Origin of the sequence: Klenkia sesuvii, assembly GCF_037083825.1 — a bacterium.
In the GTDB taxonomy this organism is placed as follows: domain Bacteria; phylum Actinomycetota; class Actinomycetes; order Mycobacteriales; family Geodermatophilaceae; genus Klenkia; species Klenkia sesuvii.
On sequence record NZ_JBAPLU010000003.1, the window covers coordinates 1 to 57,671 of the forward strand.

The 57,671-nt window shown below is 75.3% G+C and carries 52 protein-coding genes and 1 pseudogene (1 of these 53 running past the window's edge); 19 read left to right on the forward strand and 34 right to left on the reverse strand.

The features are described 5' to 3' along the window. Nucleotides 1-438 precede the first annotated feature (438 nt). The 9 genes from tyrS to argC are packed head-to-tail and all read right to left on the reverse strand — an operon-like array spanning nt 439 to nt 9,777. A complete protein-coding gene (gene tyrS / locus TEK04_RS03520; protein WP_336402930.1) occupies nt 439-1,743 on the reverse strand; it encodes a tyrosine--tRNA ligase in 1,305 nt (434 codons plus the stop codon). Nucleotides 1,744-1,784: 41 nt separating this feature from the next. Continuing rightward, the gene (locus tag TEK04_RS03525) at nt 1,785-2,441 is read right to left on the reverse strand and encodes a DNA-3-methyladenine glycosylase (RefSeq protein ID WP_336402931.1); all 657 of its coding nucleotides are present in this window, start codon (nt 2,439-2,441) and stop codon (nt 1,785-1,787) included. Nucleotides 2,442-2,475: 34 nt separating this feature from the next. Further along, nucleotides 2,476-3,918: an argininosuccinate lyase gene (gene argH / locus TEK04_RS03530; protein ID WP_336402932.1), complete on the reverse strand. Its 1,443-nt coding sequence runs from the start codon at nt 3,916-3,918 to the stop codon at nt 2,476-2,478. Next, a complete protein-coding gene (locus TEK04_RS03535; protein ID WP_336402933.1) occupies nt 3,915-4,454 on the reverse strand; it encodes an arginine repressor in 540 nt (179 codons plus the stop codon). Before TEK04_RS03535 ends, argH begins: the two co-directional genes overlap by 4 nt. Beyond that, nucleotides 4,451-5,386 (reverse strand): ornithine carbamoyltransferase, encoded by a 936-nt coding sequence (gene argF, locus TEK04_RS03540; RefSeq protein WP_336402934.1) that lies wholly within the window; start codon nt 5,384-5,386, stop codon nt 4,451-4,453. Before argF ends, TEK04_RS03535 begins: the two co-directional genes overlap by 4 nt. Then, a complete protein-coding gene (locus TEK04_RS03545) occupies nt 5,383-6,564 on the reverse strand; it encodes an acetylornithine transaminase (protein ID WP_336402935.1) in 1,182 nt (393 codons plus the stop codon). Before TEK04_RS03545 ends, argF begins: the two co-directional genes overlap by 4 nt. Further along, on the reverse strand, nt 6,561-7,592 hold the full coding sequence (argB, locus tag TEK04_RS03550; RefSeq protein ID WP_336402936.1) for an acetylglutamate kinase: 1,032 nt from the start codon (nt 7,590-7,592) through the stop codon (nt 6,561-6,563). The genes TEK04_RS03545 and argB overlap by 4 nt, the downstream gene beginning before the upstream one ends. Further along, nucleotides 7,589-8,740, reverse strand: a complete 1,152-nt coding sequence (argJ, locus tag TEK04_RS03555; protein ID WP_336402937.1) for a bifunctional glutamate N-acetyltransferase/amino-acid acetyltransferase ArgJ — start codon at nt 8,738-8,740, stop codon at nt 7,589-7,591. The genes argB and argJ overlap by 4 nt, the downstream gene beginning before the upstream one ends. Further along, complete coding sequence (gene argC / locus TEK04_RS03560) at nt 8,737-9,777, reverse strand: N-acetyl-gamma-glutamyl-phosphate reductase (protein WP_336402938.1); 1,041 nt, start codon at nt 9,775-9,777, stop codon at nt 8,737-8,739. Before argC ends, argJ begins: the two co-directional genes overlap by 4 nt. Nucleotides 9,778-9,909: 132 nt before the next feature. Between argC and TEK04_RS03565 the strand changes: the two genes are divergently transcribed. Together TEK04_RS03565 and TEK04_RS03570 are read left to right on the forward strand one after the other, a co-directional pair. Next, nucleotides 9,910-10,788, forward strand: coding sequence for a DUF368 domain-containing protein (locus tag TEK04_RS03565; RefSeq protein WP_336402939.1), 879 nt, complete (start codon nt 9,910-9,912; stop codon nt 10,786-10,788). Nucleotides 10,789-10,835: 47 nt separating this feature from the next. Further along, nucleotides 10,836-11,735 carry a diacylglycerol/lipid kinase family protein gene (locus TEK04_RS03570; RefSeq protein WP_336402940.1) on the forward strand — a complete coding sequence of 300 codons (900 nt, stop codon included), beginning with the start codon at nt 10,836-10,838 and terminating at the stop codon, nt 11,733-11,735. Nucleotides 11,736-11,737: 2 nt separating this feature from the next. Here TEK04_RS03570 and TEK04_RS03575 read toward each other — a convergent pair whose 3' ends face one another. Genes TEK04_RS03575 through TEK04_RS03590 form a run of 4 tightly spaced genes read right to left on the reverse strand, consistent with a single transcriptional unit; the run spans nt 11,738 to nt 16,736 of the window. Next, nucleotides 11,738-12,538, reverse strand: coding sequence for an SDR family NAD(P)-dependent oxidoreductase (locus TEK04_RS03575; RefSeq protein WP_336402941.1), 801 nt, complete (start codon nt 12,536-12,538; stop codon nt 11,738-11,740). Continuing rightward, a complete protein-coding gene (pheT, locus tag TEK04_RS03580) occupies nt 12,531-15,005 on the reverse strand; it encodes a phenylalanine--tRNA ligase subunit beta (RefSeq protein WP_336402942.1) in 2,475 nt (824 codons plus the stop codon). The genes TEK04_RS03575 and pheT overlap by 8 nt, the downstream gene beginning before the upstream one ends. Beyond that, nucleotides 15,002-16,069 carry a phenylalanine--tRNA ligase subunit alpha gene (pheS, locus tag TEK04_RS03585; protein WP_336402943.1) on the reverse strand — a complete coding sequence of 356 codons (1,068 nt, stop codon included), beginning with the start codon at nt 16,067-16,069 and terminating at the stop codon, nt 15,002-15,004. Before pheS ends, pheT begins: the two co-directional genes overlap by 4 nt. 28 nt (nt 16,070-16,097) lie before the next feature. Then, a complete protein-coding gene (locus tag TEK04_RS03590; RefSeq protein ID WP_336402944.1) occupies nt 16,098-16,736 on the reverse strand; it encodes a TetR family transcriptional regulator in 639 nt (212 codons plus the stop codon). 125 nt (nt 16,737-16,861) lie between these two features. Here TEK04_RS03590 and TEK04_RS03595 point away from each other — a divergent pair, with 125 nt between their 5' ends. Together TEK04_RS03595 and TEK04_RS03600 are read left to right on the forward strand one after the other, a co-directional pair. Then, nucleotides 16,862-17,449 (forward strand): TetR/AcrR family transcriptional regulator, encoded by a 588-nt coding sequence (locus tag TEK04_RS03595; protein WP_336402945.1) that lies wholly within the window; start codon nt 16,862-16,864, stop codon nt 17,447-17,449. A gap of 8 nt (nt 17,450-17,457) precedes the next feature. Further along, nucleotides 17,458-18,639, forward strand: a complete 1,182-nt coding sequence (locus TEK04_RS03600; protein WP_336402946.1) for an MFS transporter — start codon at nt 17,458-17,460, stop codon at nt 18,637-18,639. Nucleotides 18,640-18,708: 69 nt separating this feature from the next. On the opposite strand, the gene TEK04_RS03605 is transcribed toward TEK04_RS03600, so the two are convergent. From TEK04_RS03605 to TEK04_RS03650, 10 genes are all read right to left on the reverse strand, one after another. Continuing rightward, nucleotides 18,709-20,436 (reverse strand): ABC transporter permease subunit, encoded by a 1,728-nt coding sequence (locus TEK04_RS03605; protein WP_336402947.1) that lies wholly within the window; start codon nt 20,434-20,436, stop codon nt 18,709-18,711. Continuing rightward, nucleotides 20,433-21,914 carry an ABC transporter substrate-binding protein gene (locus TEK04_RS03610; protein ID WP_336402948.1) on the reverse strand — a complete coding sequence of 494 codons (1,482 nt, stop codon included), beginning with the start codon at nt 21,912-21,914 and terminating at the stop codon, nt 20,433-20,435. Before TEK04_RS03610 ends, TEK04_RS03605 begins: the two co-directional genes overlap by 4 nt. Then, nucleotides 21,911-23,188, reverse strand: coding sequence for an MFS transporter (locus TEK04_RS03615; RefSeq protein ID WP_336402949.1), 1,278 nt, complete (start codon nt 23,186-23,188; stop codon nt 21,911-21,913). The genes TEK04_RS03610 and TEK04_RS03615 overlap by 4 nt, the downstream gene beginning before the upstream one ends. Further along, nucleotides 23,185-23,946 (reverse strand): ABC transporter ATP-binding protein, encoded by a 762-nt coding sequence (locus TEK04_RS03620; protein WP_336402950.1) that lies wholly within the window; start codon nt 23,944-23,946, stop codon nt 23,185-23,187. Before TEK04_RS03620 ends, TEK04_RS03615 begins: the two co-directional genes overlap by 4 nt. Next, nucleotides 23,943-24,704, reverse strand: coding sequence for an ATP-binding cassette domain-containing protein (locus TEK04_RS03625; RefSeq protein WP_336402951.1), 762 nt, complete (start codon nt 24,702-24,704; stop codon nt 23,943-23,945). Before TEK04_RS03625 ends, TEK04_RS03620 begins: the two co-directional genes overlap by 4 nt. Before the next feature lie 113 nt (nt 24,705-24,817). Then, nucleotides 24,818-25,600, reverse strand: a complete 783-nt coding sequence (locus TEK04_RS03630; protein ID WP_336402952.1) for a TrmH family RNA methyltransferase — start codon at nt 25,598-25,600, stop codon at nt 24,818-24,820. A gap of 66 nt (nt 25,601-25,666) precedes the next feature. After that, a complete protein-coding gene (gene rplT / locus TEK04_RS03635; RefSeq protein ID WP_336402953.1) occupies nt 25,667-26,053 on the reverse strand; it encodes a 50S ribosomal protein L20 in 387 nt (128 codons plus the stop codon). A 38-nt stretch (nt 26,054-26,091) separates the two neighbouring features. Beyond that, the gene (rpmI, locus tag TEK04_RS03640) at nt 26,092-26,286 is read right to left on the reverse strand and encodes a 50S ribosomal protein L35 (RefSeq protein WP_336402954.1); all 195 of its coding nucleotides are present in this window, start codon (nt 26,284-26,286) and stop codon (nt 26,092-26,094) included. A 46-nt stretch (nt 26,287-26,332) separates the two neighbouring features. Then, a complete protein-coding gene (infC, locus tag TEK04_RS03645; protein WP_336403227.1) occupies nt 26,333-26,935 on the reverse strand; it encodes a translation initiation factor IF-3 in 603 nt (200 codons plus the stop codon). Nucleotides 26,936-27,171: 236 nt separating this feature from the next. Continuing rightward, a complete protein-coding gene (locus TEK04_RS03650) occupies nt 27,172-27,621 on the reverse strand; it encodes a PH domain-containing protein (protein WP_336402955.1) in 450 nt (149 codons plus the stop codon). Nucleotides 27,622-27,654: 33 nt separating this feature from the next. Between TEK04_RS03650 and TEK04_RS03655 the strand changes: the two genes are divergently transcribed. Beyond that, on the forward strand, nt 27,655-28,725 hold the full coding sequence (locus tag TEK04_RS03655) for an MBL fold metallo-hydrolase (protein WP_336402956.1): 1,071 nt from the start codon (nt 27,655-27,657) through the stop codon (nt 28,723-28,725). Then, entirely contained in the window at nt 28,722-29,309 is a 588-nt protein-coding gene (locus TEK04_RS03660) for a uridine kinase family protein (protein ID WP_336402957.1), read from the forward strand. Before TEK04_RS03655 ends, TEK04_RS03660 begins: the two co-directional genes overlap by 4 nt. A gap of 25 nt (nt 29,310-29,334) precedes the next feature. Here the strand turns inward: TEK04_RS03660 and TEK04_RS03665 are convergent, their stop codons facing one another. Beyond that, nucleotides 29,335-29,919, reverse strand: coding sequence for a TetR/AcrR family transcriptional regulator C-terminal ligand-binding domain-containing protein (locus tag TEK04_RS03665; RefSeq protein ID WP_336402958.1), 585 nt, complete (start codon nt 29,917-29,919; stop codon nt 29,335-29,337). A gap of 156 nt (nt 29,920-30,075) precedes the next feature. Here TEK04_RS03665 and TEK04_RS03670 point away from each other — a divergent pair, with 156 nt between their 5' ends. Both TEK04_RS03670 and TEK04_RS03675 read left to right on the forward strand, forming a co-directional pair. Beyond that, nucleotides 30,076-30,957, forward strand: coding sequence for a polysaccharide deacetylase family protein (locus TEK04_RS03670; protein ID WP_336402959.1), 882 nt, complete (start codon nt 30,076-30,078; stop codon nt 30,955-30,957). A 37-nt stretch (nt 30,958-30,994) separates the two neighbouring features. Then, nucleotides 30,995-32,113, forward strand: coding sequence for a uroporphyrinogen-III synthase (locus TEK04_RS03675; protein ID WP_336402960.1), 1,119 nt, complete (start codon nt 30,995-30,997; stop codon nt 32,111-32,113). A gap of 168 nt (nt 32,114-32,281) precedes the next feature. Here TEK04_RS03675 and TEK04_RS03680 read toward each other — a convergent pair whose 3' ends face one another. After that, on the reverse strand, nt 32,282-33,676 hold the full coding sequence (locus TEK04_RS03680) for an MFS transporter (protein ID WP_336402961.1): 1,395 nt from the start codon (nt 33,674-33,676) through the stop codon (nt 32,282-32,284). A 135-nt stretch (nt 33,677-33,811) separates the two neighbouring features. On the opposite strand from TEK04_RS03680, the gene TEK04_RS03685 reads away from it, so the two are divergent. Further along, nucleotides 33,812-34,585, forward strand: a complete 774-nt coding sequence (locus TEK04_RS03685; protein WP_336402962.1) for a hypothetical protein — start codon at nt 33,812-33,814, stop codon at nt 34,583-34,585. Nucleotides 34,586-34,668: 83 nt separating this feature from the next. On the opposite strand, the gene pip is transcribed toward TEK04_RS03685, so the two are convergent. After that, nucleotides 34,669-35,619 carry a prolyl aminopeptidase gene (gene pip / locus TEK04_RS03690; protein ID WP_336402963.1) on the reverse strand — a complete coding sequence of 317 codons (951 nt, stop codon included), beginning with the start codon at nt 35,617-35,619 and terminating at the stop codon, nt 34,669-34,671. A 153-nt stretch (nt 35,620-35,772) separates the two neighbouring features. On the opposite strand from pip, the gene TEK04_RS03695 reads away from it, so the two are divergent. After that, complete coding sequence (locus TEK04_RS03695) at nt 35,773-36,513, forward strand: hypothetical protein (RefSeq protein WP_336402964.1); 741 nt, start codon at nt 35,773-35,775, stop codon at nt 36,511-36,513. Between the two features lie 89 nt (nt 36,514-36,602). Here the strand turns inward: TEK04_RS03695 and TEK04_RS03700 are convergent, their stop codons facing one another. Genes TEK04_RS03700 through TEK04_RS03710 form a run of 3 tightly spaced genes read right to left on the reverse strand, consistent with a single transcriptional unit; the run spans nt 36,603 to nt 41,979 of the window. Further along, nucleotides 36,603-36,914, reverse strand: coding sequence for a Rieske (2Fe-2S) protein (locus TEK04_RS03700; RefSeq protein ID WP_336402965.1), 312 nt, complete (start codon nt 36,912-36,914; stop codon nt 36,603-36,605). Then, a complete protein-coding gene (nirB, locus tag TEK04_RS03705) occupies nt 36,911-39,430 on the reverse strand; it encodes a nitrite reductase large subunit NirB (protein ID WP_336402966.1) in 2,520 nt (839 codons plus the stop codon). Before nirB ends, TEK04_RS03700 begins: the two co-directional genes overlap by 4 nt. Continuing rightward, nucleotides 39,430-41,979: a molybdopterin oxidoreductase family protein gene (locus TEK04_RS03710; protein ID WP_336402967.1), complete on the reverse strand. Its 2,550-nt coding sequence runs from the start codon at nt 41,977-41,979 to the stop codon at nt 39,430-39,432. The genes nirB and TEK04_RS03710 overlap by 1 nt, the downstream gene beginning before the upstream one ends. Nucleotides 41,980-42,156: 177 nt before the next feature. On the opposite strand from TEK04_RS03710, the gene TEK04_RS03715 reads away from it, so the two are divergent. Further along, nucleotides 42,157-42,732 (forward strand): beta-class carbonic anhydrase, encoded by a 576-nt coding sequence (locus TEK04_RS03715; protein WP_336402968.1) that lies wholly within the window; start codon nt 42,157-42,159, stop codon nt 42,730-42,732. Here TEK04_RS03715 and arfB read toward each other — a convergent pair. Then, a complete protein-coding gene (gene arfB, locus TEK04_RS03720; protein WP_336402969.1) occupies nt 42,704-43,141 on the reverse strand; it encodes an alternative ribosome rescue aminoacyl-tRNA hydrolase ArfB in 438 nt (145 codons plus the stop codon). The genes TEK04_RS03715 and arfB overlap by 29 nt on opposite strands. 16 nt (nt 43,142-43,157) lie before the next feature. On the opposite strand from arfB, the gene mmuM reads away from it, so the two are divergent. From mmuM to TEK04_RS03740, 4 genes are all read left to right on the forward strand, one after another. Then, nucleotides 43,158-44,036, forward strand: coding sequence for a homocysteine S-methyltransferase (gene mmuM, locus TEK04_RS03725; RefSeq protein WP_336402970.1), 879 nt, complete (start codon nt 43,158-43,160; stop codon nt 44,034-44,036). 84 nt (nt 44,037-44,120) lie between these two features. Continuing rightward, the gene (locus tag TEK04_RS03730) at nt 44,121-46,637 is read left to right on the forward strand and encodes a DEAD/DEAH box helicase (RefSeq protein ID WP_336402971.1); all 2,517 of its coding nucleotides are present in this window, start codon (nt 44,121-44,123) and stop codon (nt 46,635-46,637) included. Further along, nucleotides 46,634-47,416, forward strand: a complete 783-nt coding sequence (locus TEK04_RS03735) for a sulfite exporter TauE/SafE family protein (RefSeq protein ID WP_336402972.1) — start codon at nt 46,634-46,636, stop codon at nt 47,414-47,416. The genes TEK04_RS03730 and TEK04_RS03735 overlap by 4 nt, the downstream gene beginning before the upstream one ends. Next, entirely contained in the window at nt 47,413-48,174 is a 762-nt protein-coding gene (locus TEK04_RS03740) for a sulfite exporter TauE/SafE family protein (protein WP_336402973.1), read from the forward strand. The genes TEK04_RS03735 and TEK04_RS03740 overlap by 4 nt, the downstream gene beginning before the upstream one ends. A 121-nt stretch (nt 48,175-48,295) precedes the next feature. Here TEK04_RS03740 and TEK04_RS21330 read toward each other — a convergent pair. The 4 genes and pseudogenes from TEK04_RS21330 to TEK04_RS03760 form a co-directional block, all read right to left on the reverse strand. Then, nucleotides 48,296-48,792 (reverse strand): annotated as a pseudogene (locus tag TEK04_RS21330) (cysteine hydrolase family protein). Nucleotides 48,793-48,906: 114 nt separating this feature from the next. After that, nucleotides 48,907-49,494, reverse strand: coding sequence for a helix-turn-helix domain-containing protein (locus TEK04_RS03750; protein ID WP_336402974.1), 588 nt, complete (start codon nt 49,492-49,494; stop codon nt 48,907-48,909). Between the two features lie 32 nt (nt 49,495-49,526). Further along, nucleotides 49,527-51,197 (reverse strand): alpha-amylase family protein, encoded by a 1,671-nt coding sequence (locus TEK04_RS03755; RefSeq protein ID WP_336402975.1) that lies wholly within the window; start codon nt 51,195-51,197, stop codon nt 49,527-49,529. After that, a complete protein-coding gene (locus TEK04_RS03760; RefSeq protein WP_336402976.1) occupies nt 51,194-52,243 on the reverse strand; it encodes a TIGR03885 family FMN-dependent LLM class oxidoreductase in 1,050 nt (349 codons plus the stop codon). The genes TEK04_RS03755 and TEK04_RS03760 overlap by 4 nt, the downstream gene beginning before the upstream one ends. Before the next feature lie 114 nt (nt 52,244-52,357). Between TEK04_RS03760 and hrpB the strand changes: the two genes are divergently transcribed. The 4 genes in view from hrpB to TEK04_RS03780 are tightly spaced (at most 48 nt apart) and all read left to right on the forward strand, a layout consistent with a single transcriptional unit that may run on beyond the window. Next, nucleotides 52,358-54,766: an ATP-dependent helicase HrpB gene (gene hrpB / locus TEK04_RS03765; protein WP_336402977.1), complete on the forward strand. Its 2,409-nt coding sequence runs from the start codon at nt 52,358-52,360 to the stop codon at nt 54,764-54,766. Between the two features lie 48 nt (nt 54,767-54,814). Then, nucleotides 54,815-55,639: an HpcH/HpaI aldolase/citrate lyase family protein gene (locus TEK04_RS03770; RefSeq protein ID WP_336402978.1), complete on the forward strand. Its 825-nt coding sequence runs from the start codon at nt 54,815-54,817 to the stop codon at nt 55,637-55,639. A gap of 34 nt (nt 55,640-55,673) precedes the next feature. Further along, nucleotides 55,674-57,527, forward strand: coding sequence for a 4-alpha-glucanotransferase (gene malQ / locus TEK04_RS03775; RefSeq protein WP_432277312.1), 1,854 nt, complete (start codon nt 55,674-55,676; stop codon nt 57,525-57,527). Then, nucleotides 57,524-57,671, forward strand: partial view of a hypothetical protein gene (locus tag TEK04_RS03780; protein ID WP_336402980.1) — the 5' portion only. The gene runs 20 nt beyond the window's last position; 148 of the gene's 168 nt are visible here — the first part of the coding sequence; the start codon lies at nt 57,524-57,526; the stop codon falls past the right edge of the window. Before malQ ends, TEK04_RS03780 begins: the two co-directional genes overlap by 4 nt.

Here is a 57,671-nt window from a genome sequence, read left to right on the forward strand (position 1 = left end):
GTTAAGCACGCCGCCAGCGTTCGTCCTGAGCCAGGATCAAACTCTCCGTAGATGAACTTCGATCCAAGGCCGAGAACCAAGAGTTGGCACTCTCGATATCAATCAACCCAACACCCACCCCACAAAAGAGGTGAGGATCAAACATATGGCACTGACTTTCGGCACGCTGTTGAGTTCTCAAAGAGCGGACGCGCAAGATCCCCAGCCGCTAGGCCTTCGACGTCTTGGCTTGTTGTCTCGCTTCGGCGCTTCGGGCCCGGCCTCGCGGTCGTCCCCGGCGCAGAGAGAAAGTTACGTGGTCGGCAGGCCCGTGTCAAACGCCCCCACGGGTGACGCCCGCCACGTGGTCGACGCGCGGCTGTCACCCGCTGTTCACGCGCCTGCGCGGCGCACAGGGCCCGGACGGAACGGCTGGCCTCCGGGGTCCCCCCGGGCAGGTCAGGCGGGCAGGCGGACCCCGGCGACGTTCCGCTTGCCGCGGCGCAGCACGACCCAGCCCCCGGCGAGCCCCACGCCGGCCGCGAGGGGGGCGTCGGCGTCGGTCACCCGCTCGTTGTTGACGTAGGCACCGCCCTCCTTGACCGTGCGCCGCGCGTCGGAGAGCGACGAGCACAGCCCGGTGCGCTGCAGGAGGACGGCGGCCGAGGGCAGGACGCCGCCCGGGACGTCGTCGGCGTCGAGCTGGACCGACCCCGCCTCCGACAGCGCAGCGGTGAGGGTGGGCTCCCCCAGCCCCGCGAGGTCGTCGCGACCGAAGAGGGCGCGACCGGCGGACTCCGCCTGGGCCACCTCGTCGGCGCCGTGCACCAGGGCGGTGAGCTCGGTGGCCAGGGCGCGCTGCAGCTCCCGGGCCTGGGGCCGTTCCTGCGACGACGCGATGAGCGCCGCCACCTCGTCGGCGGGGCGCTCGGAGAACAGCGGTGCCCACGCCCGGGCGTCGGCGTCGTCGATGCCGAGCCAGTACTGGAAGAACGCGTACGGGCTCGTGAGCTCCGGGTCCAGCCAGACCGTCGCGCCCTCGGTCTTGCCGATCTTCTTGCCGTCGGCCGTGGTCAGCAGCGGGGTCGCCAGCGCGTGGGTGCCGACGCCGTCCGTGCGTCGCACCAGGTCGACACCGGCGGTGATGTTGCCCCACTGGTCGGAGCCGCCGCTCTGCAGCGTGCAGCCGTGCCGCTGGTACAGCTCCCGGAAGTCGTTGGCCTGCAGGATCTGGTAGCTGAACTCCGTGTAGCTGATGCCGACGTCGGAGTTCAGGCGCACGGCCACGGCCTCCTTGGCCAGCATCCGGTTGACCCGGAAGTGCTTGCCGATGTCGCGCAGGAAGTCGATGGCCGACAGCGGCGCCGTCCAGTCGAGGTTGTTGACGTAGATCGGCGCCCGCAGGCCCTGCTCGGCGGCGGGCTGGTCGAGGAAGGGGGCCACCCGGCGCTGGATGCGGTCGACCCACCGGGCCACCTCGGCCGGGTCGTTGAGCTGCCGCTCCGAGGTGGGTCGGGGGTCGCCGATCAGGCCGGTGGCACCGCCGACCAGGACGATCGGTTGGTGGCCGGCGCGGTGCAGGGCCCGCAGCACCATGAACTGCAGGAGGTGCCCGACGTGCAGGCTGGGCGCCGTGGGGTCGAACCCGCAGTAGTAGGTGACCGGGCCGGCGGCGAGCGCGGCGCGCAGCTCGCCCTCGTCGGTGCTCTGGGCGATCAGCCCGCGGCGGTGGAGTTCGTCGACGACATCGGTACCACTGGTCACCGGCCCATCTTCGCCGACCGGGTCCAGCGCGTTCTGCCCGGTCACCGGGACCGGTCGGGGTCGGCAGCCGGTCGGCGTCGTCGGGCGCCGGCCCGGAAGGCGCTGACCGTCGGCGCACCGGTCTCGGTGAACCGCCACGGCAAGTCGACGGCCTGGGTGATGCCCACCCGCGGCCCGGCCGTCACCCCGCCCGGCGCAGGTCCCCGGTGCAGACGCACGGCGGACCCGGGGTCGAGCAGACGGGCGTCGCGGTCGTCGGGCCCGATGCCCAGCGCCGAGGTCAGGCGAGCCGGGCCACGCGCCAGGTCGCGCTGCGCAGCCGAGGCTGGCCGGCGACCGCGGGCCACCCCCTCCCCGACCACGACCTCACCGGCCCGCAGCAGCACCGCGGAGCCGTGGCCCTCCGGCCCGACCACGACGTTCGCGCACCAGTGCATGCCGTAGCTGAAGTACACGTACAGGTGGCCGGGCGGGCCGAACATGACCGCCGACCGGGGCGTGGGCCCCCGGTGGGAGTGCGCGGCCGGGTCGTCGCCGGACCCGGAGTAGGCCTCGACCTCGGTCAGCCGGACAGCCGTCGTCCCCTCGGGACGATCGGTCACCACCCAGCACCCCAGCAGCGTGGGGGCGACGACCTCGGGCCGACCGAGCAGCTCGTCGGTGGTGACCAGCGGCCCGGGCCGCTCGGCCTCGGTCACAGGAGCGCGGGGAGCCGGGTGCGGTGACCGCGGCTCAGAGGACCGGCGCCACCGGGGACGCCCCCGCCCACGAGCGGTGCTCCCCGACCAGGCCGGCCAGGGCCTCGAGCTGCTCGGCGACCCGCTCGGGTGCGGTCCCCCCGCGCGCCCGGCGCGCGGCGAGGGCACCCGGGACCGACAGCACGGTGCGCACCTCGGGGGTCAGGTGCGGCGACACCTCGGCGAGCTGGGCATCGGTCAGCTCGTGCAGCTCGACCCCGAGGGCCTCGCAGCGGGCGACCATGGCGCCGCTGATCTCGTGCGCCGAGCGGAAGGGCACGCCCGAGGAGACCAGCCACTCGGCGACGTCGGTGGCCAACGCGAACCCCTGCGGCGCGGCGGCCTCCAGGACCTCGGGGCGCAGGGTGAGGGTGGCCACCATGCCGGTGACCGCGGGCAGCAGCAGGGCCAGCTGCTCGACCGAGTCGAACACCGGCTCCTTGTCCTCCTGCAGGTCGCGGTCGTAGGCCAGCGGCAGGCCCTTGAGCATGGTGAGCAGACCGGTCAGGTTGCCGACGAACCGGCCGGCCTTCCCCCGGGCCAGCTCGGCGATGTCCGGGTTCTTCTTCTGCGGCATGATCGACGACCCGGTCGCCCAGGCGTCGTCCAGCCGCGCCCAGCCGAACTCGGTCGACGTCCACAGCACGACCTCCTCCCCCAGGCGGGACAGGTGGACGCCGAGCAGGGCCGCCGCGAAGCAGAACTCCGCGGCGAAGTCGCGGTCGCTGACCGCGTCGATCGAGTTGTCGGCGGCCCGGTCGAAGCCGAGCTCGGCGGCGACGGCGTCGGGGTCCAGACGCAGCGAGGAACCGGCCAGGGCACCGGCGCCCAGCGGGCTGACGGCGGTGCGGCGGTCCCAGTCGCGCAGCCGGTCGACGTCGCGGGCGAAGGAGTGCGCGTGCGCCAGCAGCTGGTGGGCGACGAGGACGGGCTGCGCGTGCTGCAGGTGCGTCATGCCCGGCGCGGCGACGTCGCGGTGGCGCTCGGCGAGGCCCACCAGGGCCTCCTCGAGGTCGGCGACCGCACCGACGAGGGCGCGGACGTGGTGGCGCAGGTACAGCCGCAGGTCGGTGGCGACCTGGTCGTTGCGCGACCGGCCCGCGCGCAGCTTGCCGCCCAGCGTGCCCAGCTTCGTGGTGAGCCCGCGCTCGAGGGCTTCGTGGACGTCCTCGTCGGCCTCGATGGCGGTGAACGTGCCGTCGGCGACCTCGGCCGACAACTCGGTCAGCGCGCCGACCATCTGCTCCAGCTCGTCGGCGGTGAGCAGGCCGGCACGGTGCAGCACCCGGGCGTGCGCCCGGGAGGACGCCAGGTCGTAGGGCGCCAGACGCCAGTCGACGTCGGTGGACTTCGACAGTGCGGCCATCGCGGCCGACGGGCCGCCGCCGAACCGTCCGCCCCAGAGCCGGGTGTCCGAACCTGCGGGTGCGCTGCTCACGGGTGTCCTTCTGGGTCGTGGGTGGTGGTGCCGGCGCCCGGCGGCGTCGAGCCGCCCGACGCCGTGGCCAGCAACCACTCGGCCAGCGCGGGGCCGCCGAGGGGGTCGCGGGAGACGACCAGGAGAGTGTCGTCCCCCGCGATCGTGCCCAGGACGTCGGGCAGGCCGGTCTTGTCCATGGCGGAGGCGAGGAACTGCGCCGCCCCGGGTGGGGTGCGGACCACGGCCAGGTTCGCCGAACCTTCCGCACTGGTCAGCAGCTCGCCGAGCATGCGGGTGAGCCGGCCGGGTGCGGACTGCGCCGGGCGCAGCGGCGCGTTCTCCGGCGGCAGCACGTAGGAGGCCGGCGCGCCGTCGGAGCCGCGCAGCTTGACCGCGCCGAGCTCCTCGAGGTCGCGCGAGAGCGTCGCCTGGGTGACCTCCACCCCGGACTCCCCCAGCAGCCGGGCCAGCTGGCCCTGCGAGGTGATGGGCTGGCCGGCGATCAGCTCGGCGATGCGGGCGTGCCGGGCCGACCGGGTCAGCGCCCCGGTCATCGCTGGGCCAGCAGCCAGGTCAGCAGCGCCTTCTGGGCGTGCAGCCGGTTCTCCGCCTCGTCCCAGACGGCACTCTGCGGACCGTCGATGACCTCGGCGGCGATCTCCTTGCCCCGGTAGGCCGGCAGGCAGTGCAGCACGACCGCGTCCGAGGCCGCCCGACCCAGCGCGGCCTCGTCGAGGGCGTAGGGCAGGAAGGGTGCGATGCGGGTGTCGTACTCGTCCTCCTGCCCCATCGACACCCAGGTGTCGGTGGCCAGCACGTCGGCGCCGTCGGCCGCGGCCGCCGGGTCGGCGGTCCAGGTCACCGACCCACCCGTCGTGGCGGCGACCTCGGCGGCCCGCGCCATGATGGCCGGGTCGGGGGCGAACTCCGCGGGGGAGCCGATGCGCACGTGCATGCCGGCGGTCGCCCCGCCCAGAGCGTAGGAGTGCGCCATGTTGTTGGCGCCGTCCCCCAGGTAGGTGAGCGTCAGGCCGGCCAGGGTCGGCCGGCGCTCGGCGACGGTCTGCAGGTCGGCCAGGATCTGGCAGGGGTGGTAGTCGTCGGTGAGCGCGTTGACGACCGGCACCCGGCTGACCGCGGCCATGGCCTCGAGCCGGTCCTGCCCGAAGGTGCGCCACACGATGGCCTCGACCTGCCGGTCGAGCACGCGGGTGGTGTCCTCCACCGGTTCCCCGCGGCCCAGCTGCGACGAACCGGCGTCGATCACCAGCGGGTAGCCGCCCAGCTCGGCGATGCCCACCGAGAACGAGACCCGGGTGCGGGTGGAGGGCTTGTCGAACAGGACGGCGACGGCCCGGGGGCCCGCGAGCGGCTGCGGCGCGTCGGCGGTGTGCCGGGTCCGCTTCAGCTGCGCGGCGAGCGCCAGCACCTCGGCCTGCTCGGCCGGGGTGAGGTCGTCGTCCTTGGTGAAGTGCCGGGGGCTCACGGTGCGGTCTCCAGTGCTGCGTCGAGGACGGGGGGCAGGGCGGCGACGAACCGGTCCACCTGCTCGTCGGTGACGACGAGCGGCGGGGCCAGCCGGACGACGCCCGGCGCCACTGCGTTGGTCAGGTAGCCGGCGTCGCGCAGACCGGTCTCCACGGCCGGGGCGACGTCGGCGGTGAGGACGACGCCCAGCAGCGCACCCCGCCCCCGCACGCCCGCGACGCCCGGGTGGCCGAGGCCCTCGATGCCGGTGGTGAACCGGTGCTCAAGGTCCTTGGCGCGTTCCAGCAGACCCTCGTCCCGGATGGTGTCCAGCACGGCGAGGGCCGCCGCCGCGACGACCGGGTTGCCGCCGAAGGTGGACCCGTGGGAGCCGGCGCCGAGCAGCTCGGCGGCGTCCCCGAAGGCGAGGACGGCGCCGAGCGGCAGGCCTCCGCCCAGGGACTTGGCCATGGTGATGACGTCGGGGGCGACGCCGTCGGCGGCGTGGGCGAACCACTGCCCGGTGCGGCCCGTGCCGGTCTGCACCTCGTCGACGGCGAACAGGGCGCCGACCGCTCGGGCCTGCGCCTCGGCCTCGGCCAGGTAGCCGGGAGGAGCGGGGAGCACCCCACCCTCCCCCAGCATCGGCTCCAGCAGCACCATCGCCGTCGCGCCGGTGAGCTGCAGCGCGTCGGCGTCGCCGTACTCGACGTGCCGGACCCCGCCGGGCAGGGGGGCGAAGGCCTGCGCCTTGGCCGGCTGCCCCGTGAGCGCCAGCGACCCCATGGTGCGGCCGTGGAACGACCCCAGGGCGGCCACCACCTCGGGCCGGCCGGTGAGCCGGCTGATCTTGAAGGCGGCCTCGTTGGCCTCGGCGCCGGAGTTGCAGAAGAACACCCGCCCGGGCCGGCCGGCCAGCTCGACCAGCCGCTCGGCCAGGGTCACCCCGACCTCGTGCATGGCCAGGTTGGACACGTGACCCAGCCGGGCGGCCTGGTTCGTGATCGCGGCGACGACGGCGGGGTGCGCGTGGCCCAGGATGGTGGTGGCGATCCCGCCGAGCAGGTCGACGTACTCGCGTCCGTCGACGTCCCACACCGTAGCTCCCCGGCCGTGTGCGAGGGCGACGGGGGGCGTCGTGTAGTTGCCCATCATCACGGCCGACCAGCGGCGGGCCAGCTCCTCCGTCGTCGTCATGCTGAACCCTCCTCCTGGGTCGTCGAGGTGGGGACCGACCGCCGGGGTGGCGGGGTCGGGACGACCATGGTCCCGGTGCCCTCGGTGGTGAACATCTCCAGCAGCAGGGCGTGCGGCAACCGGCCGTCGACGACGGTCGCGCGCTGCACACCGCCCTGCACCGCCCGCAGGCAGGCGGCCATCTTGGGGATCATCCCGGCGTCGAGTGTCGGCAAAATCGTCTCGAGCTCGGCGGCGTCGATCTGCTCCACCAACGACGCCTTGTCCGGCCAGTCGGAGTAGAGGCCCTCGACGTCGGTGAGCACGACGAGCTTGACCGCCCCCAGCGCGACGGCGAGCGCGGCCGCGGCGGTGTCGGCGTTGACGTTGTGCAGCACGCCTTCCTTGTCGGGGGCGACCGTGGCGACGACCGGGATGTGCCCGGCCTCCAGCAGAGCGGTCACCGGCGTCGGGTCGACCGCGACGACGTCGCCGACCAGGCCGACGTCGACCTGCTGACCGGCGACGGTGGCGGTGGTGCGCTCGGCGGTGAACAGGCCGCCGTCCTCGCCGGAGAGCCCGATGGCCAGCGGGCCGTGGGTGTTGATCAGGCCGACGACCTCGGGGCCGACCTGGCCGACCAGCACCATGCGGACGACGCCGATGGTCTCCGGCGTGGTGACCCGCAGGCCCCCGCGGAACTCGCTCTCGACACCCAACCGGGACAGCATCGAGCTGACCTGGGGGCCGCCGCCGTGCACCACGACGGGGAGGATCCCGCAGGTGCGGAGGAAGACCATGTCCTCGGCGAAGGCGGCGCGGCACTCCTCGTCGACCATGGCGTGCCCGCCGTACTTCACGACGACGACGTTGCCGTGGAACTCCTTGAGCCACGGCAGCGCACCGGTGAGCACGGCGACCTTGCGGGCGTCGCCCTCGGGGTCGGGGGTGCGCATGACCCGGCTGGTGCCGTAGCGCCGCCGCGCTGCAGAGACCGGCGGCTGCTCGTCGGGCCGGACGTCGGGGGGTGTGGGGTCCTGGGCGGTCATGTGGAGTAGGCCGAGTTCTCGTGCACGTAGGCGAGGGACAGGTCGTTGGTCCAGATGGTGGCCTCGGCGCCGCCGGCGGCGAGGTCGACGTCGATGGTGACGGCCCGACCGGTGAGGTCGACGCCGTCGCGGTCGTCGCCGATGGCACCGCCACGGCAGACGGTGACCCCGTTGATGGTCACGTCGACCTGGTCGGCCTCGAAGGACGCCGAGGTGGTGCCGATGGCAGCCAGCACCCGGCCCCAGTTCGGGTCGTTGCCGAACAGCGCCGTCTTGAGCAGGTTGTTGCGGGCACAGGCCCGGCCGGCCTCCAGCGCGTCGTCGACCGAGGCCGCACCCCGCACGGTGATCGCGATGTCCTTGGTGGAGCCCTCGGCGTCGGCGAGCAGCTGCATCGCGAGGTCCAGGCAGGCGGCGTCGAGGGCGGCGCCGAACTCCTCGGCCGTGGGGGCGACCCCGGATGCACCGTTGGCGAGCACCAGCACGGTGTCGTTGGTGGACAGGCACCCGTCGCTGTCGACCCGCTCGAACGAGTGCGCCGTGGCGTGCCGCAGCGCGGGCTCGAGGACCTCGGCGGGCACGACGGCGTCGGTGGTGAGGACGACGAGCATGGTGGCCAGGCTCGGGGCCAGCATGCCGGCCCCCTTGGCCATGCCCCCGAGCGTCCAGCCGTCACCGGTCTGCACCGTGGTCTTGGGCACCGAGTCGGTGGTCATGATGCCGCGGGCGGCGGCCTGCCCGCCGTCGGACGACAGCTGCCCGGCGGCCTCGGTGACCCCCGCGGTCAGCTTCTCCATGGGCAGCCGGACGCCGATCAGCCCGGTGGAGCACACGGCGACGTCGATGGCCCCCAGCCCGAGGGCAGCAGCGGCGTGCTCGGCGGTGGCGTGCGTGTCCTGGAAGCCCCCCGGCCCGGTGCAGGCGTTCGCCCCGCCGGAGTTGAGCACGACGGCCCGCACCCGGCCGTCGGCCAGCACCTGCCTCGACCACAGCACCGGCGCGGCCGGGAACCGGTTGGTGGTGAACACGGCCGCGGCCGCGTCGTGCGGGCCGTCGTTGACCACCAGGGCGACGTCGGGGTCGCCGGAGGCCTTCAGGCCGGCGGCGACGCCGGCGGCCCGGAACCCCTGGGCCGCGGTGACGCTCACGGTGCGACCCCCACGAGCGGGAGACCGGTGGTCTCGGGCAGGCCCAGGGCGAGGTTGGCGCACTGCAGCGCGCCTCCCGCCGTCCCCTTGGTCAGGTTGTCGACGGCCGCGACGACCACGAGCCGGCCGGCGTCGGGGTCGACGGTGACCTGCAGCGCGACCGTGTTGGCCCCGAGCACCGCGGCGGTGGTCGGCCACTGCCCCTCGGGCAGCACGCGGACGAACGGTTCGTCGGCGTAGGCCGCCAGGTAGGTCTCCCGCGCGGTCTCGGCCGTCGTGCCGGGCAGCACCTTCGCCGAGCAGGTGGCCAGGATGCCGCGGGCCATGGGCACCAGGGTCGGGGTGAAGCTCACGCCGACAGTCCTACCGGCGACCTCCGACAGGTTCTGCACCATCTCGGGCGTGTGCCGGTGGACGCCGCCCACGCCGTACGCGCTGACGGCCCCCATGACCTCGGAGCCGATCAGGTTCGGCTTGGCCGCCCGACCGGCACCCGAGGTGCCCGAGGCGGCCACGACGACGACCTCGGGCTCGACCAGACCGCCGGCCAGCGCCGGGGCCATGGCCAGGGTGACGCTGGTCGGGTAGCACCCGGGCACGGCGATCCGCCGCGCGCCGGCCAGCTTGCCCCGCTGCCCGGGCAGCTCGGGCAGGCCGTAGGGCCAGGTGCCGGCGTGCTCGCTGCCGTACCACCGCTGCCAGGCCGCGGCGTCGGCCAGCCGGTGGTCGGCGCCGCAGTCCAGCACCAGCACGTCGTCGGGCAGGCCCGCGGCGACGGCGCCCGACGCGCCGTGCGGCAGGGCCAGGACGACGACGTCGTAGCCCGCGAGGTCGGCGGGCCCGGACGGCTGCACGACCAGGTCGGCGTAGGGCAGCAGGTGCGGCTGGGACTCCCCCAGGCGTCGGCCGGCACTCGATGCCGCGTGCACCCCGGTCAGCCGGAGGTTCGGGTGCCCGGCCAGCAGCCGGCACACCTCCCCGCCCGCGTACCCGGTGGCGCCGGTGACCCCGACCGTCCACGTCCGCTCTGCGCTCACGATGCATGAGTATGCACCAGTGCGGATGAACGTGCAGTCGTGGGGGGCGCGGACCCGCCTCGGTACCGTTCGGGGATGCGCACGGGAGCGGTCGGTCGCAGGACACCAGGTGATCTCCTGCGAGGCGGTGCGATGGGGGTCGCCGAGACCGTCCCCGGGGTGAGCGGCGGGACCGTCGCGCTGGTCCTCGGGGTCTACGAGCACCTCATCGACGGCGCGGGCCACGTCCTGTCGGCCGTCCGCTCGGGCGTGGCCGGTCGCCGGCACGAGGCCCAGGAGCACCTGCGCCGGGTGCACTGGGCGACGGTGGTGCCGGTCGCCGTCGGCATGGTGGTGGCCGTCGTGCTGGCCGCGCAGGTGGTGGAGCCGCTGGTGACCGACCACCCGGTGGGCACCCGGGCGGTCTTCTTCGGTCTGGTCCTGGGCTCGATCGCCGTCCCGGCGATGATGGTGCGCGACTGGCGGGCCGGCACGGTCGGCGTCGCCGTCGTCGCGGCCGTCGTGGCCTTCCTGCTGTCCGGGCTCCCCCCGGGCGGGGAGGTGCAGCCGGCCCTGCCCGTCGTGGCGCTGGCGGCCGCGGTGGCCATCTGCGCGCTGGTGCTGCCCGGGGTGTCCGGGTCGTTCTTCCTGCTCACGGTGGGTCTCTACCAGCCGACCCTGGCGGCGGTGAACGACCGCGACCTGGTCTACCTGCTGGTCTTCGCCCTGGGCGCACTGGTGGGCCTGGCCTCGTTCGTCAAGGTGCTGCAGTGGGCGCTGCTGCACCACCACGCGGTGGTGCTCGCGGGCATGTCCGGGCTGATGGCCGGGTCGTTGCGGGCGCTGTGGCCGTGGCAGGACGAGGACCGGGGCCTGCTGCCCCCCGACGACGGCGCGCTGCCCGTGGTGGCCCTCGCTGTGGGCGCCCTGCTGCTGGTGGCCGCGACGGTGCTGCTGCAGCGGCGGTACGACACCCCTGCCGGGTCCACCGGCACCGAGCGCGACGACACCGCCGGCCGTCACCGCGGCTGACCTGCGCCGGGTCGCGCCGTGCCCCGCCAGCCACCATGATCGCGCCCGTGGCCGCAGCGTTCGACCGGGTCGTCATCGTGTTCAACCCGCACAGCACCGGTGATGCCCCGACCTTGGCCCGGGAGCTGCGCGACGACCTCGCCGAACGGCACCCCGACCTGCCGATCCAGCTCGCCCCCACCCAGCGCGCCGGGCACGGGCGCGAGCTGGCCGCTGCCGCCGCGCGCGACGGCCGGCCGCTGGTGGTCTCGGTCAGCGGCGACGGTGGCTACAACGACGTCGTCAACGGGCTGATGGACGCCGGCAACCCCGACGCCGTGGCCGCCGTCCGGGGGGCCGGGAACGCCAACGACCACCGCCGGGCCACCAAGCGCCGCCCGCTCGACGCCGCGGTCTCCCACGCCCTGCGCACGGGGACCACGTCGCGCTTCGACCTGCTGCGGCTCAGCGTCACCCCGGCCGGTGGCGACCCCTGGGTGCGGTACGCGCACTCCTACATCGGGCTGGGCATCACGCCGGTGGTCGCCGTCGACCTCGAGCAGGGCGGGAAGGGGTCCTGGCGCGAGATCGTCGCCGTCGTGCGGGGGTTCCGGCGGTTCCGGCCGTTCCCGGTCGAGCTGGCCGACGGCACCGAGGTCGAGGTGGACAGCCTGCTCTACGCCAACATCGACCGGATGGCCAAGGTGGCCACCCTGTCCGACGACGGCCGGCCCGACGACGGCCGCTTCGAGCTGGTGCTCCTCCCCCACCACAGCAAGGTGCGGGTGCTGCTGACCGCGCTGCGGTCGGCCACCATCGGGCTGGGCCCCCAGCCGCACGTCACGCACCACGAGCTGACCATCCGCGCGCCGATGCCGCTGCAGCTCGACGGTGAGCTGGTCGAGCTCGACGCCGACACCCACGTGGCCGTCGACGTCGTCCCGGGTGCGCTGCGCACGGTGGGCTGAGGTCAGGCGACGGGGTCGGTGTCGCCGTAGGGCAGGAGACGGACCTGGCGCTGGGTGGCCTCGGGCACGGTGTCCACCAGGGTGGCCACGTCGTCCTTGCCGGCCCGCACGAAGCGCCCCGACCAGTGGTCCAGCTGCCCCTCGGCGATCGCGGCGACCAGGTCGACGACGGCCGAGGCCGGCGTCCAGTCGGTGAAGCCGTCCCACATCGCCATCGAGCGGGTCATCGGGGTGTCCACCACGCCGGGGGCGACGTCGAAGGCCAGCACACCGGCCGCGGCGAGGGACTCGGTGATGCGCAGCTGCCCGGCCTTGCCGACCGAGTAGGCGCTGTAGTCGGGGTTCGCCCGGGTGGACATGCCGCTGGCGAGGTCGACCACCCGGCCGCTGCCCCGCTCGACCATCGCCGGCACCACGGCCTGCACCAGGTGGAACGGCCCGCGCAGCTGGCTCTCCACCACCGACCACCACTGCTGCGGGTCGGCCTCCCACACCGGCACCTCTGCGGCGTCGACCTGGCCGGCGTTGTTGACCAGCAGGTCGACCGGGCCCAGCTCGGCGAGGACCCGGCTGACCGCGGCGTGCACGGCGGCCAGGTCGGTGACGTCGGCCGCGACGGCCAGCGTGCGCCCGCCCGTGGCCGCGGTGACCTCCGCCAGCGCCGCGGACAGCCGCTCGGCCCCGCGGGCCAGCCCGGCCACCGCCGCCCCCCGCTCGGACAACCCGCGGACCAGCTCCAGCCCGATGCCGGAGGAGGCACCGGTGACCAGCGCGACCTGGCGGGCCAGCGGACCCTCAGGCACCGCCGGCCGCCTCGCCGGCGCCCCCGCGCAGAACCGCACCGACCCCGGCCGCCGACTCCAGCGCCGACCCCACCGCCTGCGCCACCTCGGCGCGGGTGAGGGTGCGGTCGGGAGCGCGGAAGGTGAGCGCGTAGGCCAGGGACTTCTGGCCGGCACCGGCCTGCTCGCCGGTGTAGACGTCGAACAGCTGCACCGCCTCGAGCAGCTCCCCGGCGCCGGCCCGCAGTGCCCGCTCGACGTCGGCGGCCGGCACCTGCACCCCGACGGTCAGGGCCAGGTCGCTGTGCACCGGCGGGAACGAGGAGGTGCGAGGGGCCTGCACGACGGCGGCCTCGGGCAGCGCGTCGAGGTCGAGCTCCATCGCGCAGGTGCGCGGGGGCAGGTCGAGGTCGGCGCACACCCGCGGGTGCAGCTCCCCGGCGTGACCCACGACGGTGTCGCCGACCAGCAGCTCGGCGCAGCGCCCCGGGTGCCAGGGCAGTCGTTCCCCGGCCCGCACGGTGAGCTCGACCCCCGCGGCGCCGGCGACCGTGCGGGCGGCCTGCACGGCGTCGGCCCAGTCGGCGGCCCGTCCGGGGCCCCAGTGGCCGCGGGGCTCGCGCAGCCCGGTGAGCACCACGCCCACGTGCCAGGGCTGCGCGGGCACGGCCGCGAACAGCGCGGCGAGGGTGTCGTCGTCGGGACGGCGGTCGACCGGGGGCAGCGGGGCCGGGGCGCCGTCGCCGGGCAGGAACACCACGCCGAGCTCGAACACCGCCAGGTCGCGCTGGCCGCGCCCGAGGTTGCGGGCGGCGGTGGCCAGCAGACCCGGCAGCAACGAGGTGCGCAGGGCCGGCTCCTCGTCCGAGAGCGGGTTGCGCAGGGTGAGCAGCCCCTCGACCGGCAACCCGAGCGGGGCCAGCGCCGCGGGTCCGACGAACGGGTACGCCGGCGCCTCGGTGTACCCGGCCTCGGCCAGGGCACGGCCGACGGTGCGGCGACGGCGCTGGGCCGGGGTGAGCCCGCGCCCGGGGGGCACGGTGGGCAGCACGCCGGGGATCTCGTCGTAGCCGACGGCCCGCACGACCTCCTCGACCAGGTCGGCCGGGTCGGTGAGGTCCGGGCGCCAGGAGGGCGGCGTGACCGTCAGGGTCGTCCCGGACGCCTCGACCGCGCAGCCGACGGTGCGCAGCGCGTCGACGACGGTGTCGGTGTCGATCGGGATGCCGGCGACGGCCTGCGGCCGGTCGGTCGCCAGCACGATCTCCGGCCGCGGTCCGCGGGTGTCGACGTCGACGACGCCGCCCACGACGGTGGCCCCGCCGAACTCGGCGAGCAGCTCGGCCGCCCGGGCCAGGGCGACCACGGTGACGTCGGGGTCGGTGCCGCGCTCGAAGCGCTTGGCGGCCTCGCTGGGCAGCTTGTGCCGCCGCACACCGCGGCCGATGCCCGTGGGCTCCCAGTGCGCGGCCTCCAGCAGCACGTCGGTGGTGCTGGAGGAGATCTCGGTGCTCGCCCCACCCATGACGCCGGCCAGCCCGATCGGGCCGGACTCGTCGCTGATGAGCAGGTCGTCGGCCTCCAGCGCCCGGTCGACGCCGTCCAGGGTGGTCACCCGCTCACCCGGCCGGGCGGTGCGGACGACGACCGGCCCGCGCACGGCGGCGCGGTCGAAGGCGTGCATCGGCTGGCCGAGCTCGAGCATCACGTAGTTGGTGACGTCGACGGCCAGCGAGATCGACCGGACGCCGGAGCGGGTGAGCCGGCGGCGCATCCACCACGGGGTGGGGGCCGCCGGGTCCAGGCCCTCCATCGCGATCATCGAGAACCGGTCGCAGCGCTGGGGGTCCTCGACCTCGACGGTCCAGGCCGGGTCGCCCGACCAGGCCGGCGGGGTGGCCGCGGCCGGGTCCTGCCAGGGCGCGCCGAGGGCGGCGGCCACCTCGCGGGCGATGCCGCGCACCGACATGCAGTAGCCGCGGTCGGTGGTCACCTCGAGGTCGAACACGACGTCGTCCAGCCCGAGCACGCCGGCCGCCGGGGTCCCGGGTTCGTACCCTTCGGTGCCCAGCACCAGGATGCCGTCGTGGTCGTCGCCGATCCCCAGCTCGCGGACGCTGCAGATCATGCCGTCGCTGACCTTGCCGTAGGTCTCGCGCGCGGCGATCGCGAAGTCCCCGGGCAGCACGACGCCGGGCAGCGCCACGACCACCAGGTCGCCGACGGCGAAGTTGCGGGCACCGCAGACGATGCCCTGAGGTGCTGGGTTGCCGACGTCGACCTGGCAGTACCGGATCGGCTTCTTGAAGCCGGTGAGCTCCTCGATCTCCAGCACCCGGCCGACCACCAGCGGACCGGTGGTCGCCGGGGCGCGCAGCACGTCCTCGACCTCGAGACCCTGGCGGACGAAGGCCGCGTCGAGGTCGTCGACCCCGGTGCCCGCGGGCAGGTCGACGTGCTGGGACAGCCAGCTGACGGGGATCTTCACTGCTCCACTCCGAACGCGCTCGTGAACCGGACGTCGCCCTCGACGATGTCGTGCATGTCCGACACCCCGTGCCGGAACTGCAGGGCCCGCTCGATGCCCATGCCGAAGGCGAACCCGCCGTAGACCTCGGGGTCGATCCCGCAGGCGGTCAGCACGCGGGGGTTGACCATGCCGCAGCCGCCCCACTCGACCCAGCGGGGGCCGTCGCGGTGCTCGGGGAACCAGACGTCGAACTCCGCCGACGGTTCGGTGAAGGGGAAGAAGTGCGGCCGCCACCGGATGGTGGAGTCGGGGCCGAACAGCGCCTTGGCCAGCGCCTCGAGGGTGCCGCGCAGGTGCGCCATGGTGAGCCCGCGGTCGATGGCCAGCCCCTCCACCTGGTGGAACACCGGGGTGTGGGTGGCGTCGAGCTCGTCGGTGCGGAACACCCGGCCCGGGGCGACGACGTAGATGGGCGGGGTGCGCTCGAGCATGCTGCGCGCCTGCACCGGCGAGGTGTGCGTGCGCAGCACCAGGCCCGAGCCCTCGGGTGCGACGAAGAAGGTGTCGGCCAGCGAGCGGGCGGGGTGGTCGGGGCCGGTGTTGAGGGCGTCGAAGTTCAGCCACTCGCTCTCCAGCTCCGGGCCCTCGGCGACCTCGTAACCCATGCCCACGAAGACGTCGGCGATGCGGTCCTGGATCGTCGTCAGCGGGTGCCGGGCACCGCGCGGTGCGCGGTCGGCGGGCAGGGTGACGTCGACCCGCTCCTCGGCCAGCACCCGCTCGTCGCGCTCCGCGGTGAGCTCGGCGAGCCGGGCGTCGTAGGCCTCGGTGAGCGCGACCCGGGCGGCGTTGACCCGCTGACCGGCGTCCTTGCGCGCGGCCGGGGGCAGCGCACCGAGCTCGCGGCGGGCCAGCAGCACGGGACCGCGGTCACCCAGGTGCGCGGGGCGGACGGCGGCGAGGGCCTCGAGGTCGGCCGCCGAGGCGAAGGCAGCCAGGCCCTCGCGCACCGCCGTGTCGAGGGCCTCCGGGGAGAGGGCCGCGACCTGCTTGGGGTCGAATGGATCGTTGGCGCCGGACACGGGAGGCCATTCTGCCTCCCGGCCCGGGTCACTCCGCCGGTGCGGGTGGCAGCAGGGCCGACAGCCCGCCCCAGGCCAGCACGGTGAGCTGGTCCACCAGGTCCCCGGCGGTGACGCTCCGCTCGGTCGACCACCAGTGCGCGGCCAGCTGCACCATGCCGACCACGCCGTAGGCCCAGGTCTGGGTGCCCTCGGCGCTGCGGCCCAGGGACAGCAGCCGCTCCCCCATCACCCAGGACAACGCCTCGGCCACCTCGCGCTCGGTCTGCGCCACCAGGTCGGCCCGCCCGGCCCGGCCGGCCTGGGCGTAGGCGAACCGGTAGAGCGCCGGCTCCTCCTCGATGATGGCGACGAACGCGGCCACGACCGCCCGCAGCCGGTCCCGGTCGGTGGGACGGTCCAGCGCCAGCTCCCCCAGCAGGCGGGGCAGCAGGATCTCGGTGCTGATCTGCTCCAGGACGGCGTCGACCAGCTCGTCCTTGTCGGCGAAGTACCGGTAGAGCACCGTCTTGCTGACCCCGGCGGTGCGGGCGACGTCGTCGACGGCCAGCTCGGGGCCCGTGCGGCGGACCGACTCGACCGCGGCGGTGACGAACTCGACGCGCCGGGCCCGCCGGTGCTCGGTCCAGCGGGAGGAGCGTCCGTCGGAGCGGTCGGTGGCTGCCACGGCTCAGCATCCTCCCAGGCCTGCCCGCCGAGGACCGAACCCGCCGAGGACCGGTCCGGTGGCGGCCGCGCCGCGCCGCCCCCCCTGCGTACGGACGTACGCATCGCCTGGTACCGTCCTGGCCCGTGATCGAGCACCGCTCCCCCACCCCGGCCGCGCGGCGGCACGACCCCGACCGGCGCGACCGGCTCGTCGACGTCACCATCGACGTCATCGCCGAGCACGGCCTGGCCGGGCTCACCGCCCGGCGCATCGCCGCCGCCGCCGACGTGCCCCTGGGCTCGGTGACCTACCACTTCGACGGCCTCGACGACCTGGTGCGCGCCGCGTTCACCCGGCACGCCGGGCGCATGGCCGAGGTCTTCCGCGCGCACTTCGCCGGGGTGACCGACCGCACCTCGATGCTCGACGCCGCCACCGACTTCGTGCTGCAGGGCCACGGGGCCTCGCACCGCGAGTGGGCCGTCGCGTACGAGCTCTACCTGGCCGCCATGCGCGACCCGGCCCTCCGCGAGGTCACCGAGGCCTGGATGGGCAGCAGCCGCGACACCCTGCAGCGCGTGCTGGAGCCGGAGCTGGCCCGTGCGCTCGACGGCGTCATGGAGGGCCTGACCATGCACGCCACCCTGACCACCGCACCCCCCACCCGCGAGGAGACCCGCGCCGTGCTCGCCCGCGTCCTCGACGTCCCCGTCGGCGGGGTCGCACCGTGAGCGCGTCCGTGACCGCACCGACCCGCCAGCTGCGCCGCGCCCGCGTCGCCGTCGCCACCTGCTTCGCCCTCAACGCGGTGTTCTACACCAACCTCGTCCCGCGGTTGCCCGAGCTGCGCGACGACCTGGGCCTGTCCAACGGCGCCCTGGGTGCGGCCCTGGCCGCTGCCCCGCTCGGGGCGCTGCTCATGGGGCCGGCCGCCGCCGTGCTCATCGCCCGCCTCGGCTCGGGCCCGGTGGCCTCGATCGGGCTGACCGGCCTCGGCGCGGGCGTCGCGGTCGCCGCCGCGGCCCCGAACTGGCCGGTGCTGGCCGCGGCCCTCTTCCTGGTCGGCGCGCTCGACACCGTCGTCGACGTCGCGCAGAACGCCCACGGCCTCCGGGTGCAGCGGGGCTACGGCCGGTCGATCCTCAACGCGCTGCACGGGCTCTGGAGCCTGGGCGCGGTGGCCGGGGGGCTGCTGGGCTCCCTGGTGGCCGGGCTGGGCGTGCCCCGCGAGCTCCACCTGGTCGTCTCCGCGGTCGTGTTCGGCGCCGTGGCGCTGCTGGTGCGGGCATGGATGCTGCCCGGCCGGGACGGCGCCGACGTGGTCGCCGGCACCGGGGCGACCGCACCGGCGCCCCGCCGGGCGCGCCGCACCGCCCTGGTGGCGCTGGCCGCCCTGGGGGTGCTCGCCGCCGCCGGGGCCTTCGTGGAGGACGCCGCGGCCTCGTGGAGCGCGATCTGGCTGCGCGACGACCTGGGCGCCGGGGTGCTGGCCGCCGGGCTCGGGTTCGTCGTCTTCCAGGTCGCGATGACCGCCGGGCGGCTCACCGGGGACCGGGTGGTCGACCGGTTCGGGCAGCGCCGGGTGGCCCGGGTCGGCGGCGCGGTCATCGCCGCCGGGTTCGCGGTCATGCTCGCCGCGCCGTCGCTGCCGACCACCCTGGTGGGCTTCGCCCTCGCCGGGGTGGGGGTGGCGACGCTGGTGCCGGCGGTCTACGCCGCCGCCGACGAGGTGCCGGGGCTGCCCACCGGGGTCGGGCTCACCGCGGTCAACCTGCTGCTGCGGCTGGGGTTCCTGGTCTCCCCGCCGCTCATCGGGGTGGTGTCCGACGCGGTGGGCCTGCGGGTCGGCCTGGGGTTCGTCGTGCTGGCCGGCGTGCTGGTGGTCGGGCTCGGCCGCGTGCTGCGCACCCGGGTGGGGTGATCACCCCGGGTCAGGCGCTGCCTCCCGGGATGGGAGGCCGCAGCCGACCCGCGGTGATCATGCTGCGCCTCAGCGCTCCGGCGCCGGGTCGGCCAGCGCCGCGACCACCCCGAGCAGCACCAGGCCGGCTGCGGGGGCACCGACGACCCACGGGGCGCGCTCCAGGTAGCCGGTGGTCTCGGCCAGCGCCCGACCCCACTCCGGTGACTCGGCGCCGGCGCCCAGCCCCAGGAACGACAGCCCGGCCAGGGCCAGCGACGCGTGCGGGACCCGCACCAGCGCGTGCCGCAGCACCGGCGGGCCGACGACCGGCAGCAGGTGTCGGCGCACCACGTGCCAGCGGCCGGCCCCGCCCGCCACCGCGGCCACGTGGAAGCCCGATGCCCGGGCCTCGACCGCCAGGGTGCGGGCGTGCACCGCGAGGGGGATCCAGCCCACCAGGGTGACCGCGACGCAGGCCGCCAGCAGGCCGGGCCCGGTCACCGCCGCGACCACGATGCCCACCACGACCGCCGGCAGCGCGTTGAGCACGTCCGCCGGGCCCGACCGGTCCCCCCGCCCCAGCAGGCCCGCGGCCAGCCCGACGACCAGGGTGAGGGCGGACAGCACGACCGCCAGCCCCACCGACAGCAGCGCGCCGTGGCCGAACCGGGCCAGGACGTCCCGGCCCAGCGGGTCCGCGCCGAGCGGGTGCGCCCACGACGGCGGGGCCAGCCGCAGGTCGACGTCCTGGGCGGTCGGGTCGCGCAGCAGACCGGCCAGCACGGCCAGCAGCAGCAGCCCGGCGACGACGCCGGCGGCGCGCTGCGGACGTCGTCGGCCGGCGGCGGCCTCGGGGGTGAACCCGCTGCCGGTGCGGGCGGGTCCCAGGACGAGCCGGTGGACCAGCACCCCGCCGCCGCCGACGAGCAGGCCCGTGGCCACCAGCAGCACCACCGCGGCCTGCACCACCGGGACGTCCTGGCTGAGCGCCGCGCGCAGGGCGGTGCCGCCCAGGCCGGGGATGTCGAAGACCGCCTCCACGACCGCGGCGGCCCCGAGGGTGCCCACGAGCAGCAGCAGGATCTGGGGGACGACGACCGCGACCGCGCGGCGGCCCAGCGCCGTCGCGACCGCGGAGCGCCGCACCCCGGCGGCCCGCCACGTGCGCACCCACGACTCCCCCGCGGTGGCGGCGACGGCACCGGCGAGCAACCGGGCCAGCACCCCGGCGGCCGGGACGCCGAGCGCGAGGGCGGGCAGCACCAGGTGCTCGGGCCCGGTGAAGCCGGTGGTGGGCAGCAGTCCCCAGCCGACGGCCAGCACGGCCACCAGGAGCACCGCGAGGACGAACTCCGGCAACGCCGACAGCGCCCCGCCGACGGCCGCGCCGGGCCCGCCCCCGCGCAGCCGGCCGTCGGCGGCGCGGAGCAGGGCGGGCACGGTGAGCAGGCCGGCCAGCAGCAGGGCGAGCAGGCTCGCCGCGCCCGCGACGGTCAGGGAGACGCCCAGCGCCGGCAGCACGGTGTCGGCGACCGGCGTCCGCGACACCCACGACGTGCCCAGGTCGCCGGTGAGCAGGCGGCCGAGGAACCCGAGCGTGCCGGTGACCGGGTCGGCGGGCAGGTCCAGCTGCCGGCGCACCGCCTCGAGCGCGGCCGCGTCGGGGGTGCCCTCGACGTCGCGGGCGCGCAGCACCGACCGGGCCGGGTCGGCTCCCGAGAGCCACGGCAGCGCACCCACCAGCAGGGCGGTGCCCGCCAGGGCGCCCAGGACGCCGGCCGCCCGGGGCAGCCTGCCCAGCAGCGCCGTGGTCACCGCCCCGTGGTGGTGGCGACCGTGACGACCTGCCGCTCGAACGGGTCGGCCCCGACCCCCTGGACACCGCGGGCCACGCCGGTGCGGCTCTGCTCGTGCAGCACCGGGACGACGGCGCCCGTGGAGAGCACCTGCGCCTCGAGGTCGGCAGCGGCCTGCCGGCGCTCGCGCGGGTCGGTCAGCGCGGCGGCGGCGGCCACGGCGGCGTCGACGGCGGGGTCGCACAACCGGGCCAGGTTGTACCCGCCGTCGCAGGTGAAGTCGGTGGCGAAGTAGCCGACCGGGTCGCCGGTGTCGAGCAGGGTGAGCCGGCTGCCGAGGACGGCGTCGAAGGCACCGGCGAGCAGGTCGGGCTCCAGGGTGGCGTAGGTCTGCACGACCACCTCCACGGTGAACCCCGCGGCCCGCAGCTGCTCGGCCAGCACCGCGGCGGCCTCGGGCAGCTCGGGCCGGTCGTCGTAGGTGGCCAGCCGGATGCTCGCCCCTGCCGGGTCACCCGCGGCCGGCAGGGTGGGGGCGGTGCGCACCGCGGCGCCGAGGGTGTCGTCGGTGAGCAGGCCGGGGGCGACGTCGGCCTGGCCCTCGACGACGCCGTCGACGACCGGCCCGGCGTCGACCGCGGCGACCGCGGCCGCCCGCAGCGCCGGGTCGGCGAAGACCCCGTCGGCGGTGTTCAGCTGCAGCGCGGTCACCCGCGGCAGGGACGTCGTCACCACGCGCTGCTCGTCGGTGAGGGTGGCCAGCTGGGCGATCGGCACCCCCTGGACGACGTCGAGCTCGCCCGCGCGCAGCGACGACGTGCGGGAGTCGGCGTCGTCGACGAACCGGACGTCGACCCCGTCGGCGGCCGGCGGGCCACCCCAGTAGTCGGCCGCGGCGTCGAGGGTGGCCGACTGCACCCCCTGCACGTCGGTGATCGCGTAGGGGCCGGTGCCGTGACCGACGGGGTCGGGGGCCGCGGGGTCGGTGTAGGCGTCGGATGAGAGCACGACCAACGAGGGCGCGCCCAGCCGCTGCACCAGCAGCGGGTCGGCCTGCGCGGCCTGCACCTGCACGGTGTCGGTGTCCACCGCGGTGGCCACCAGGCCGACGTCGCGCAGCACGCGCAGCCCGGGGTCGGCGGCCGCGGCGGCGTTCAGCGACCCGGCGACGGCCTCGGCGTCCATCGGGGTGCCGTCGTGGAAGACCACGTCGTCGCGCAGCTCCAGCACCGCCGTCCGGTCGTCGACGAACTCCCAGGACTCGGCCAGCTGCGGTTCGGCGGCGCCGGAGGCCTCGAAGGTCACCAGGGTCTCGGCCGCACCCATGCGGGTGAGCAGGAGGGCGTCGTCGGTCCACGGCGAGAGGGCCGCCACCGGGGGGAAGGGCAGGGCGACCCGCAACCGGTCGGCGGCGTCGTCGGTGCTGTCCCCGCCGCCGGCGAAGCACCCGCTGACCAGCAGGGCGGGGACGGCGAGGAGGGCGGTGCGGCGGTTCACGGTGCTCCTAGGGGTTCGGGGACGGCGACGGTGCGGCGGGTGAGCAGCCACAGCCCCACCGCGGAGGCGGCGGGCAGGGCGGCGAGGACGAGCCACGGGACGGCGGCGGCCGGCTGCGGGACCGCGGCCAGGTCCAGGAGCGCGCCGACACCGGTGCTGCCGACGAGGACGGCCAGGCCGCCGGCCGAGGCCAGCACGCCGAAGTGCGCGCCCAGCCGCTGCTCACCGGCCAACCGGGGCACCAGGTCCTGGGCCACCGGGACGGCGACCATCTGGCCCAGGTACAGCAGCAGGGCGAAGCCGACGGCCGGTGCCAGCGCCTGGACGCCGTCGGGTGGGGTCACCGGGGCCAGCACGGCCACGAGCAGGAACGAGCAGCTCATGAGCCCGAACCCGACGGGGAGGGCGCGCGCCGGGCCGGCGCGGCGGGCACGGGTGGTGATGGGCAGCTGGAACAGCAGCACGCTGACCGCGGCCGCGACGAACACCCAGCCGAGGGCGCCCTGCGAGCCGGTGGCGCGGTCGAGCTCCACCGGCAGCGCGAGGTAGAGCTGGTTGTAGGAGAGCAGGTAGGTGCAGTAGCAGGCGGTGAAGGCCAGGAACCGCCGGTTGCGGAGCACGTGCCCCCAGCCGGCGGTGACCGGCTCGCCGTCCCCGGTGCCGGTGCGCAGGTCACGCGGCAGGAGCAGCAGGTGCGCCGTGAGGACGACGACGAACACCCCGGCCGCGACCGAGCAGGTGACCGAGAAGGGCACCCCGAGCAGCACCGCACCCAGCACGGGGCCGGTGACCGAGCCGAGCTTGGCGGCGATCGCGTCGAGCCCGAAGACCTCGGCGCGGGTGGCCACCCCGGCCTCCTCCAGCTGCCGTCCCTGGTCGGCCAGCGCCGACTCCACGGCCGGGGAGAACAGCGCGGCGGCGAACCCCACGAGCACGACGCCGAGCAGGACGCCGGGCAGGCTCTCGACCACGGCGAGGACCAGGAAGCCCGCGATGCGGATCGAGCAGCCGACGACGACCACGGGCTTGACCCCGAAGCGGTCGGTGAGCCCGCCGCCGAGGAAGAACAGGCCCTGCTGGCTGAAGGTGCGCACCCCCAGCACGAGCCCGATCACCCCGCCGGCCAGCGCCAGGTCCTGCGAGAGGTGCACGGCCAGGAACGGCACGACGAGGTAGAACCCGACGTTGAAGGCGAGCTGGGAGGCCAGCAGCAGCCGGGGCACGGCCGGCAGCCGGCGCAGCAGCACCAGCGGGGCCCACCGCACGCCGGTCACGACGCCACCGGCGCGAGGGTGGGGACGGCGTCCAGCAGCGCGGCGGTGACCGGGTGGGCCGGCCGGGCGAACACCTGGGGCACGGGCCCCTCCTCGACCACGCGGCCGGCGTCGAGCACCAGCACCCGGTCGCAGAGCCGCTGCACCACGCCGAGGTCGTGCGAGACCACCAGCAGCGCCAGGCCCTCGGCGGCCGACAGCCGGGCGAGCAGGTCGACCACCTGCCGCCGGACGACGACGTCGAGGGCGCTGACCGGCTCGTCGGCGACCACGAGGTCTGGCCGCGGCGCCAGCGCACGGGCGATGGCCAGGCGCTGGCGCTGCCCGCCGGAGAACTCGTGCGGCCACCGGTCGACGGCATCGGGCTCCAGGCCCACCGCCACCAGCAGCTCGGCGACCCGGGCCGCGTGGTCGCCGGGCACCCGCAGGCAGCGCAGGGGTTCGGCGACCGCATCGCCCACGCGCATGCGGGGGTTGAAGGACCGGCCGGGGTCCTGCGGCACCGTCTGCACCCGTCGGCGGAACCAGCGCAGGGAGCGTGCCGACCCCGGGCGCACCGCCCGCCCGTCGAGGGTGACCGTGCCGGCGGTGGGGGTGTCGAGGGCGAGCAGCAGCCGGGCGAGGGTCGACTTGCCGGCGCCCGACTCCCCCACCACGGCCATCCGCTCGCCGGCGGCCACCCCGAGGGACACGTCGTCGAGCGCGACCGCGCCCCGGTGGCGCCGGGTCAGGCCGTCGGCCCGCAGCAGCGGGCTCACCGGACCACCGACAGCTCGCGCGCGGCAGCGACGACCTCGGCCAGCCGCGGGTCGGCCAGCACGTCGGCCACCGGTCCGTCGACGACCAGCCGGCCGCCCTGCAGCACCAGCAGCCGGCTGCACAGCCGCGCGGCGACGGCGAGGTCGTGGGTGACCAGCAGCAGCGCCGCACGATCGGGGCCGGTCACCCGGTCGAGCAGGTCCAGGACGCCGGCCTGCACGGTGGGGTCCAGGGCGGAGGTCGGCTCGTCGGCGACCAGCAGCCGGGGCGCGCCGACCAGGGCCAGGGCCAGGGCGACCCGCTGGCGCTGCCCGCCGGAGAGCTGGGCCGGGAAGCGCCGGGCGGCACCGGGCAGGCCGACCTCGGTCAGCAGGGCCACGGCCCGGCGGGACGCCTCGCGCCGGCCGACCCCACGGGCACGCAGCGGGAGGGCGACCTGCCGGCCGACCCGGGTCAGCGGGTCCAGGGCGGTGCCGGGGTCCTGGGCGACCAGCGCCGTGGCGCGCCCGCGCAGGGGACGCCAGCGGGCAGGGCCGGCGCCGACCACCTCCGTGCCCTCGACCTGCACGCTGCCGGTGACCTGGAGGCCGGTGCCGGTGAGGCCGAGGACGGCGGCGACGAGCTGGGACTTGCCGGCCCCGGACGCGCCGACAACACCGACCCGCTCGCCCGGGGCGAGGTCGAAGGTGATGCCGGCCAGGAGCGGGGTGCGGGGCGGCGCGTCGGTGGCGACGGACAGGTCGTGCACGTGCAGCACTCAGCGGGCTCCTCGGTCAGCGGGCTCGGGAGCACAGTAGCTGCGAACGGTTCGCATCAGTGACTGCGCATGCGCGCAGGCACGGTGGCCGGGCCGCCCCGCGGTGGGTCCGGCTACTGGGCGAGCTGGGTGGCGTAGAGGCAGATCCCGGCGGCGACGGCAAGGTTGAGCGACTCCGCGCGCCCGCGCATGGGCACCCGCACGCGGTGGTCGGCCCGGGCCGCGAGCGCGTCGTCCAGACCGCGCGCCTCGTTGCCGAACAACCACAGCACCGGCCCGGAGAGCAGGCCGTCGGCCCCGGCCCGGTCGAGGGCCACCTCGCCGTCCCCGGCGGCGGCCAGCACCCGCACCCCGGCGGCCTGCACCGCCTCCACCAGGACGTCCAGGGGGGCGCTGCGCACGACGTCGACGTGGAACAGGCTGCCCGCCGAGGAGCGCACGGTCTTGCCCTGGAACGGGTCGGCCGAGCCGCTGCCGAAGACGACGGCGCCCGCGCCGCAGGCGTCGGCGGTGCGCAGCACCGTCCCGGCGTTGCCCGGGTCGTTCAGCTCGGCGAGGGCCACCGACAGCCGCGGCGGGGCGGTGGCGAGTGCCTCCACCGGCACGTCGCGCAGCGGGCACACGGCCACCAGGCCCTGCGGGGAGGCGGTCTCGCTGAGGCCGGCAGCGGCCTTCTCGGTGACCACGCGCACGGTGGCACCGGCGAGCAGGTCCGCGTGGGCAGCCGCGGCGGCCTCCGTGGCGAACAGGTCGGTGACGACGCCGGCGGCCAGCGCCTCGGACACCGCCTGCCGGCCCTCGGCCAGGAAGGCCCCGGCGGCGTCGCGGCCGGCCCGGCGGGTGAGCTTGCGCGCCGCGGCCACGCGGGCGTTGCGCTCGGTCAGCGGTGCGCTCATGGGGTCTCCCGGACGTGCGACGACGCCGCCACCCCGGTCGGGGGTGACGGCGTCGTGGCGGGCGAACTAGGCGGCGACGCCGGTCTGGTTCGGAGCAGCGGCGACCGCGGCACGCGCGGTCTCCACCAGCGCGGCGAAGGCGGCCGGCTCGTTGACGGCCAGCTCGGCCAGGACCTTGCGGTCCAGCTCGATGCCGGCCAGCTTCAGGCCCTGCATGAACCGGTTGTAGGTCATGTCGTTCTGCCGGGCCGCGGCGTTGATGCGGGTGATCCACAGCTTGCGGAAGTCACCCTTGCGCACCTTGCGGTCGCGGTAGGCGTAGGTGGCCGAGTGGAGCAGCTGCTCCTTGGCCTTGCGGTACAGCCGGGACCGCTGACCGCGGTAGCCGCTGGCGGCCTCCAGGGTCGTCCGGCGCTTCTTCTGGGCGTTGACCGCCCGCTTCACGCGTGCCACGTGAGTACTCCTCTAGATCGTTTAGGGGGTGGGGGCGGTCAGAGACCGAGCAGCTTCTTCATCCGGGGCGCGTCGGCGGGCGACAGCACCTCGGAGCCCTTCACCCGGCGCTTGCGCGAGGAGGACTTCACCTCGAACTTGTGCTGGTTGTTCGTGTGCTCGCGGACGAGCTTCCCGGTGCCGGTCACGCGGATGCGCTTGGCCGTGCCCTTGTGGGTCTTGTTCTTCGGCATGTCCTCGGTCCTGTTCGGTGTCTGGGTGGTGCGGGCCGGGGGCCGGTCAGGCCTCGGTGGGCGCCGGCTCCGCGGGGGCCTGCGCGGCCTCGGCGTCCTCGGCGGCCTTGGCGGCGCGCTTCTGGGCCTGCAGCGCCGCCTGGTTCTTGTGCGGCGCGATGACCATGACCATGTTGCGGCCGTCCTGCTTGGGGTTGGACTCGACGACCCCGAGCTCCGAGACGTCGCCGGCCAGGCGCTGCAGCAGCCGGTAGCCCATCTCGGGGCGGGACTGCTCGCGACCGCGGAACATCACGGTGATCTTGACCTTGTCGCCACCCTTGAGGAAGCGGACGACGTGGCCCTTCTTGGTCTCGTAGTCGTGCGGGTCGATCTTCAGCCGCAGGCGCATCTCCTTGATGACGGTCTGCGTCTGGTTGCGACGGGCCTCGCGCTCCTTCTGCGCGGCCTCGTACTTGAACTTCCCGTAGTCCATGAGCTTCACGACGGGCGGCCGGGCCATGGGGGCGACCTCGACGAGGTCCAGCTCGGAGTCCTGGGCCAGGCGCAGCGCCTCGCCGATGGACACGATGCCGACCTGCTCGCCCTCGGGGCCGACGAGGCGGACCTCGGGGACCCGGATGCGGTCGTTGATGCGGGGCTCGGTGATGGCCTCTCCTCTTCGTTCTACGAATGAGGAGTCAGCGTCCCGACCCGAAGAAGGGCCCTCGACCCGCGCGGGGCGGGGAGGGCCTGGAGCCGGCAGGACCGGCCCCGTACTTCAGGTGACCTGGGCGCCTGTACCGGCGTCAGGTGGGAGCGGGCTCCTCTTGGTCGACGACCCGGGGCGGGGTCGTCGGGTGGTGCGCCTCATGTAGCGGGGTGAGACGCCGTCCAGGGTACCCCTCAGGCCCGGCTCGCGGCCAGCAGGGTGCGCATCCCCTCCACCGCGCGCACGGCGCGCTCCCCGTCGGCGGCCTGCACGGCCAGCACCGACAGCTCGTCGTCGTCGACCAGCAGCAACGTCGCCCACGGGGAGTCCTCGTCGAACCGCACCGCCCGGACGTGCTCCCAGGGCAGGGTGTGCGTGCCCACGATGTTGCGCACCCGCACGCCGCTGGCGTCGGCGTCGACCCGGGCCCGGGACAGGTACAGCGTCGCCCCCGCCATCGCCAGGCCCAGGCCGGTCGTGGCCACCTGGTCGGAGGTGCGGAAGGCGATGACCCCGGTGGTGTGCGTCTTCAGCAGGATCGAGACCACGAGCATGACCCCGAAGATGACCGCGGCCATGACCGCGCACATGATGCGCTGGCGGCGGGGGGTGGCGGACACCGTCGTGAGGGCGGGCGTGGTCACGCCGACCAGTCTCCCACTGGCAGAGTGCGGGCGGTGAGCAGCAGCGACGCCCCCGCCACCCAGGTCACCGGCACCGCCCAGCACGCCGCCTGGCAGGCCCGGGAGCTGCCCCCGGTCGAGGAGGTGCGGCCCGGGCTCTGGTCGATCCCCGTGCCCATCCCGCACAACCCGCTGCGCTACGTCTCGGCGTACGCCTTCGCCCTCGACGGCGGCGGGCTCGGCCTGGTCGACTGCGGCTGGGAGCACGAGGAGGGCTGGACGGCGCTCACCGACGGGTTGGCCGCGGTCGGCGGCGGGGTCGCCGACGTCCGGGGCGTGCTGGTCACCCACCTGCACTTCGACCACCTCGGCCTGGCCGGGCGGGTGCGCGAGGCCAGCGGCGCGTGGATCGCGATGCACCCGGCCGACGGCGACGCGGTGCGCGGCTTCTCCGGCCGCGACGCAGCCGCTGCGGTCGAGGCCCAGGTCGAGTTCCTGGTCGGGCTGGGCGCCGACCGGGCCACCGCGGCGTCGGACGTGGGCGAGCCCGACCGCTGGGAGCGGTTCCACCGCATGGCCGTCCCCGACCACGACCTGCAGGACGGCGACGTCGCCGACTTCCCGGGGTGGTCGCTGCGCGCCGTGCACACCCCCGGCCACACCCCGGGCCACCTGTGCTTCGCCGAGGAGCGCACCGGGGTCCTCCTGTCCGGCGACCACGTCCTCCCCCGCATCAGCCCCAACATCTCCACGAACCCGGGCGGCCCGACCGACCCGCTGCGGGACTACCTGGGGTCGCTGGCCGCGGTGGGCGCCCGGCCGGAGCCGGCCGAGGTGCTACCGGCCCACGAGTGGCGGTTCACCGGGCTGACCGCCCGCACCGCCGAGCTGCGCGCCCACCACGAGGCACGGCTGGCCGAGCTGCTGGCCGCCGTCCGGGCGCACCCGGGGAGCACGCCGTGGGACCTGGCCGCCCACCTGACCTGGTCGCGCCCGTGGGCGCAGTACGAGCGCGGCATGCGGGTCTTCGCCGTGACCGAGACCGATGCCCACCTGCGCCTGCTCGCCAGCCGCGGGTCGGTGGTGGGCACGGCGGGCCCGGTGCCCCGCTACACCGCGGCGTGAGGCTCGCCGAGCTCGCCGACCGGGTGCGGGCGGCTCCCCCGCGGCTGGGCGGCACCCGGCTCGTGCTGGTGGACGGCCCCGCCGGGTCGGGCAAGACCACCCTCGCCGGCCGCCTGGCGGCCGCGCTGGACAGCGGTGCGGGCCCGGCCCCGGTGGTCCACCTGGACGACCTCTACGCCGGCTGGACCCTCGACGGGGTGGTCGAGCGGCTGACGGCCTGGGTGCTCGACCCCCTCGCGGCCGGCCGCGACGCGCACTTCGCCGGCTACGACTGGGCGGCCGGGGACTTCCGGGTACCGACCACCGTGCCGGCCGCCGACGTGCTGGTCGTGGAGGGCTGCGGCGCGGGCGCCCGGTCGCTGGCCGACGTCGCGGGGCTGCTGGTGTGGGTGGAGGCGCCACCGGCGACGTGCGCCCGGCGGTGGGCGGCGCGCGGCGGGGCGGCGATGACCGCCCACCAGCCGGCGTGGGCCGCCGAGGAGGCCGTCGTCTTCGCCCGGGAGGGCACCCGGGCGCGCGCTGACCTGCGCGTCGACGGGGCGCCGCTGCACGACCCCGGGCCGGACCTCGTCGCGCTCGCCTGAGGGCGGTCGCGCGGGCGCGGACCGGTCAGGCGGCGAGGATGCTGTCGACCAGCTCGGCGCGGCGGGCGGCGGGCACGGGCCGGCCCCGGCCGGTGATCCGGTCCCACACGACGCCGCCCAGGACGGCGGTGACCCACTGCTGCCGGGCCGGTCCCATGGGCTCACCGCGCCGGCGGGCCCGGGCGGCGACCGCGCACATGACCTCCTGCACCGCGTCGGTGACCGCGACCTCGACGCCGGCGCGCAGCCGCCGGTCCCCGCCGGCGGCCTCGGCGACCGCGGCCACGGCGAGCTCGTCGCGACCCAGGGGGCGACCCCAGTGCTCGACGACCCGGAGCAGGTCGGCGGCGGTGCTGCCGGCGTCGCCGCGGTCGACCACCACCGGGACGCCGGCGACCGCGGCCCCCACCAGCGCCGGCAGGGAGCCCCACGTGCGCTCGACCTCGACCGGGTCGACGCCGGCCCGGTCGGCGACGAGGGCGAGGGACAGGCCGTGCCAGCCGCGTTCGGCCAGCAGCTGCACCACCGTGGCCAGGACGGGGGTGCCGACGGGGGCGACCGCGGGGGCGCCCAGGTGCATCGGGGTGGGGGTGGCGATCGGAAGCGACATGGCCGGTCCTGGGGTCCACGGGGGATGAGGTGCACCTCTCATCGGCAGCCGGCCACGTCGACCGCACCGCCACCCGCACCCCACCCGAACGCCGCCGCCCCACCGGGCACGTGCACCCCTCGTGTCCCGGGGGCCCCGAGTGGGCACGGGACGGCCGTGGACACCCCCGCCCGGCACGGCCGCTACCCCTACTCCGCGCTGCCCGACCGCCCGACCTGGGACTGGCCCGGCGGTGCCCGGCTGGCCGTGTACGTCGGCCTGAACCTCGAGGTGTTCGACTTCGGCGCCGGCCGCGGCGCGCAGCTGGCCCCCGACAGCGGTGTCCCCGACGTCCTGAACCACGCCTGGCGGGAGTGGGGCAACCGGGTCGGCGCCTGGCGGTTGCTGGAGGCCTTCGACGACCTCGGGCTGCCGACCTCGGTGCTGGCCAACAGCCGGGTGCTCGAGGACTGCCCCGGCCTGGTGGAGGCCTTCCTGGCTCGCGGCGACGAGCTGGTGGGCCATGGCCGCACCAACGCCGAGCGGCAGGCCGACCTGGCCGAGGACGACGAGCGCGCGCTCATCGCCGAGGCCACGCAAGTGCTCACCGAGCGGGGCGGACGGCGGCCGGCCGGGTGGCTGGGTCCGTGGATCTCCGAGAGCCGCGTGACGCCGGACCTGCTCGCCGAGGCCGGGTACACCTACCTGCTGGACTGGGCGCACGACGACCAGCCGACCTGGCTGGCCACCCGCGGCGGCGGCCGCATCCTCTCGGTGCCCTACCCCCAGGAGCTGAACGACATCCCGGCGGTGGTCGCCCGGCAGGCCACCGGCCAGGAGTTCGCCGACATGGTGGTGGCCACCTTCGACGAGATGCTCGAGCAGTCGCGCACGGCGCCGCTGGTCATGGGCATCGCGCTGCACCCCTACGTCGGCGGCGTGGCGCACCGGCTGCGGCCGCTGCGCGCAGCGCTGGCCCACGTGGCCGCGCCCCGCGACGAGGTGTGGCTGACCACCGCCGGAGCCGTCGCCGAGCACGCCGCGCGCGAGCTGGGGTGACACACGGCCGACACACGGACGCGACACGATGGACGGCGTGACCGAGTCGCAGGACGCGTCCGCAGGCCCGTTGCCGCTGGCCGGCTACACCGTCGCGGTGACCGCCGCCCGGCGGTCGGAGGAGCTGGGTGCCCTGCTGGACCGGCGCGGTGCGCGGGTGGTGAGCGCACCGGCCATCCGCATCGTGCCGCTGGCCGACGACGCCGAGCTGGTGGCCGCCACCCGCGAGGTGCTGCGCGCGCCCGTCGACCTCGTGGTGGCCACCACCGGCGTGGGCTTCCGCGGGTGGCTGGAGGCCGCCGAGGCCTGGGACCTGCCCGTGGTCGAGCACCTCGCGACGGCCCGGGTGCTGGCCCGGGGACCCAAGGCCCGTGGGGCCATCCGCGGTGGCGGGCTGGTCGATGCGTGGTCACCGGCGTCGGAGAGCTCGGCGGAGGTGCTCGAGCACCTGCTGTCCGGCGCCGAGGGTCCGCTGGCCGGGCGGCGCATCGCCGTCCAGCTGCACGGCGACCCGCTGCCGGACCTGGTGACCGGGCTCGAGCAGGCCGGCGCCGACGTCCTGCGGGTGCCGGTCTACCGGTGGGTGCTGCCCGAGGACACCGCTCCCCTGCGCCGGCTGGTGCACGCCGTCGCCGCCCGGGCCGTCGACGCCGTCACGTTCACCTCCGCCCCGGCGGCGTCCTCGCTGCTGCACGTCGCGGAGGAGGAGGGCGTGCTCTCGGGGGTGCTCGGCGCCTTCGCCGACGGCGTGCTCGCCGTCGCCGTGGGTGTGGTGACCGCCGGACCGCTGGTCGCCGCCGGGGTGCAGACCGTGCAGCCCGAGCGGGCCCGGCTCGGGGCGCTGGCCCGCGAGGTGGTGGCCCGGTTGCCCGAGCGCGACCCGGTGCTGGCCGCCGGCGGTCACGTCCTGCAGGTGCGCGGGCACGCCGCCGTCGTCGACGGGCGGGTGGTGGAGCTCGCGCCGGCTCCGATGGCGGTGCTGCGCACGCTGGCCCGCCGTCCGGGCGCGGTGGTCTCGCGCCCGGACCTGCTGGCCGCGCTGTCGGGCGGCACCGACGCGCACGCCGTGGAGATGGCCGTGACCCGCCTGCGCGCCGCGCTCGGCGCACCGGTCGTGGAGACCGTCGTCAAGCGCGGCTACCGCCTGGCGGTCTGACCAGGAGCGCGTCCCGCACCTGGTGCGCGCCTGGGCGGGTCACCTCGCACCCGAACGCGCGTGCGTGCGCACCCTCGCCGGGGTGCGCACGCACGCGGGTGACCGCGCCGCCGGACCCGTGGGGGCGCGCACCCGGCGAAGGGGTGCGCTCCCACACGGGTCCGCCGCTCAGACCCGCACCCTCGTGCCCGGGCGGAGGTAGACCGCCCAGGTGACGGCGGTGCAGACGACGTAGAAGGCGATGAACACCAGGTAGGCGGCATCGCCGGTGCCGGTGGTCAGGAACGACTGCCGGAAGGCGAGGTTGACCAGCACCCCGCCGAAGGCGCCGATCGCCCCGGCGATCCCGATGAGGGCTCCCGACATGCGCAGTGCCCGGCGGTCGGCCACGGCGGGGTCCTCGCCGGCGGCGACGGCGTCCATGGCCTGCACCCGGAAGATGGCCGGGATCATCTTGTAGGTCGAGCCGTTGCCCACGCCGCTGAGCACGAACAGCAGCACGAACCCGACGACGAACAGCGGCAGCGACCCCAGCTTGCTGGCGGCGAACACCACCGCCGCGCCGAGGGCCATGGCCACGAAGTTCGCCGCGGTGATCCGGGCACCGCCGAAGCGGTCGGCCAACCGGCCGCCGACCGGGCGGATCAGCGAACCCAGCAGCGGCCCGAGCCAGGTCAGCGACGCGGCGGCCAGCGGGGTGGCGAACGAACCGCTGAACTGGTTGGTCAGCACCTGGCCGAACGCGAAGCTGAACCCGATGAACGAGCCGAACGTGCCGATGTAGAGGAACGACATCACCCAGGTGTGCCGCTCGCGGGTCGCGTCGCGCAGGGCCCGGGGTTGGTTGCTGACGGTCGCCAGGTTGTCCATGAGCAGGGCGGCGCCGACGGCGGCCGCGACGATGAACGGCACGTAGACCAGCAGCACGATGCGCGGGTGCTCAGCGCCGGCGGTGGCGAGCACGAGCAGGCCGACCAGCTGGATGACCGGGACGCCGAGGTTGCCGCCGCCGGCGTTGAGGCCCAGCGCCCAGCCCTTCTCCCGCTCGGGGTAGAAGGCGTTGATGTTGGCCATGGAGCTGGCGAAGTTGCCGCCACCGACACCGGCCAGGCAGGCCACCGCGAGCAGGGTCCCGTAGGACACCCCGGGCTCGAGGACCAGCGCGGTCGCGATCGTCGGGACCAGCAGCAGGGAGGCCGACACGATGGTCCAGTTGCGGCCGCCGAAGGTGGCGACGGCGAAGGTGTAGGGCAGCCGCACGAACGACCCCAGCGCGGTGGGCAGGGCGGTGAGCAGGAACTTCTGGGCGGCGACCTCCGGCGGCTCCCCGGTGAAGGTGCCGGCCGCGACGTACGCCGGACCCAGGAACAGCACCATCACCGACCACAGGCTCCAGATGGAGAAGCCGATGTGCTCGGAGAAGACGGAGAGCCACAGGTTGCGCCGGGCGACCGGCTTGCCCGTCGTCTCCCAGAACTGCGGGTCCTCGGGCCGCCAGTCGTCGATCCACCTCCCCCCGCGACGTGGTCGGGTGGTGGGTGCGGGGTCGGTCACGAGAGCCATGCGGTGACCTTGGCCGGGCCCCGTGACCTGGCCGTTGCTCGTACGGGCGAGCTGTGTTCCGTTCCCCGCACCGGGGCTGACCCGACGTGGTGAGGAATGCTGCGCCCACGGGTCGTGACCGGGATGATCGCCTGCGTGACCTCTCCTGACCCCGGCCGCACGCTCATCGAGTCCGGGTTCGGGGTCGCCGGGTCGATGACCTCGGCGGCGGCCACCGTCGTCTACTCCCCCGCCGACGCGGCCCTGCAGCTCGACGAACGGTTCACCGCCTGCCTGCGGGAGCTGGCCGACGACCTCGCCACCGGGGTGTTGCCCCGTCGCGAGGCCGCCCGGGCCGGGGCGGCGCTGGCCTTCGCGGTTGAGCACGGCATCACCCTGTCGCGCCGCGACCGCACCGTGCGCTCGGACGGCTTCTTCGCCGAGCGCGCCGGGGGCCGGGTCGCCGCGCGCGAGCTGGGTGAAGGGGTGCTGCTGGCCGCGCGGACGTCGTCCGACGACCGCCGGGTGCGGCACCTGGGGTGCCTGCTCGCCGAGGTGGTGGTCTCCCCCGACGTCGACGCCGCGTTGGCCGAGCGGGCCCTCCTGGCTGCGCGTGACCTCACGTGGCGGCAGCTCGCGCTGCTGGCCGCGGTCGGACGGCGGGAGCGCTCGCCGCTGCCGCTGACCCCGGTGCCGGTGGACCCGCGGGCGTGGTCGGCGTGGGGCGCGCTGGAGGACCTCACGGGGCTGCAGCTGCTCGGGCTGCTCGACCCGCCGGTCGCTGCCCCCCGGCCCGGTGGCTCGGCGCAGCCCCGGCTGCGCCCGGCAGACCTGCGGCTGACCCGCCGCGGGGTGCTGCTGCACCGCCTGCTGGCCCTGGACTTCGTCCGCGCCGACGACGTCGACGCCGCCCTCGCCGCGTTGGGCTGACCCCGGCTGCCGCAGCCTGGGCCGACCCCCGACACCGCCCCTTCCCCCACGCCACGGCAGGGGTGGAGGGACGGCGAGGTGGGTCAACCCTCCTCGGCGACGCGGTCGAGGTGCTCGATCATCGGGGCTGTCATGCTTCCGCCCCCGTGGCCGGCGTCGCCGATGACCACCAGCTCGCTGCCCGGCCACGCCTGGTGCAGTGCCCAGGCGGTGTCGAGCGGCCCGCTCACGTCGTACCGGCCGTGCACCAGCAGCCCAGGGATGCCAGCCAACCGGTGCGCGTCGCGGAGCACCTGACCCGGTTCGAGGAAGCAGCCGTGCGCCCAGTAGTGGGTGACCACCCGCGTGATGGCGAGCTGCCACGACGGGGGTTGGCGGGTGAAGTACGGCTCGTGGTCAGGAGCCAGCGAGACGTGGGTGTCCTCCCAGGCGCACCAGGCCGCGGCGGCGTCGGCCCGGACCTGCGGGTCGGGGTCGTGCAGCAGCCGGCTGTAGGCGGCCGACGGGTCGCCGTCGCCCACCCGGCCCGCGGCGAGGAAGGCCTCGTGCTCGCGGGGGAAGACCCGGCCCATGTCGCGGGTGATCCAGTCGGTCTCGCGCCGATCGCCGTTGGTGATCGCCGCCAGCACCAGGTCGGTGACCCGGTCGGGGTGGGCCTGTGCGTAGACCAGCGCGAGGGTGACACCCCACGACCCGCCCCACAGCAGCCACCGCTCGATGCCGAGGTGCTCGCGCAGCCGCTCGAGGTCGGCCACCAGGTGCGGGGTGGTGTTGGCGCTCAGGTCGACCTCGGGCTCGCCGGCCCACGGGGTGCTGCGGCCGGCGTTGCGCTGGTCGAGCAGCACGACGCGGTAGCGCGTCGGGTCGAACAGGCGCCGCATGCCGGGGGTGCAGCCACTGCCCGGGCCGCCGTGCAGCACCAGCGCCGGCTTGCCGTCGGGGTTGCCGCAGGTCTCCCAGTACAGGGAGTGCCCGTCGCCGACGTCCAGCATCCCGCTGTCGTACGGCTCGATCTCCGGGTACCGCTCGACCATGCCTGCACCTTCCCACGCAGTCGCCGCACCGAGTGCTGAACCAGGGTTGGTCGGTTCGCCGCAACGCGCACTGGCTCAGCACTCGCTGACCCGCGGGGCCCGGGCACGGGCAACGCGTCGGTCGGTGGCGGGCTGACTGCCTAGGGTGCCCGCGTGAGCTGGTCGTCGACGGCGCGGCGCGTGCGGGACGGCGATCGACCGATGGGCCAGCGGGTGAATGCGCTGCACTCCCTCGTCGCCCGCCACGCCGCGCCCCTCGCCTCCAGCGACACCCGTACGACCCTGAGGACACTCGTCGGGGCGACCGGGCGCCGGTGGGACGAGGAGCAGGTGATGCGCGCGCTGGAGCACCTGGAGGCCACCCGCTCGGTCCGTATCGCCCAGGTGCACGAGGTCACCACGCGGCGACGGGCCGCGAAGGCTGCGGGCCGCCGTCGTCCGACCGCGGCCGACCTGGTCCTCCTCCAGCCCCCGGTCCTCACCCCGGCCCCGGACATCGACCTCGGCGCGGTGCTGCGGCGGGTCGTCGACGAGGTGTTCGGCCCCGACATCGCGCGGACGTCCCGGCCAACCGCTCGGGGTACCCACCGGGTCGAGCTGACCTCGCCGGACGAACACCGCCACGCCGGCGTGGAGGCGTCGACGACGGGGTGGTTCGGGGTCTGGGTGCTGGACGATCTCCGCGTCTCCACCTTCGTCGTCGAGTACGACCAGGTGGAGGCGTTCCAGGCCGAGGCCGTCCGCCAGGTGGTCCGGGTCGCCGAGGCCTACCTGGCGGGGTGCTTCACGGTCCGGCATCGCCGCACGCTCATCCGGCGCCGGGTGCAGCCGCTGGTCGACATCGACGTCGACGGCGCTACGTGGACGCTGCGCCGGCCGGTCTTCTCCCGCTGACCGGCGGGGTGGCCGGACTTTCTGCACCGTGGCCGGCTGATGAACCGGCCGGCCACCGTGCGGGATGTGCGGCCACCCCGGGCGGCGCCTCAGAGCTCGACGACGAGGGCGCCGTCCTCCTCGCGGACGGCGTAGACCGGCAGCGGGCCGGCGCCGGTCGTCGGCGTGCCGTCCCAGCGCCAGGCGTTCAGGTGCAGCGGGCAGACCACCACCTTCGCGTCGCTCTGGCCGTCGGCCAGCGGGCCGCCGGCGTGCGGGCAGACCGCGGCCACCGCGCGCAGCGAGCCGTCGCGCAGCCGGAACACCGCCACCGGCGTCCCCCCGGCGGTGAACGCGCGGCCTTCCCCGACCGGCACCTCGTCGGCCCGGCCGACCACGTGGGCCTGCAGCGAGGAGGTCATCGGACCGGCACCTGCGGCAGCACCGTCAGCGGCAGCGCCGTGCGGAACTGCCCCGGGGACGACGGTGCGGCCAGGTCGCGGGCCCACGGGTCGGTGTAGGCGTCGATCGAGCGCTGGATGCCCTCGTCCAGCGCGGCGCACAGACCCTCGCTGTCCTCGAGCAGCACGGCCTTGAGGCGGTCCAGCCCGAAGCGCGGCACGAAGTCGTAGGTGCGCTCGAGCCAGTTGCCGTTCTCCCGGTAGAGCTGCAGGAACCGGCCGACGAGCTCGAGGACCTCCGACGTGGTGGACACGGTGGCCAGCAGGTCGCCCTTGCGCACCGAGGCGCCGGCCGCGCCGCCGACGTAGACCTCCCAGCGGCCCTTGCCGGTGGCGACCACGCCGACGTCCTTGACGTAGGCCTCGGCGCAGTTCCGCGGGCAGCCGACCACGGCCATCTTGATCTTCGCCGGGCTCTCGAGGCCCTGGAAGCGGGTCTCCAGGTCGATGCCCAGCTGGGTCGAGTCGTCGAGGCCGAAGCGGCAGAAGTCGCTGCCCACGCAGGTCTTCACCGTGCGCATCGACTTGCCGTAGGCGTAGCCCGAGGGCATGCCGAGGTCGGCCCACACCTTCGGCAGGTCCTCCTTGCGGATGCCGAGCAGGTCGATCCGCTGCCCGCCGGTCACCTTGACCATCGGGACGTCGTACTTCTCCGCGACGTCGGCGATCCTGCGCAGCTGCGCGGGCGTGGTGACCCCGCCCTTCATCTGCGGGACGACGGAGAACGTGCCGTCGCGCTGGATGTTGGCGTGCACCCGGTCGTTGACGAACGTGGCGTCGGGCTCGGTGACGTAGTCGGAGCCCCAGATCATCTTGAGCAGGCTGGCCAGCCCCATCTTCGACTTCGCGTCCTCCTCGCCGCCCCGGGCCAGCGTCGCGAAGACCGCGGAGACCGACCGCAGGTCGTGCTCCTTGATCGCCGCGATGAGCTCGGGCTTGGGCAGCGGCACACCCGGCACGTACCAGGACGCCGACTCCTCCTCGGTCAGGTTGCCGTCGGCGGCCCACTCCACGATCCGCTGCACCAGGCCCTTGCAGGAGCCGCAGCCCTTGCCGGCGCGGGTGGCGTCCATGACTGCCGGCAGCGAGGTGCAGCCGTCGGCCACCGCACCGCAGATCCGGTCCTTGGTGACGCCGTTGCAGTTGCAGACCTGCGAGTCGCCGGGCAGCTCGGCCACGCCCACCTCGGCGTCGCCGTCGGAGAGGTCGACCAGCAGCTTGATCCGCTCAGTCGGAAGCGGGGTGCGCCGGTCGAACGCCTGGGTGAGGAAGGCGACCTTGCGGGTGTCGCCGACCAGCGTGGCCCCGATGAGCTGGTCGTCGCGGACCACGACGGACAGGTAGACCCCGCGCTTGGGCTCGCTGATCACCAGGAACTCGTCGGACTCGCGCTCAGGGGTGCTCACCCCCATCACCGCGACGTCGACGCCGGCGACCTTGAGCTTGGTCGCCGTCCGGGAGCCGGTGTAGGCGGCGTCGGGATCCGCGCCGGTGAGCAGGTCGGCGAGCACGGTGGCGTGCTCCCACGCGGGGGCGACCAGGCCGTAGACGGTGCCGCGGTGCTGCGCGCACTCGCCGATCGCGTAGACGTCGGGGACGTCGGTGGCCATCCGGTCGTCGACCAGGATCGCCCGCTCGACCTCCACCCCGGACCGGACGGCGACGTCGGTGTGCGGCCGGACCCCGGCCGCCACCACCAGCAGGTCGCAGTCGAGGGTGCGCCCGTCCTTGAGCACGACGCCGGTCACGCGGTCGGTGCCCAGCACCTCGGTGGCCATCGCGTCGGTGTGCACGGTGATGCCGAGCTCCTCCACGCTGCGCCGCACCACCCCGCCGGCCTCGGCGTCGAGCTGGGCGTTCATCAGCCAGCCCATCGCGTGGACCAGCTCGACCGCCATGCCCTGCGCCTGCAGCGCGCGGGCGGCCTCCAGGCCGAGCAGGCCACCGCCCATGACGACGGCCTTGCGGTGGGTGCGGGCGGCGGCGAGCATCTGGCGGGTCTCGTCGATGGTGCGGAACCCGACGACGCCGGGCAGCAGGTCACCCGAGGCCGTCCGCACCCCGGTCATCGGCGGGATGAACGAGTGGCTGCCGGTGGCGAGCACGACGTGGTCGTAGGGGGTCGCGGTGCCGTCGGCGGCGTGCACGACCTTGGCCACGGTGTCGATGCGCTCGACCCGCACGCCGGCACGCAGCTCGACGCCGCGCTCGGCGTACCAGTCGTGGCTGTTGAGCACGATGTCGGCCTCGTCGGCCTCGCCGGCCAGCACCGGCGACAGCATGATCCGGTTGTAGTTGCCGTGCGGCTCGTCGCCGAGGACGGTGATCCGGAAGTCCCGGCCGCCGTCGCGCTCGAGCACCTCCTCCACGAAGCGCGCGCCCGCCATGCCGTTGCCCACGACGACGATCTGCGCGCGGGTGTCGACGTCCTGCTGCTCCGAGCGGGGCCGCGTGGCGGCCCCCAGGATGGCCGTCATCAGACCTCCACCAGACCCAGGTCGACCACGAGCTCGCCGGTGACGCCCGCGGGCGCGGCGGCGTGCAGGGTGATGACGCTGCCGCCGGGCAGGTCCTCGACCACCCGCAGCGGCACGTGGACGTCGCCCTTGGCGCCGATCGGGAACCAGCGCACCGGCTCGCCGTCCCGCACCAGCAGGACGTACACGAGCTCGGACGTCGAGTTGCCGCCGCGGAAGTACAGCGCCTGGGCGTTGGCGCCGGCCGGCACGGTGTAGGTGAGCGCGGGGTCGACCGGGCCGGGCTTGGTCAGCCCCTCCCCGGTGAGGGGGTAGATGCCCTGCAGGAACCTCGGGGTGCTCTTCACGGCTGGGGTTCTCCTCCGGGTCGGGGTGAGCGGGGTGCGGGGTGCGCCATCGAGGACGAGCGGCACGGGTTGGGAGGTCGGGGCGGGCACACGTTCGACGGGTCCGCCGACGCGGGCGACGGCGACCGCGCAGGTCTTGAAGGCCGGCATGCGGCTGATCGGATCGAGGGCTGCGTCGGTGAGCGCGTTGGCGCTGGACCCGCCGCCCCAGTGGAAGGGCGCGAAGACGACGTCGGGCCGCACGGCGTCGGTGACCGTGGCAATGAACCGGGCCTTCCCGCGGCGGGTGGTCAGCTCGACGACGTCGTCGGAGGCGATGCCGTGCCGGGCCGCCAGGTCGGGGTGCAGCTCGCAGCGGGGCGCGGGGGCGACCAGCTGCAGGCTGCGCGAGCGCCGGCTCTGGGTGCCCGACTGGTACTGCGCCATCACCCGGCCGGTGGTGAGCACGTAGGGGTGCTCGGCGTCCGGGGGCTCGTGGGCGCCGGTGTGCTCGACGGCGACGAACCGGGCCCGACCGTCGGGGGTCGGGAAGCGGTCCAGGAACAGCCGCGGGGTGCCGGGGTGGTCGGGGGTCGGGCAGGGCCAGAACACGCCCTGCTCGTCGTCCACCCGCGACCAGGTGATGCCGGCGTAGTCGGCCCTGCCGCCGGCGCTGGCCCGGCCGAGCTCGGCGAAGACGGTCTCGGGGTCGGCGCTGAAGTGCGCCCCGGCGCCGAGCCGGTCGGCCAGGTCGGCCAGCAGCGCCAGGTCGTCGCGGGCCTCGCCAGGCGGGTCGAGGGTCCTGCGGCGCCGGATGACCCGGCCCTCGAGGTTGGTCATCGTGCCGTCCTCCTCCGCCCACATGGCGCTGGGCAGCACCACGTCGGCGAGCTCGGAGGTCTCGGAGAGGAAGAAGTCGCTGACCACCAGGAACTGCAGCTCGCGCAGCCGGCTCATCACCCGGCGGGCGTCGGGGGCCGACACCGCGACGTTGGAGGCGAGCACCAGCAGGGCGTGCACGTCGCGGCCGAGGGCGTCGAGCAGCTCGAAGGCGCTGCGGCCGGGCTGCGGCAGCGAGTCGGGGTCCACCCCCCACACGGCGGCGACGTGCGCACGGGCTGCCGGGTCGGCGAGCATGCGGTAGCCGGGCAGCTGGTCGGCCTTCTGCCCGTGCTCCCGTCCGCCCTGGCCGTTGCCCTGCCCGGTGACCGTCCCCCAGCCGCTGCCCGGGCGACCGACCAGGCCGAGGGCCAGGGAGAGGTTGATCCACGCCTGGGCGGTGTCGGTGCCGTTGCGGTGCTGCTCTGCCCCGCGGGCGGTCAGCACGATCGCGTTCTCCGCGCCGGCCAGCGCCAGCACGACGCGGCGCATGGCGGTCACGGGCACACCGGTGAGCCGCTCGACCCGGTCGGGCCAGTACGCCTTGACCGAGGCCCGGACGGCGTCCCACCCGGTGGTGCGGGCGGCGACGTACTGCTCGTCGACCAGGCCCTCGGCGACCGCGATGTGCAGCAGGCCGTTGGCCAGCGCGAGGTCGGTGCCGGGCAGGGCCTGCAGGTGCAGCTCGGCGGCGCGGGCGGTCGCCGTCCGGCGGGGGTCGACGACGAACAGCCGGCCGCCCTTCTCCCGGGAGGCGTCCAGGTACTGCATCGCCGGCGGCATCGTGTCGGCCGGGTTGCTGCCCACCAGCACCAGGACGTCGGCCCCGGCCAGGTCGGCCAGCGGGAAGGGCAGGCCGCGGTCCAGGCCGAACGCGCGGTTGGCCGCACCGGCCGCCGAGGACATGCAGAACCGCCCGTTGTAGTCGATCTGGGAGGTGCGCAGCGCGACCCGGGCGAACTTCCCGAACTGGTAGGCCTGCTCGTTGGTCAGACCGCCGCCGCCGAAGCAGCCGACGGCGTCGAGCCCGTGCGCCTCCTGCGTCCGCCGGATGCCCGCCACGACGAGGTCCATCGCCGCGTCCCACGACGTCTCCACCAACGGCGAGGTCCGGTCGCCCGGGGTGCTGCGCACGAGGGGCCGGGTGAGCCGCTCGGGGTGGTCGAGCAGCTCGGGAGCCGACCACCCCTTGGAGCACAGTCCGCCGCGGTTGGTCGGGAAGTCGGCCGGCACGAGGGTGGCCGGGCGGTCGCCGGCGGTCAGCGCGATGCCGCACTGCAGGGAGCAGTACGGGCAGTGGGTCTGCGTCGTCCGGGTGCGGGACGCCGACGGGGCGGGGGGCACGGGTGGAGCCTGCGGCGGGCCGGTTCCGGGTCGGCGTCACCGACGTCAAGGTCGCGTTCCGTACCCCTCACGACGTCGCGGCACCGGTTGTGCGGGGCTCTCACCCCACCGGGTCATGGAGACCGCTGCGGCCACGCCGACAACAACGGGGAGACCCTCTGACCCCGGGGAGACACCATGACCGCCACCGACGACCTCGTCGACCGCAACCGCACGTGGTCGGCGGCGCAGGCGCCGTCCGACCTGCCCATCCAGCCCAGGCTGCACGTCGCGATCGTGACCTGCATGGACTCCCGGCTGGACCTGTTCGACGTGCTGGGCCTGGCGCCGGGCGAGGCGCACGTGCTGCGCAACGCCGGCGGCGTCGTGACCGACGACGTCGTCCGGTCCCTGGCCATCTCCCAGCGCAAGCTGGGCACCCGCGAGGTGGTGCTCGTGCACCACACCGACTGCGGCATGCAGAAGATCACCGACGACGGGTTCCGCGCCGAGCTGCAGGCCGACAGCGGGGTCTCCCCCTCGTTCGCGATCGAGACCTTCACCGACCTGGAGGCCGACGTCGCGCAGTCGGTGCGGCGGGTCCGCCGCTCGCCCTTCCTGCTGTTCCCCGACGCCGTCCGCGGCTTCGTGCACGACGTGGCCACCCACGAGCTGCGGGAGGTCGTGGTACCCGGGCGTGGCGACCGGCGCGAGCGGGACCTGGACCGGGAGCGCCAGCGCGCCCTCAGTCCAGTCCGCCTCGCAGTCTCTTGAGCTGCCCGCGCTGCTTCTTGGCGGTGATCCGGCGCTCCTTCGACCCGCGGGTGGGCTTCGTCCTCCTGCGCGGCGGTGCGGGCGGGGCCAGCGCCTGACCGATGGCCATCGCCATCCGGGCGCGGGCGGCCTCGCGGTTGCGCAGCTGCTGCCGGTGCTCGCTCGCCGTGATGGTCAGGACGCCGTCGACCAGCCGGGACCCGAGCCGCTCGGCGAGGCGGGCCTGCTGGTGCTCGGTCAGGCCGGGGACCTCCAGCACCCGCACCGACAGCTCGACCCGGCTGTCGGCGGTGTTGACGCCCTGCCCGCCGGGGCCCGAGGACCGGCTGAACCGCCAGCCGAGCATCGCCGCGGGCACGACCAGCCGCGGGGTGACCGGGAGGTCGCCGGCGGGGTCGTCGGTGGGCACGCCGACCATTGTCCGCATGAGCACCTCCCTCGCCGCTGCGCTGGCCGCCGGACCCGTCGTCCTGGACGGCGGGCTGTCCACCGAGCTGGAGTCCCGCGGGCACGACGTGACCAGCGCGCTGTGGTCGGCCCGGCTGCTGCGCGACGACCCCGGGGCCATCCGCGACGCGCACGCCGCCTTCGCGGCCGCCGGCGCGCAGGTCGCCACGACCGCGAGCTACCAGGCCACGCTGCCCGGCTTCGCCGCCGCCGGGTTCGACGACGCCGCGGGGCTCATCGCGCGGTCGGTGCAGCTGGCCCGGGCGGGCGCGCCGTCCTCGTGGGTGGCCGGGTCGGTGGGGCCGTACGGGGCGTACCTGGCCGACGGGTCGGAGTACACGGGCGCCTACCTGTCCGACGTCGGCGTGGCGCAGCTGCGGGCGTTCCACCGGCCGCGGCTGGAGGTGCTCGCCGAGGCCGGGGTCGACGTGCTGGCGTGCGAGACGCTGCCGGGGGCGGCCGAGGTCGAGGCGCTGCTGGCCGAGCTGGAGCCGCTCGGCGTCCCGGCATGGGTCTCGCTGACCGTCGTGACCGGCCCGGACGGCGTCGTCCACACCCGGCGCGGCGAACCGCTGGCCGACGTCGTGGCCCTCGCCCGACCGCACGTGCTGGCGGTCGGGGTGAACTGCACCGAGCCGTCGGGTGTCCCTGCCGCGCTGGCCACCGGGGCCACGGTCGTCTACCCGAACAGCGGGGAGACCTGGGACGCCGGGGCGCGGGCCTGGACCGGGTCCACGGGCGCCGGCTGGGACGTGCCGGCCTGGGTCGCCGCCGGCGCGCGGCTGGTCGGCGGCTGCTGCCGCGTGCGCCCGTCCGACGTGGCTGCGGTGGCCGCCGCCGTCCGGCCCTCCCGTTGATCATCGCCCGGTGGCGGTCGCCGTCCGCGTGTCGGGCAGCCACCCGCCGATGATCAACACCGGTCGGGGACCCTGGGAGGCACGATGACCGTTCTCTCGCCTCCCGACGGCGCCGACGCCGACACCCTGTTCGCCGAGTTCGCCGCCTGGGCCGCCGACGCGGGCACCGAGCTGTACCCGCACCAGGAGGAGGCGCTGATCGAGCTGGTCAGCGGCGCCAACGTGGTGCTCGCGACCCCCACCGGCTCGGGCAAGTCGCTGGTCGCCACGGGCGCGCAGTACGCCGCGCTCGCCCAGGACCGGGTCAGCTTCTACACCGCACCGATCAAGGCGCTGGTCAGCGAGAAGTTCTTCGCCCTGTGCGGGGTGTTCGGCGCGGAGAACGTCGGCATGCTCACCGGCGACGCCGCGGTCAACGCCGACGCCCCGATCATCGCCTGCACCGCCGAGGTGCTGGCCAACATCGCGCTGCGCGAGGGGCCCGAGGCCGACATCGGGCTCGTGGTGATGGACGAGTTCCACTTCTACGGCGACCCCGACCGCGGCTGGGCCTGGCAGGTGCCGATCCTGGAGCTGCCGCACGCCCAGTTCCTGCTCATGTCGGCGACCCTGGGCGACACCACCGCCCTGCGCGAGGACCTCACCCGCCGCACCGGCCGACCCACCGCCCTGGTCGCCGGCGCCGAGCGCCCGGTGCCGCTGCACTTCTCCTACGCCACCACCCCGGCGCACGAGACGATCCAGGAGCTGCTGGACACCCGGCAGGCCCCGGTGTACGTCGTCCACTTCACCCAGGCCGCGGCGCTCGAGCGGGCCCAGGCGCTGATGAGCGTGAACGTGTGCACCAAGGAGGAGAAGGCGAAGATCGCCGACCTGATCGGCGGGTTCCGGTTCTCCAGCGCCTTCGGGACGACGCTCTCCCGCCTGGTGCGGCACGGCATCGGCGTGCACCACGCCGGCATGCTGCCCAAGTACCGGCGGCTGGTGGAGCAGCTGGCCCAGGCCGGGCTGCTCAAGGTCATCTGCGGCACCGACACCCTGGGCGTCGGGATCAACGTGCCGATCCGCACGGTGGTGTTCTCGGCGCTCTCGAAGTACGACGGCACCCGGATGCGGTTGCTGTCGGCGCGGGAGTTCCACCAGATCGCCGGCCGGGCCGGACGCGCCGGGTTCGACACCGCGGGGTACGTCGTGGTCCAGGCACCCGACCACGAGGTCGAGAACCTCAAGCAGTTCGCCAAGGTCGCCGACGACCCGAAGAAGCGCCGCAAGCTGGTGCGCAAGAAGGTGCCCGAGGGCATGGTGCCGTGGAGCGAGGCGACCGCGCAGCGGCTGGAGACCGCCGAGCCCGAGGCGCTGACGTCGCACTTCCAGGTGACCACCGGGATGCTGCTCAACGTGCTGGCCCGCCCGGGCGACCCGGTGGCGGCGCTGGCCAAGCTGCTCACCGACAACCACGAGCCGCGCAAGCGACAGCTCAGGCACATCCGCGACGCGGTCGGCATCGGCCGCACGCTGATCGCCGCCGAGGTGGTCGAGCGGGTCGTCGTGGACGGCCGCCCCACCTACCGGCTGACCGGGGACCTGCCGCCGGGCTTCGCGCTGAACCAGCAGCTGTCGACGTTCGCGCTCGCCGTCATCGACCTGCTGGACCCCGCGTCGGAGACGTTCGTGGTGGACGTCGTGAGCGTCATCGAGTCGACGCTCGACGACCCCCGGCAGATCCTCGGCGCCCAGCTGAACAAGGCCCGCGGCGAGGCCGTGGCCGAGATGAAGGCCGAGGGGATCGAGTACGAGGAGCGCATGGAGCTCCTGGAGGACGTCACCTACCCCAAGCCGCTCGCCGAGCTGCTGGAGGCCGCCCACGAGACGTTCGTGCGCGGCAACCCGTGGGCGGCGGCGGTGGAGCCCTCGCCGAAGAGCGTCGTCCGGGACATGTGGGAGAACGCCTACACCTTCCGCGAGCTGGTGAACGCCTACGGGCTGACCCGTTCGGAGGGCGCGGTGCTTCGCTACCTCACCGACGCCTACCGGGCACTGCGGTCCGGCGTCCCCGCCGAGGCGCGCACGGAGGAGGTCACCGACGTGGTCGAGTGGCTGGGCGAGGTCGTCCGGCAGGTCGACTCGTCGCTGCTCGACGAGTGGGAGGAGCTGACCGCGGTGGGTGGGGGCGCCGCAGCCGACGTCGCCGTCCCCGCGGTGCCGACGCGGCCGCGGCCGCTTACCGGCAACGTGCGGGCGTTCACCGCGATGGTGCGCAACGCCGTCTGGCAGCGGGTGCAGTTCTGGGCGCGGCGACGCTGGTACGACCTCGGTGAGCTGGACGCCGGCTCAGGTTGGGACGCCGACCGCTGGGGGGAGGTCGTGCAGGCCTACTTCGCGCAGCACTCCTCCGTCGAGACCGGCGCGGACGCCCGGGGGCCGGCGCTGTTCGTCGTCGACCGTTCCGCGCGCCCGGGGTTCTGGGAGGTGCGGCAGATCATCGACGACCCGGACGGCGACCACGACTGGGGCATCGACGTCGAGGTCGACCTGGAGGCCTCCGACGACCAGGGCGCCCCGGTGCTGCGCGTCGTCGACGCCGGACGCAAGGACTCGTGACCTGGTGGGAGGTGCTCGCGGTGGTGGCCGCGGGCCTGGCCGCGGGCGGCATCAACGCCGTCGTGGGCTCCGGCACCCTGGTGACCTTCCCCGTGCTGCTGGCCGTGGGGCTGCCCCCGGTGACCGCGACGGTGTCGAACTCGATGGGCCTGGTGCCGGGCAACCTCACGGGGGCGCTGGGCTACCGGCGTGAGCTGGCCGGGCAGCGCCGGTTGCTGCTGTCGCTGTTCCCGGCGTCGGTGCTGGGCGCACTCACGGGGGCGTTCCTGCTGCTGCACCTCCCGGCGGCGGCCTTCGAGACCATCGTGCCGGTGCTGGTCGCGGTGGCCGTCGTGCTGGTCGCCGTCCAGCCGTTGCTGCAGCGGTGGCTGGCCGCCCGCCGCTCCGGAGCCGGGCCCTCGCCCACCGACCGGGTCGGGCCTGGGCGCACCGCGGCCCTCTTCGGCTGCGCGTACGCCACCGGCACCTACGGCGGGTACTTCGCCGCCAGCCAGGGCGTGCTGCAGATCGGCCTGTTCGGCCTGCTCCTCCCCCACTCGCTGCAGCAGCTCAACGCCCTCAAGAACGTGCTCACGCTGGGGGTGAACGGGGTCGCGGCCCTCACCTACGTCGTCGTCGCGGCCGACCGCGTCGACTGGCGTGCGGCCGGGCTGGTCGCCGCCGGGTCGCTGGTGGGCGGCTTCCTCGGCGGCCGGTACGGACGACGGCTGCCCTCGTGGCTGCTGCGCTCGCTCATCGTGGTGGTCGGCATCGTGGCGATCGTGGTGCTGCTGACGTGAGCTGGGTGGAGTGGGTGCTGCTGCTCGTCGCCGGGGTCGGCGGCGGGCTCACCGGGTCGATCGCCGGGCTCGCGTCGCTGGTGAGCTACCCCGCGCTGCTGGCCGCGGGGTTGCCGCCGGTGACCGCGAACGTCACCAACACCGTGGCGCTGGTGTTCAACGGGGTCGGCTCGGTGAGCGCCTCCCGCCCCGAGCTCACCGGCCAGGGACGGCGGCTGGCGCGGCTGGCCGTGGCGGCGCTGCTCGGCGGGGCCACCGGCACCGTCCTGCTGCTGATCACGCCTGCGGGCGGGTTCGAGCGCATCGTGCCCTTCCTGATCGCCGGGGCGTCGGTGGCGATCCTGGTGCAGCGGCCGCCCCGCGAGCTGGCGGCCGAGGGGGCTCGGGGGTCCCACGGCTCGGGTTGGGCCCTGGCGGTCGGGGTGTACGTGATCGCCATCTACGGCGGCTACTTCGGCGCCGCGGCCGGTGTGCTCATGCTCGCGATGTTCCTGCTGGCCACCGGCACCACGGTGCCGCGGGGCAACGCGGCCAAGAACGTGCTGCTGCTGGTCGCCAACCTGGTTGCCGCTGTCGGCTACGCACTGTTCGCCGACGTCGCCTGGGTCGCGATGCTGCCGCTGGCGATCGGTTTCTTCCTCGGCGGCCGGCTGGGTCCCCGGGTGGTGCGCCGGGTCGACGCCACGTGGCTGCGCCGGGTGATCGCGCTGCTCGGCCTGGGCCTGGCGGTCAAGCTGGGGATCGACGCCTTCGGCTGAGTGCACAGGCCGGTCGGGCTCTGCGGGGGTGGCCGCACATCCTGCACGGTGGCCGGCCGGTGCCCGGTGCGCAGACCGTGGACGATGTCCGGCCACCCCTCGGGCGCGGTGCGCGGAGCGGTCAGGCGGGAGCGGCGATGGTGGCCGCGGTGGTGGTGACCCGGGCCAGCTGAGGGAAGGTGCGGGCGATCGCGAACTCGTGCACCACGGCGTCGGTGCCGCTGCACGCGTCCTCGGGCACCACCACCCCGTAGCCGTGGTCGTGGGCGGCCCGCGCCGTCGACTCGACCCCCCGTCGGTGGTCAGCCCGGCCAGCACCACCGTGGTCACCGACCGGGCACGCAGCTGCGCGTCCAGGTCGGTGCCGTGGAACGCGCTGCACGCCGACCGCACCAGCACCACGTCACCGAGCAGGCGCAGCTCCCCCACCACCTCGCCGATGCCGGGCACCGGTCCCCGCCGCCCGGCATCGGCGTCGACCGGCGGTCGGTCTCCGTCGTCGGGGGTGCGCCGCGCCAGCACGACCGGTGCACCCACCGACCGGAAGGCCTCGCACAGCTGCAGCGCGTTCTCCACCACCGTGTCGGCCGGGTGCGGCCCGACGTCCCGACCCACCACCCCCCCCGCTGCAGGTCCACCACCAGCAACGCCGTGCTGGCCGGGTCGAGCGACGGGACGGGCACAGGACCCCCACGGCGACGGGTCGGACGGCGGCAGCCTCCCACGACGGGGTCAGCGGGACCCCTTCGGCCGGGCCCGCAGGTGCATGCGCTCGCCCTGCTTGCTGAACAGGGCCAGCATCTCCACCGGGCGGTCGTCGGCGCTGCCGAACCAGTGCGGCGTGCGGGTGTCGAACTCCGCCGCCTCCCCGCGACCCAGCACCAGGTCGTGCTCGGCCAGCACCAGCCGCAGCCGACCTGACAGCACGTACAGCCAGTCGTAGCCCTCGTGCGTCTTCTGGTCCGGCTCCGCGCCCCGCTCCGACCCGGCCGGGATCAGCAGCTTGTACGCCTGCAACCCACCGGGCTGGGTCGACAGCGGCCACATCGTCATGCCGTGCATCTGCACCGGGTCCGCCCGCACCCGTGGGTCCCCCACCGGCGGCGCCCCGACGAGCTCGTCGAGGGGCACCCCGTGCGCCCGCGCGATCGGCAGCAGCAGCTCCAGCGTCGGCTTGCGCCCCCCGGACTCCAACCGCGACAGCGTGCTCACCGAGATCCCGGTGGCGGCCGACAGCGCGGTGAGGGTCAGGTCCCGCCGCTGCCGCAGCGCCCGCAGCCGCGGCCCCACCCCCGCCAGCACCGCCTCGTCGGTCGGCATGTCGACATCTCGACTCCCCGCACCACCGCGCGTCACAGCAGTCTCCGGGTCCCCGGCGCCACCACCCGCAACCAGCGGTACCCGTACCCCTCCAGCGGCAGGTCGGCCCGCCCGTGCTCGTCGAGCGCCGTCGTCCCCTCCACCAGCAGGTCGGCCAGCAGGTGGTCGGCCCCGCACCCGTCCAGGGTCACCGGGACGACCGCCGGCTCGGACCCCAGGTTGTGCAGCGCGAGCAGCGCGCCGTCCTCCCACGAGCACAGGTGCGCCAGCACGGCGGTGTGCGGCTGCTCCAGCACCCCGAACGAGCCCCAGCCCAGTTCCGGGCACTCCTTGCGCCGGGCGATCAACCGCCGGAAGAACGCCAGCAGCGAGTCGGGGTCCTTGCGCTGGTCGGCGACGTTGACGAACTCCGGCGCGTACCCACCGGTCACCACCGGGCCGGGCAGCTTCGACGCCTTCACCCGCGAGAAACCACCGTTGGGCCCCGACGTCCACTGCATCGGCGTGCGCACGGCGAGCCGGCTGCCGACGTCGAGCTGCTCGCCCATCCCGATCTCCTCGCCGTAGAAGATCGTCGGCGTCCCCGGCAGCGAGAACAGCAGGCTGTAGACCATCCGGATGCGCCGCGGGTCCCCGCCCAGCATCGGCGGGAGTCGGCGGATCAGGCCCCGGTCGTAGATCTGCATCGCCGGGTCGGGCCCGAAGGCGGCGAAGACCTCCTGCCGCTCCTCGTCCGAGAGCTTGTCCAGCGTGAGCTCGTCGTGGTTGCGCACGAAGGTGGCCCACTGCGAGTCCGACGACGTGGCCGGCCGGCCGGTCAGCGCCCGGGCCAACGGTCCGGCGTCGGCGCGGGCCAGCGAGAGGTAGGTGGCCTGCATGCCGATGAAGTCGAACTGCATCGTCAGCTCGTCGCCGTCGGCGCCGCCGAAGAACTCCAGCTGCTGCTGATGGGGCAGGTTGACCTCGCCCAGCAGGATGCCGCCGTGGGTCCGCCGGTCCAGGAAGGCCCGCACGTCGCGCAGCCACTGGTGGGGGTCGGGCAGCCGGTCGGCCTCGGCGCCATTGGTGTCCAGCAGGAACGGGACGGCGTCCATCCGGAACCCGTCGAGCCCCAGCTGCGTCCAGAACCCGACGATCTTGGCGATCTCGTCGCGGACCAGTGGGTTCGTCACGTCCAGGTCGGGCTGGGTCTTGTAGAACTGGTGCAGGTAGTACTCGCCGGTCTTCTCGTCGAGCTCCCAGATCGAGTCTTCCTGGTCGGGGAAGACCACCTGGTCGCTGGTGTCCGGCGGGGCGTCGGCGCGCCACACGTACCAGTCACGCTTGGGGCGGTCCTTGGACCGGCGCGACTCCTTGAACCACGGGTGCTGGTCGGAGGTGTGGTTGACCACCAGGTCGGCGATGACGCGCAACCCCCGGTCGTGGGCGGTGCGGATCAGCTCGACCAGGTCGCCGTGAGTGCCCAGCCGGGGATCGACGCCGTAGAAGTCGGTGATGTCGTAGCCGTCGTCCCGCTCGGCGGTCGGGTAGAAGGGCATCAACCACAGGCAGGTGACGCCGAGGTCCACCAGGTGGTCCAGCCGCTGCACCAGGCCGGTGAAGTCGCCGGTGCCGTCGTCGTCCCAGTCCATGAACGTCTCGACGTCCAGGCAGTACAGGACGGCGTTCTTCCACCACAGGTCGGCGGTGTCGCTGACCCTCATGCCAGCACCGCCGGCTGCGGCTCCTGCTCGGGACGGCGCACGCCCTCCGGCCCCGGCGGGTCGATGGCCACCGCGGGCCCGGGCCGGGTGACGTCGAGCTGCGGCAGCACGTGCGCGCCGAACGCGTCGAGGAACGCCGACTGGGTCTGCCCGACGTGGTGCAGCACCACCTGGTCGAACCCCAGCTCGGCGTACTCGGCGATCCAGGCGGCGTGCTGCCCGAGGTCGGCCGACACCCGCACTGCCTCGCCCACCTGCTCGCGGGTGACCAGCGCCCCGACCTGGTCGAAGCTCTTCGCGCCCTCCAGCTCCCAGCACGTCGGCGGCGGCAGCAGGTTCGAGCGCCACTGGTCGTACGCGATCTCCAGCGCCTCCTCCTCGTCCGGCGCCCAGGACAGGTGCACCTGCACCGTGGCCGGACCCTGCCCGCCGGCGTCCCGGTAGGCGGCCAGCAGCTCCCGCAGCCGGTCGTGCGGCTGGTTGATGGTGATCAGGCCGTCGGCCCAGTCGGCACCCCGACGGGCGGTCTCCACGGTGACCGCGGGGCAGACCAGGGCGGGTTGCTCCTCCGGCAGCGACCAGACGCGCGCCCGGTCGACGGTGACCAGCCCGTCGTGGGTGACCTCCTCGCCGGCCAGCAGTGCCCGGATGACGTCGACGCACTCGCGCAGCCGCGCGTCGCGCAGCTCCTTGCGCGGCCACTGCTGCCCGGTGATGTGCTCGTTCATCAGCTCACCGGACCCCAGCGCCACCCAGAACCGACCCGGGTTCATCTGCGCCAGCGTGGCGACGGCCTGGGCGATGATCACGGGGTGGTAGCGCTGGCCGGGCGCGTTGACCGCCCCGAACGGCAGCGACGTCGTGGCCAGCGCGGCGCCGAGCCAGGACCAGGCGAACCCGGACTGGCCCTGCCGCACCGACCAGGGCTCGAGGTGGTCCGAGCACATGGCGGCGGTGAACCCGACCCGCTCGGCGTGCTGGACGGCGGTGAGCAGCTCCGACGGTGGGATCTGCTCGTGGCTGGCGTGGAACCCGATGACGGTCACCCGAGATGTGTAGCGGCTGTGCGAGCCGGCAGCATCCCGGGCGGCAGCTGGTGGACCCCGCATCCGCGCCGACGGCCGTACCCGACCAGCGCGCCGCACCGGACACTGGACGCCGTGCTCCCCGACGACGTCGACCTGCCCGTGCGGTCGGTGCTGCCCCAGCTGGCGGCGGCGCTCGACAGCCACGGCAGCGCCGTCCTGGTGGCCCCGCCGGGCACCGGCAAGACTACGCTGGTGCCGCTGGCCCTTGCCGCGAACGGCGCCGTCGTGGTCGCCGAGCCGCGGCGCGTGGCCGCCCGGGCGGCGGCCCGGCGGATGGCTTCGCTGCTCGGCGAGGAGGTGGGGCAGCGGGTCGGCTACAGCGTGCGCGGGGAGTCCCGACGCTCGGCGGACACCCGCGTGGAGGTGGTCACCACCGGGCTGCTGGTGCGCCGGCTGCAGGCCGACCCCGAGCTGCCCGGCGTCGCCGTCGTCGTCCTGGACGAGGTGCACGAGCGGCACACCGACACCGACCTCGCGCTGGCCTTCGCCCTCGACGTCCGGGCGGCCCTGCGCCCGGAGCTGCAGGTGCTGGCCATGTCGGCCACCGCCCAGGCCGACCGGCTGGCCGACCTGCTGGGCGGGGCGCCCGTGGTCGAGGCGACCGGCGCACTGTTCGACGTCGAGGTGGTGTGGCACCCGGTCCCGGCCGGTCCGGGCGCCGACCCCCGGCTGCTCGACGCCGCGGCCGACGCCGTGCGGCGGGCCCTGGCCGAGGGCCCGCACGACGTGCTGGTGTTCCTGCCCGGGTCGGGCGAGATCGGCGCGGTGCAGCGCCGGCTGGCCGGGGTCGAGGCCGACGTCCTGCCGCTGCACGGACGGCTCCCCGCGGCCGAGCAGGACGCCGCCCTGCACCCCCGTGGCCGCCGGCGGGTGGTGCTGGCCACCGACGTCGCCGAGTCCAGCCTCACGGTTCCCGGCGTCCGGGTGGTGGTCGACGCCGGGCTGGCCCGCACACCGCGGATCGACCTGTCCCGCGGCATGGGCACGCTGGTGACCGTGCCGGCGTCGCAGGCCGCGGCGACCCAGCGGGCCGGGCGCGCGGGCCGCGAGGGCCCCGGGCGGGTGCACCGCCTGTGGTCGGCGGCCGAGCACGCCCGCCGACCGGCCGCCCCGGAACCGGCCATGGCCACCGCCGACCTCACCCAGGTCGCCCTCGACCTCGCCGCCTGGGGCGCCCCCGGCGGGGTGGGTCTGGCGCTGCTGGACCCGCCGCCGACGGCCGCGCTGGAGGTCGCCGGGCAGACGCTGCGCGACCTGGGGGCCGTCGACGGGGCCGGTCGCATCACCGACCGCGGACGGCGGCTGGCCGGCGTCGGGATCCACCCCCGGCTGGCCCGGGCCCTGCTCGACGGCGCCCCGCTGGTCGGTTCCCGGCGGGCGGCCGAGGTGGTCGCCCTCCTGGCGGCCGACGGAGCCCCGCGCACCGACGACCTCGCGGCCGCGCTGCGGGCCGGTGGCCCCTGGCGGGACGACGTCCGCCGGCTGGAGCGCGCCGTCCCCGCAGCGCCCCGCACCGGGCTCCCCGACGACGCCGCCGTCGGCCTGGTCGCCGCGCTGGCCCACCCCGGGTGGCTGGCCCGCCGCCGTCCGGGCACCGAGCGGACCTACCTGCTGGCCGGCGGCACCGGAGCCGAACTCGTGCCCGGGTCCCCGCTGGCCGGGGCGGAGTGGCTCGCCGTCGCGGTCGCCGACCGGGCGCCGGGACGGCGGGACGCCCGCATCCGCCTGGCCGCCGCGGTCGACCGGGCCACCGCGCTCGAGGTCGGCGCGCACGCCGAGGGCCCCGAGGTGGTCTGGCGCGACGGCGACGTGCGCGCCGCCCGGGTCGAGCGGCTGGGTGCGGTCGTGCTGACCGAGCGCCCGCTGCCCGACCCCGACCCGGCGCTGGTCGCCGCCGCGGTCGCCGAGGGCCTGCGCGCCGAGGGGTTGGACCTGCTGCGCTGGACGCCGGCCGTCACCTCGCTGCGGCAGCGGCTGGCGGCCGCCCACGCCGGGCTCGGGGACCCCTGGCCGGCCGTGGACGACGACGCCCTGCGCGCCGCCCTCGCCGCCACCCCGCAGGTGCAGGCCGCCCGCAGCCGGGCCGACCTGCGCCGGCTCGACCTGGTGGCCGCGCTCCGCGCGCTCGTGCCGTGTCAGGTGGCCGGCGCGCTCGACGACGTCGTCCCGGAGAAGGTGGTCGTGCCCGGCGGCACCGGCCACCGGGTGGACTACACCGACCCCGAGGTGCCGACCGCCTCGATGCGGGTGCAGGAGGCCTTCGGGTGGCGCAGCACCCCGGTGGTCGCCGGCCGGCCGCTGCGGCTGGAGCTGCTGTCCCCCGCCCGCCGGGTCGTGGCCACCACCGGGGACCTGGCCGGGTTCTGGACCACCGGCTACCCGGCCGTCCGCAGCGAGCTGCGCGGCCGCTACCCCCGGCACCCCTGGCCCGAGGACCCGGCCGTCGCCGTGCCGACGCGCCGCGCGAAGCCCCGGGGCTGAGTCACACCGGGTCGCCGAGGATGATGACCGGCCGTGCAGAGACGACACGTGGAAGCCGACATCTCCCGCTCCTGGCTGCTGGTCAACGGCGCCCGCGACCACGCGGAGTTCGACGAGAAGCTGGCCTCCCGGGCCGACCAGGTCATCCTCGACATCGAGGACGCCGTCGACCCCAAGGCCAAGCCGGATGCCCGAGCCTCGGTCGTCGAGTACCTGTCGGTCGAGCGCGACCGCCAGGCCTGGGTGCGGATCAACGACCACTCCACCCCGTTCTGGGCCGACGACGTCGCCGCGCTGGCCGGCCTGCCCGGGCTGGCCGGGGTGATGCTGGCCAAGACCGAGGCCGCCGAGCACGTCACCGAGACCTTCGACCGCCTCGGCGGGGCCACCCGGGTGCTCGCGCTGGTCGAGTCGGCCCTGGGCATCGAGGAGGCCGTGCGCATCGCCAAGGCCCGCGGCGCCTTCCGGCTGGCCTTCGGCTCGGGTGACTACCGCCGCGACACCGGCACCGCCGCCGACGACCTGGCCATGGCCTACCCGCGATCGCGCCTGGTCGTGGGCAGCCGGGTCGGCGGCCTGCCCGGCCCGATCGACGGCCCGACCGTCGGCTCCAGCCACGGCGTGCTGCGCGACGCCACCGAGGTCACCGTCTCCCTCGGGCTGACCGGCAAGCTGTGCCTGGACACCGACCAGCTGCCGGTGATCAACGAGGTGATCTCCCCCACCCCCTCCGACGTCGCCTGGGCCACCGACTTCCTCGCCGACTTCGACGCCCGCGGCCAGGTGATCCGCGACGGCAGCGACCTGCCCCGCCTCGGCCGGGCCCGCAAGATCATGAACCTGGCGACCGCGTTCGGCGTCCAGCCCGCCTGAGCCCGGGGTGCTCACCGCCCCACGAGCCCCGAGGATGGGGTGCGTGAGCACAGACCGCTGGGGCATCGACGACAGCTGGCTCGACGCGCTCGACACCGAGCACACCGTCGACCGGGCGACCATCGACCGGCTGCGCGAGGTGATCGGCGAGCCACCCGCCGACCTGGAGGAGACCGCGCCGATCGTCGCGGTGCCCGGCGACGCCCTCGAGGTCGACCACGCCGTCGTGGTGTGCGAGGACGGCACCAGCATCGACGTCGACGGCGAGCTGCCCGCCGACGTGCCGCTGGGCTACCACCGCCTGCGCACCCCCGACGGTCGTGACCGGCTGCTCGTCGTGCACCCGGGCCGCTGCTGGCTGCCCGAGGAGCGCAGCTGGGGGTGGGCTGTGCAGCTCTACGCCGCGCGCGGGCGCGGCAGCGCGGGCATCGGCGACCTGGCCGACCTGCGCACCGTCCGCGAGCTGGCCGAGTCCCAGGGGGCCGGCTTCGTCCTGGTCAACCCGCTGCACGCGGTCGGACCGGGGCCCGAGCAGGAGGACAGCCCCTACCTGCCGGCCACCCGCCGGTTCCGCAACCCCGTCTACCTGCGCCTGGACGACGTCCCCGGCGTGCAGCTCACCGACGACGACCGGGCCCGCGCCGCCGAGCTCAACGGCGCCGAGCTCGTCGACCGCGACGCGACCTGGGCGTTCAAGCGCGCCGTCCTGCAGCGCACCTTCGACGCCGACCCCGACGTCGCGGGCTTCCGCGACTGGTGGTGGCACCAGGGGCAGCCGCTGCAGGACTGGGCCAACTGGGCCGCGATCGCCGACGAGCACGGGGCGAACTGGCCCGACTGGCCGGCCGACCTGCGCGACCCCCGCTCGGACGCCGTCCGGGCCTGGTCGACCGACCACGAGCCGCAGGTGGCCTTCCACGCCTGGCTGCAGTGGCTGCTCGACGGCCAGCTGGCCGCGGCCACCGGTGACCTCACGGTCATCCAGGACCTGCCGATCGGGGTGTCCGGCGGCGGCGCCGACGCGTGGGCCTGGCAGGACGTGCTCGCCGAGGGCGTCAGCGTGGGCGCCCCGCCCGACGCGTTCAACGCCAAGGGCCAGGACTGGGGCTCGCCGCCGCTGGTGCCGTGGCGGCTGCGGGCGGCGGACTACGCGCCCTTCGTGGAGTCGATCCGCGCCACCATGGCCGGCGCCGGGGGCCTGCGCATCGACCACGTGATGGGGCTGTTCCGGCTGTGGTGGGTCCCCGGCGGTGACCCGACGGCGGGCGCCTACGTCCGCTACCCCGCCGAGGACCTCCTCGGGATCGTGGCCCTGGAGAGCCACCGCGCGCAGGCCGTCGTGGTCGGCGAGGACCTGGGCACCGTCGAGGACGGCGTCCGCGAGGCCATGGCCGAGCACGGGGTGCTGTCCTACCGCCTGCTGTGGTTCGAGGACGACGCCCCGGCCGAGTGGCCGGCCGCCGCGATGGGCGCGATCACCACGCACGACCTGCCCACCGTCGCGGGGCTGTGGACCGGGTCGGACGTCGCCGAGCAGGTCGAGCTGGGCACCGGTGAGCCCGACCAGCTCGAGCGCGACCGGCAGCAGCTGCTGGCCCACCTGGTCGACGCCCCGGCCGGACCCAGCAGGCGCATGGGCCCGGGCAAGGCGGTGGAGCGGGCGCACGCGCTGCTGGCCACCGCACCCTGCCTGCTGCTGTCGGCGACCCTCGACGACGCCCTCGGCGTGCAGCGGCGGCCCAACGTGCCCGGGGCGATGGCGCGGCCCAACTGGCGGTTGCCCCTCCCGGTGCCGGTCGAGGACCTCGCCGGCCACCGCGGGGTGCGGGACGTCGTCCGGGCCCTCGGGGTTTCGTCGGCGGGCCGCTCGGGGACCGGCTCTTCATGAGCAGCCCCGACCACGACACCCCGACCACCGACGACGTGATGGTGCCGACCGAGAACGTCTCGCCCGACCGCCGCGAGCACGCGAAGGACCCGCACCCCTCGCAGGAGAACCTGGACGCCCGCACGCAGCACGAGCGCGAGCTGG

Excerpts from the sequence above, each read along its gene's own strand:
- nirB (WP_336402966.1), bottom strand. The coding sequence starts at position 39,430 with ATGACGGCCATCCTGGGGGCCGCCACGCGGCCCCGCTCGGAGCAGCAG.
- TEK04_RS03730 (WP_336402971.1), top strand. The coding sequence starts at position 44,121 with ATGACCGTTCTCTCGCCTCCCGACGGCGCCGACGCCGACACCCTGTTC.
- malQ (WP_432277312.1), top strand. The coding sequence starts at position 55,674 with ATGGGGTGCGTGAGCACAGACCGCTGGGGCATCGACGACAGCTGGCTC.
- pip (WP_336402963.1), bottom strand. The coding sequence starts at position 35,619 with ATGGTCGAGCGGTACCCGGAGATCGAGCCGTACGACAGCGGGATGCTG.
- TEK04_RS03565 (WP_336402939.1), top strand. The coding sequence starts at position 9,910 with ATGGGGGTCGCCGAGACCGTCCCCGGGGTGAGCGGCGGGACCGTCGCG.
- TEK04_RS03700 (WP_336402965.1), bottom strand. The coding sequence starts at position 36,914 with ATGACCTCCTCGCTGCAGGCCCACGTGGTCGGCCGGGCCGACGAGGTG.
- TEK04_RS03680 (WP_336402961.1), bottom strand. The coding sequence starts at position 33,676 with ATGGCTCTCGTGACCGACCCCGCACCCACCACCCGACCACGTCGCGGG.
- TEK04_RS03535 (WP_336402933.1), bottom strand. The coding sequence starts at position 4,454 with ATGACCGGGGCGCTGACCCGGTCGGCCCGGCACGCCCGCATCGCCGAG.
- TEK04_RS03715 (WP_336402968.1), top strand. The coding sequence starts at position 42,157 with ATGACCGCCACCGACGACCTCGTCGACCGCAACCGCACGTGGTCGGCG.
- TEK04_RS03665 (WP_336402958.1), bottom strand. The coding sequence starts at position 29,919 with ATGTCGCTTCCGATCGCCACCCCCACCCCGATGCACCTGGGCGCCCCC.
- TEK04_RS03545 (WP_336402935.1), bottom strand. The coding sequence starts at position 6,564 with ATGACGACGACGGAGGAGCTGGCCCGCCGCTGGTCGGCCGTGATGATG.
- TEK04_RS03750 (WP_336402974.1), bottom strand. The coding sequence starts at position 49,494 with ATGCCGACCGACGAGGCGGTGCTGGCGGGGGTGGGGCCGCGGCTGCGG.
- mmuM (WP_336402970.1), top strand. The coding sequence starts at position 43,158 with ATGAGCACCTCCCTCGCCGCTGCGCTGGCCGCCGGACCCGTCGTCCTG.
- TEK04_RS03630 (WP_336402952.1), bottom strand. The coding sequence starts at position 25,600 with ATGAGCGCACCGCTGACCGAGCGCAACGCCCGCGTGGCCGCGGCGCGC.
- rpmI (WP_336402954.1), bottom strand. The coding sequence starts at position 26,286 with ATGCCGAAGAACAAGACCCACAAGGGCACGGCCAAGCGCATCCGCGTG.
- argB (WP_336402936.1), bottom strand. The coding sequence starts at position 7,592 with ATGACCGCCCAGGACCCCACACCCCCCGACGTCCGGCCCGACGAGCAG.
- TEK04_RS03755 (WP_336402975.1), bottom strand. The coding sequence starts at position 51,197 with ATGAGGGTCAGCGACACCGCCGACCTGTGGTGGAAGAACGCCGTCCTG.